This window comes from Bacillus siamensis KCTC 13613, from assembly GCF_000262045.1.
Lineage (GTDB): Bacteria > Bacillota > Bacilli > Bacillales > Bacillaceae > Bacillus > Bacillus siamensis.
Genome location: NZ_AJVF01000041.1, coordinates 454943 through 510801 on the forward strand (window position 1 = coordinate 454943; position 55859 = coordinate 510801).

The following is a 55859-nucleotide window of genomic DNA, read 5'->3' on the forward strand; positions in this document are numbered from 1 at the left end:
TCATCGCGAAAAAATAACAGTTAGTAGGTGTCACAGCGTATGCAACGATATTTTATCGAGCTCACGAAGCAGGAGATGGACGAAACCCCCGATTTTCAAATTACGGGAGAAGACGTCCACCACATTGCAAACGTCATGAGAATGAGTGCAGGAGACCGGATAATCTGCTGTTCGAAAGACGGCCATGAAGCGTTATGCCTGCTCAAAGAGGTTTCTAAAGATCATATATCATGCAGCATTGCTGAATGGACGGGTGAAAACCGTGAGCTGCCGTTAAAAATCAGGATCGCCAGCGGCCTTCCGAAAGGCGATAAGCTTGAATGGATTATTCAAAAAGGGACCGAGCTCGGGGCAAGTATGTTCATCCCCTTTCAAGGCGCCAGATCCGTCGTTAAGCTTGACGACAAAAAGGCAAAGAAGAAGCGGGAAAGATGGGCGAAAATCGCGAAGGAGGCGGCGGAGCAATCCTACCGCAATGAAATTCCCGAAGTGAAAACCGTTCATACGTTCCGGCAGCTGCTTGAAATGGCGGAGAATGTCGATAAATGTGTCGTTGCATACGAGGAGTCATCAAAACAGGGAGAAACGGGCGCTTTCGCTGCGGAGCTCAAAAGCCTTCCGAAAGGTTCGTCTCTTCTCATCGTATTCGGCCCTGAAGGCGGTCTGACTGAGTCTGAAGTTCAGCAGCTTTCAGAAAAAGGCGCCGTCTTATGTGGCCTCGGACCAAGAATTTTACGAACTGAAACTGCGCCGCTTTACGCGTTAAGCGCAGTTTCCTATCATACAGAGTTATTAAGAGGTGATCAGTAATGGCAACTGTTGCTTTTCATACCCTTGGCTGCAAGGTCAATCATTATGAAACAGAAGCAATCTGGCAGCTGTTTAAAGATGCGGGTTATGAACGAAAAGAATTCGAGCAGACAGCAGATGTATATGTCATTAATACATGTACGGTAACAAACACGGGAGATAAAAAAAGCCGTCAAGTCATCAGACGGGCGATCCGCCAAAATCCTGAAGGCGTCATCTGCGTAACAGGGTGCTATGCGCAAACATCTCCGGCAGAAATTATGGCCATCCCGGGCGTTGACATCGTGGTCGGCACGCAGGATCGCGAAAAAATGCTCGGTTACATTGAGCAGTACAGAGAAGAGCGCCAGCCGATCAACGGCGTCGGCAACATTATGAAAGCACGTGTGTTTGAAGAGCTGGATGTTCCCGCTTTTACTGACCGGACAAGAGCGTCATTGAAAATCCAAGAAGGCTGCAACAACTTCTGTACGTTCTGCATCATCCCTTGGGCGCGCGGCCTGCTTCGTTCCCGCGATCCTGAAGAAGTCATTAAACAGGCGCAGCAGCTGGTGGATGCCGGTTATAAAGAAATCGTTCTGACGGGGATTCATACGGGCGGCTACGGCGAAGATATGAAAGATTATAATTTCGCCAAGCTTCTCCGTGAATTGGATACACGTGTAGAGGGACTGAAAAGGATCAGAATTTCATCTATTGAAGCAAGCCAAATCACTGATGAAGTGATTGAAGTGCTGGATGCGTCTGATAAAATTGTCCGCCACCTTCACATCCCGATTCAGTCAGGATCAAACACCGTTCTGAAACGGATGAGACGCAAATATACGATGGAATTTTTCGCGGACCGGTTAAATAAGCTGAAAGAAGCGCTGCCGGGTCTTGCTGTCACATCTGATGTTATCGTCGGTTTCCCGGGTGAAACGGAAGAAGAATTTATGGAAACATACCGGTTCATTAAAGAACATAAATTTTCTGAGCTTCATGTGTTCCCTTACAGCAAACGCACCGGAACGCCTGCGGCCAGAATGGAAGACCAGGTTGACGAGAATGTGAAAAATGAACGGGTGCACAAGCTGATTGCTCTGTCTGACCAGCTTGCCAAAGAATACGCCTCCGCTTATGAAGGAGAGGTCCTTGAAATCATTCCGGAAGAGACGTTTAAAGAGTCTGATGAAGACGGTATGTTCGTCGGCTATACAGACAATTACATGAAAGTCGTCTTCAAAGGCACGGAAGATTTAATCGGCAAACTTGTCAAAGTCAAAATTCAAAAAGCGGGCTATCCGTACAATGAAGGACAATTCGTCCGCGTTGTTGAAGAAGAAATGACTCAGAACATGCGCATGTCTTCGTAACAGATAAAAAACCGATGCTTTCACGCATCGGTTTTTTACGGTTTCGGAGGGATCAGCCTGTCAATCAGCCGATAAAATAAATGCGTGAACGGCAGAAATAATAACGCGGTGACAACATTAAACAAAAGGCTGAAATGCGCGATCATTTGCGCGGGATCGTCAGACAGCCGCTCTGTAAAACCTGCTGCTGCGGACAGGAAGGGAAAGACAAGAAGTACGCCGAGAATATTAAAGACAACGTGAGCGCCGGCGGTCTGTCTCGCGGCATAACCCCCTGAAACAGCAGCCATGACGGCCGTGACGCATGTCCCGATATTAGATCCGAGAACGACGCTGACCGCCTGTTCAATGCCGATCATCCCTTCGTTCATAAAGCTCATTAAAATGCCGATGCAGACGGAGCTTGAATGAATGATGGCCGTCAATATCATGCCGATCAAAAGAGCGGACCAGCTTGAATCATTTACATGGCGCAAAACTTCCGCTCCCGCCTTCATTTCTGTCAGCGGAACGGCAAGACGGCTGAAGCACGTGATGCAAAAAAAGATGATGCCGAGACCGAGAAAGCTTATGCCGATCTGCTTGAACGGATATTTCCGGATAAGAATAAACACAAGGCCGCCGATCAAAAGCACCCAGATGAGCACATCCATCTTTATGGCCAAAAACTCCGTCGTAAATGTGGAGCCGACATTCGTGCCGAGAATCATCGGAATGGTCCGTTTAAAAGGTAAAGCGCCTGCACTGACAAAGCCGATCACAATAACCATAAAAGCTGAGCTGCTCTGAAGAAAACCCGTGAATACAATGCTGATGAGAAAAGCTTTCAAAGGGTGGTCGGTAAACAAGAGGAGGCTCTTCTCAATTTTTGAATACGTTAAAGCGATCAGCCCCTGTCTGAGCAGGCTCATTCCGAGTAAAAAAACAAGGATAAGTGCGATAAAGAGAATCAGTATCAGCAAACGAAACACCCCTTTCCATCATTATATAGACAAGCCGCGTTATTCATGACGGAAAAGTGAACTCACTTAGTTGACCTGACTCATGGCTTATATTATAATGTCAAAGTACATGTTTATATGTGTATCTTTTTAAAGGTAGTCGATTGGTGTATTCGGAGGGAGGGAAAGAGAATGTCAAAAACGGTCGTTAGAAAAAACGAATCGCTTGAAGATGCTCTTCGTCGCTTCAAACGCAGTGTATCAAAGACAGGTACTTTGCAAGAAGCAAGAAAGCGCGAATTTTATGAAAAACCTAGCGTAAAGCGCAAGAAAAAGTCAGAAGCTGCTAGAAAACGCAAATTCTAAAAGAGGGTGGATTTATGAGTCTTCTTGAGCGACTTAACCAAGATATGAAGCTGTATATGAAAAGCCGTGAGAAAGACAAACTGACTGTCGTTCGAATGGTGAAAGCTTCACTTCAAAACGAAGCAATTAAGCTTAAGAAAGACAGTTTGACCGAGGATGAGGAACTTACTGTCCTATCTCGTGAACTTAAGCAACGTAAAGACTCCCTCCATGAATTTTCAAACGCTAATCGTTTAGATTTAGTAGATAAAGTTCAAAAAGAGCTGGACATTTTAGAAGTTTATTTACCGAAGCAGCTTTCTGAAGAAGAGCTGCAGACAATCGTAAATGAAACCATCGCTGAAGTCGGTGCGAGCTCGAAAGCGGACATGGGCAAAGTGATGAGTGCTATTATGCCTAAAGTAAAAGGTAAAGCTGACGGCAGCGTGATTAACAGGCTTGTCAGCAGTCAATTATCTTAATTGACGAAGAAAAAGACATCTTTCCTCGAGAGATGTCTTTTTTTATACATAAAAAAATGAAACTAAAGTACATTTGTTACGTATATAAAGAAGAATGAAACGGGAAGGAGGGTATATCTGCCTTGTTCCGAAAAAAAACCGGAATTGCTGTTGCTCTATTGGGCTTGTTTGTATTATCTTTATTAGGAGTTCAATTGAACGCAAAAGCTGATCGTCCATCGGTTTATGTCATCCCGGTTGAGAAAAATGTCGAACAGGGGCTTGCCGCTTTTTTAACGCGTTCTTTCAAAGAAGCGAAGGAATCCGGCGCGTCACACATTATTCTTGACATCAATACACCGGGAGGCGCCGTTCAATCAGCTTTGGATATTGCAGATGTCATCGGCGGCGCGGATGTGCCTGTTACCGCTTACGTGAACAAACGGGCGCTTTCTGCCGGGGCATATATAGCGCTTCAGGCGGATGACATTTATATGGCGCCGGGCGGAAAAATGGGTGCCGCAGCCATCATCGACGGCAAAGGAAACGCGGCAGACAAAAAGGCCCAATCACTATGGCATGCAGAAATGGAGGACGCAGCGGCTAAAAACAACCGAAACCCGAAATACGCCCTGGCCATGGCAGACCCCGCCATCAATGCAAAAGAAGCGGGCGCTCCAAAGGGAAAACTGCTGACACTGACAGCTGAAAAAGCGAAGGAAGTCGGATATTCGGAGGGAACGGTTTCAAACCTCGATGCTTTATATACAAAGCTCGGTTTTGACAAAGCCGATGTTCACCATGCAAAAGAGGGTTTTGTCGGAAAATTGGGAAGATGGCTGACAAACCCGTTTGTTGTCCCCGTCTTATTAACGCTCGCTTTGCTTGGTTTGACCATTGAATTGTTCTCGCCGGGCCTCGGCATACCGGGCGCCGTCGGACTGACGGCCATGCTGCTGTTTTTCACCGGGCATATCGCTGCCGGATTCGCCGGTTATGACAGTGTATTCTTGTTTTGCGCGGGCTTGGTTTTTATCCTTTTAGAGATATTTCTGCCCGGAGGCATAATTGGTCTTATCGGTGTTGCAGGCGTCATCGCGAGCCTCTTTCTCGCTGCGGGCAGCTTTACTGTAATGGCGGTTTCTCTCTTGATCGCCTTTAGTGTGTCTATTGCTGCCTTTATCATATTAACAAGGGTGTTGGGGAAACGAATGAAATTCTTTAAGAAATTGATATTAACTGATTCAACAAGCACGGAGAACGGTTATGTTTCAAATCAGAACCGGACGGAGCTGTTGGGGAAAATCGGTGTTACCGCTACAGCCCTCAGACCGTCAGGCACCGTTATTATTGATGATGAACGCCTTGATGTCGTTTCAGAAGGATCATTCACTGAAAAAGACAGACAGGTGAAAGTGGTGAAAGCGGAAGGCTCACGCATTGTCGTGAGAGAAATATAGATGATAATCTTGAGGAGGAATTAGATGGAATTGTCAAGTTTGGCGATTTTAGCAATAGTTGCAGCTGCCATAATTGTGTTAGCCATATTCTTCACCTTTGTACCGGTGATGCTATGGATTTCGGCACTTGCAGCAGGAGTCAGAATCAGCATTTTCACTTTGGTCGGGATGAGGTTGCGCCGCGTCATTCCAAGCCGCGTTGTCAACCCGTTAATTAAGGCGCACAAAGCCGGCCTGTCCGCAACAACAAATCAGCTCGAAAGCCATTACCTGGCCGGAGGTAATGTCGACAGGGTGGTCAATGCCCTGATTGCGGCACAGCGCGCCAATATTGAGCTGACATTTGAACGCTGCGCAGCCATTGACCTGGCCGGGCGTGATGTATTGGAAGCCGTACAGATGAGTGTCAATCCGAAGGTCATTGAAACACCGTTTATCGCAGGTGTCGCCATGGACGGAATTGAAGTGAAAGCAAAAGCCAGAATCACGGTAAGAGCCAATATCGAGCGCCTTGTCGGAGGAGCGGGAGAAGAGACGGTTGTCGCCCGTGTCGGAGAAGGGATTGTCTCAACAATCGGTTCTTCACATAATCATAAAAAAGTGCTTGAAAACCCTGATATGATTTCGCAGACCGTACTTGGCAAAGGGCTGGATTCAGGCACCGCATTTGAAATTCTCTCGATTGACATCGCCGACGTGGATATCGGCAAAAACATCGGAGCGATTCTGCAGACAGACCAGGCGGAAGCAGACAAAAACATTGCACAGGCCAAAGCCGAAGAACGCCGCGCCATGGCCGTCGCCCAAGAGCAGGAAATGCGTGCGCGAGTAGAAGAAATGCGTGCGAAAGTCGTGGAAGCTGAAGCGGAAGTGCCGCTTGCGATGGCTGAAGCCTTACGTGAAGGAAACATCGGTGTCATGGATTATATGAACATAAAAAATATCGACGCTGACACGGACATGAGGGATTCTATCGGCAAGCTGACGAATGACCAGCAAGATGAAGACCAACAATAACCTCTCTATTAAGGAGGGAGCCGCTATATGCACGAGATTCTGACAAATCCGCTCGTCATTGCCGCCGTCATCGGCATTATATCGGCAATATTCGGCAAGAAAAACAAAGATGAAAAACGCCCGCCGAATAGACGTCCCGCAGATCAGAAAAAAAAGCAGGATCACACACAGCCGCCGCAAGAGCATAAGCCGGTAGCGGAAGAAATGCCTGCCGTTTCCAAAGAGAACCCTTTTGAGCAAAAAAGAAGGGAAGCTGAAAAGCGCCTTGCAGAGACAGAGAAGATGTTCAATGGGCTTGATCATAAGCTGACATCTCAACGCGCACGAAATGCGTCTCTGAAGAAATCAGCCCTCAAGATTAAGAAAGAAACTGCAGTGCAGGGCATCATATTCAGTGAGATTTTAGGTCCGCCCCGTGCAAAAAAACCGCACCGGACCATGCGGAGCATCGGTAAAAATTAAAGTGTTAGAACCCCTTTTCAAATCATACATATGAGATGAAAGGGGGTTCTTTTTTTATGGGGCAAAGAAAGAATCGTGTAAAGGCGTGGCTGACTAGAGCATTGGAAATTCCCCCGGACGTTATGATGGATCTGCCTCGCATTACGATGGTCGGCAGACTTCATATCTACATAGAGAATCACAGAGGCCTCTTGCTGTTCAGCGAAGAAGAAGTCAGGCTGATGCTCAAGCAGGGGCAATGTATCATATCAGGAAAAAACTTGGTCATTAAGGCAATCCTTCCTGAGGAAATCCTTTTGGAGGGCACGATAGATCACGTAAGATATGTCGATTCATAAAGCCGGGGGGAAATAATGTGAAAAACAAATGGCTGTCATTTTTTTCGGGTAAAGTCCAAATGGAAGTCAAAGGAAAAGGGATTGAACGGCTGCTTAATGAATGCACGAGAAACGGAATCGCCATCTTTGCGGTGAAAAAAAAGCAAGACTGTGTTCTGCTGATGATTCAGCTTCAAGATGTACATGCTTTCAGAAGAGTCATCAGAAAACATGAATGCAAAGCAAGATTTACAAAAAGAAAGGGCCTGCCCTTTCTGCTTCTCAAATCAAAATTAAACCTGGGCTTTACTGCGGGATTTGTGATATTTTTCATTATATTGTTTCTTTTGTCCAACATGATTTGGGACATTGATATTAAAGGGGCCAAGCCTGAAACCGAGCATCAGATGATGAAGCACCTGGAAGAAATCGGTGTGAAAAAAGGCCGTTTGCAATTTCTGATGATGACGCCGGAGAAAATTCAAAAATCATTAACAAACGGCATCGATAATATTACGTGGGTCGGTGTGGAATTGAACGGGACAGCCCTTCATATGAAAGTGGTTGAAAAAAATGAACCGACAAAAGAAAAGTACGTGAGCCCCCGTCATATCGTTGCCAAAAAGAAGGCGGTCATCAAAAGGATGTTCGTGCAAAAGGGGCAGCCGATGGCTTTTGTGAACGATCATGTTGACAAAGGACAGCTCCTCGTCTCAGGACTGATCGGAAATGAAGACCGGAAAGTCGCCTCAAAAGCGGAAATTTACGGAGAAACATGGTACAAGTCAGAAGTAACTGTGCCTCTTGAAACATCATTTACGCTATATACGGGTAAAGTAAGGACGAAGCACAAGCTGTCTTTCGGATCATGGGGCGTGCCTTTTTGGGGCTTCGGGTTCAATGAGGAGCCGCTGAAACATCCGAAAACAGAGGAAGAAAAGCATCCGTTTCAATTTCTGGGGCTGAAGCTTCCGGTATCTTACGCCAAAGAACAGACAAGAGAAAGTGAAACATCCGTGCGGACTTATACGAAGGACGAAGCGGTTCAGGCCGGCATCAAAATGGGCAGACAAGACGTAGAGAAGCGATTAAGCGGCAGCGGAGAGGTGGAAAGTGAAAAAGTTTTGCACCAATCCGTTGAGAATGGTAAAGTAAAGTTGATTATTCTCTACCAAGTTATAGAAGATATCGTGCAAACCACACCTATTGTTCAGGGAGACTAAAGAATGGCAGAACATTTACTTGCGATTAATCACAAACTGAAAAGCCCGGATGAAGCACTTTCTTTGTTCGGCAGCCAAGATTCCTTTTTACATTTAATGGAGAAGGATCTGGGCGTAAGCATCATCACACGCGGTGAAACCATTTACGTTTCCGGCAATGATGAGTCTTTTGAGATTGCTGACAGATTATTGGGCTCGCTCCTTACTTTAATCCGCAAGGGGATCGAGATTTCGGAACGTGATGTGCTGTATGCCGTGAAAATGGCAAAGAAAGATGAACTGGACTATTTTGAAAGCATGTATGAAGAGGAAATAACGAAAACGGCAAAAGGCAAACCGATCCGTGTCAAAACCATCGGCCAGAGAGAATATGTTGCGGCGATGAAGAAAAACGACATGGTGTTCGGCATCGGGCCGGCGGGAACCGGCAAAACATATTTGGCGGTCGTAAAAGCGGTGCATGCTTTAAAAAACGGCCACATTAAAAAAATCATTTTAACAAGACCCGCTGTGGAAGCCGGTGAAAGCCTCGGTTTTCTGCCCGGAGACTTAAAGGAAAAAGTAGATCCTTATCTGCGCCCGCTGTATGACGCGCTCCACGATGTGCTCGGAAGCGACCATACGGAGCGTCTGATGGAAAGAGGGGTTATCGAAATCGCCCCGCTTGCCTATATGAGAGGGCGGACGCTTGACGACGCATATGTGATTCTTGATGAAGCCCAGAATACCACTCCCGCTCAAATGAAAATGTTTTTGACGAGATTGGGTTTTGGCTCTAAAATGATCATTACGGGCGACGTAAGCCAAATTGACCTGCCGAAAGGCGTCACATCGGGACTTGCAGTAGCGAGGGATATGCTGAATGACATAAACGGCATTTCCGTGATTGAACTTGACCAGACAGATGTGGTCAGACATCCGCTTGTTGCAAAGATTATTGAAGCTTATGATAAGCAAAAGTAATGCAAAAATGACCCGATCTCCCGTTATCGGGTCATTTTTATATGATGTGTTCCTGATGTTTCAGGGAGGAGGTTCTTGTTTTGAAAAAGAAGGGAAAGGGTAAAAGCGCCCGGGAACGGTTCCGCACTTTCAGACATGCCCGCTCAGCCCATGTGCTGCTGTATCTGCTGCTTTCAGCGATCATGTTTGGTTTGCTCTTTATTCATGTAAAACCTGAATCACTTAATTTGGATTTGTTCTCAGTCAGTGATAAGACGATTTACGCGCCCGCCACAGTGGAAGATCAGCAGGCGACGGAAGCGAAAAAACAAGCGGCCGAAGATGCAGTAGAAGATCAATACACTCTGAAAAAAGGCTATACCGACAACCGGCTTGACCTGATCACTTCCATATTTGACAGCATCGGCGAAGTGAAAACAGATGCGGATAAAGACAAAAAGTCACCTTCGGAAAAATCGCTGGTCAAATCGGTGAAAAGCAAGCTGACACAGGATGTCAATGAATCCCTCTCGGAAGATGCCATTAAATCGCTTCTTCATGCGAACAATGAAGATTTTTCATTTGTGAGGGATTCTGTCATAACCGCGGTGAATACGGTGATGAGCAGTGAAATTCCTTCTGAAAAGCTTGCCGAAGCGAAGGATAAGGTCGCCAAAGAGCTGAAAAGCGCCTCCGTGCCGTCAAAATATTTAGCGGCTGCGACTGAAATCGGAAAATATGCGGTGATCCCGAATTACGTATTTGATCCGAAAGCGACCGATGAAAAACGTCAGGAAGCGTCAGACAGCGTTCAGCCGGTGCAGATCAAACAAGGACAGGTTCTCGTGGAAGAGAATGACCTGATCGACCGGGAAGTATACAGAAAGCTCGAACTGACGGGGCTTTTGAATAATTCCAACCTGTTAAAGCCGATCAGCGGCCTTCTTCTGATGATCGGGCTGTTTATTGCCACGCTTGTCTACTATTTCGAGAAACAGCAGCAGGAGCTTAAGCTGAAAAATAAATCCCTATTGCTGTTTTCTATCATTACAACGCTTATTCTCGTCATAATGGAAGTCGTCAGTCTATTTCAGAAGATTGAATACACCAACATCGGCTATCTGGTTCCGATTGCCGCCGGCGCGATTTTGATCAGGCTGCTGCTCAATGAAAGGCTTGCCATTTTAGGAAGCATCATTCTGGCGATCTGCGGCAGTATGATGTTTAATCAGGGTGTGACGGGCACATTTAATTATGTGATCGGTATCTACTATTTAATCAGCAGCATTTCAGGCATCCTGTTTTTGGGGAAACATAACGCGAGATCTAAAATATTGCAGGCGGGATTGTTCGTCTCATTTATTAATATGATTATCGTGCTGTCGCTTTTATTAATCCAAAACACGGCGCTGTCGCCCGTTGAAATCGGAACGCTGATGCTGATGGGGGTCGTCTCGGGACTGGCTTCATCCGTTTTGATTATCGGTCTGATGCCGTTTTTTGAGACGGGATTCGGCATTCTTTCTACGATGAGGCTGATTGAACTGTCTAATCCGAACCATCCCCTGCTTCGAAAGATTTTAACGGAAACACCCGGTACATATCATCACAGCGTCATGGTGGCGAATTTGTCGGAAGCGGCCTGTGAAGCTGTAGGGGCAAACGGTCTTTTGGCAAGGGTCGGTGCGTATTATCACGATCTCGGCAAAACGAAACGCCCGCAATATTTTATTGAAAATCAGATGAATATGGATAATCCGCATGACAAGCTGTCTCCTCAGCTCAGCAAAAATATTATCATCGCGCATACGACAGACGGTGCGAATATGCTCAGAAGCTATAAGTTTCCGAAAGAGCTCGTGGATATCGCGGAGCAGCATCACGGAACGTCTCTTTTAAAATTCTTTTATTATAAAGCGAAGGAAAAGGGCGACCAGATTACAGAGCAAGAGTTCCGATACCCCGGGCCGAAGCCGCAATCAAAAGAAGCTGCAATCATTTCAGTGGCCGACAGCGTCGAAGCTGCCGTCCGTTCCATGCATAATCCCAATCCCGAACGGATTGAAAAACTGGTGCGGGGAATTATATCCGACAAGCTTCAGGACGGGCAGTTCTCAGAATGTGATCTCACGTTCCGAGAGCTGGATACGATTGCAAAAACACTATGTGCGACTTTAAAAGGAATTTTCCACTCCCGGATTGAATATCCGGAGGCTACGAAGAAGGTGAAATAAATGGGTTTACTCATAGATATTGTTGATGAAACAAACAGCGTCTCAGCCGATGCGCTTCAAGAAGTAGAGAAGCTGCTTCAATTTGCGGCGGAAAAAGAAGGCGTTCAGGATCAGGCTGAAGTATCGGTTACGATTGTGACAAACGAGGAAATCAGAGAAATCAACAGAGACTACCGGGGAAAAGACACCCCGACTGACGTCATTTCGTTTGCGCTTGAGGAAGAAGGAGAAGACGAGGTTGAAATCGTGGGCGCTGACATGCCGCCTGTTTTAGGAGATATTATCATCAGTGCCGACAGAACGAAGGAGCAGGCTGAAGAGTACGGCCATTCGTTTATGAGAGAGCTTGGCTTTCTGGCCGTCCACGGCTTTTTGCATCTGTTGGGCTATGATCACATGACAAAAGAAGAAGAGGAAGAAATGTTTTCAAAGCAAAAGGATTTGCTGGATGAGTATGGACTCACGAGATCATAAAAACGAGTGGAGCAGATTCCTGAAAAGCTTTGTCCATGCATGGAGGGGAATCTGGAAAACGGCGCGGTCAGAGCGGAATTTTCAATTTCATATTATCGCGGCCTGCGCCGTTATCCTTTGCGGTTTTCTCACCGGGCTCAGTACGGCCGAATGGGCCGTTATTTTGATCCTGATCGGCGGAATGCTTGCTCTTGAGCTTGTAAATACGGCGATAGAGCATGTTGTTGATTTAGTTACCGATCAGTATCATCCGCTCGCAAAAGCGGCAAAGGATGCGGCCGCCGGAGCCGTTTGCGTCTTTGCCGTGATTTCGTGTATTATTGGTTTACTCATCTTCTTGCCGAAGATATGTTAGCAGAAGATTCTTACAATTATTTTACATTGCCAAAAATGGGCGTGAAAAACCAATCATAATTATGTAAAATAAAAGTGACAGCGGTATCATTCAGGATTAAGGTAAGAGAGGAAAAGTACACATGAACAGACAAGAATTGATTCAAGAAGCATTAACAGCACGGGATACAGCATATGTGCCGTATTCAAACTTCAGAGTGGGAGCCGCTCTTCTTACCAAAGACGGAAAAGTGTACAGAGGCTGCAACATTGAGAATGCGGCATACAGCATGTGCAACTGTGCTGAACGCACGGCGATATTCAAAGCTGTTTCCGAGGGGGATACGGAATTTGCGATGCTCGCCGTGGCTGCGGACACTCCGGGACCGGTTTCACCGTGCGGAGCCTGCAGACAAGTAATTTCCGAGCTGTGCTCAAAGGATATGCTTGTTATTCTGACCAACTTACAGGGACAAATAAAAGAAATGACTGCGGAAGAATTATTGCCGGGCGCATTTTCATCGGAGGATTTACATGACGAACGAAAGCTTTAAATCAGGATTTGTATCAATCATCGGAAGACCGAATGTTGGAAAGTCGACCTTTTTAAACAGGGTCATCGGTCAAAAGATCGCCATCATGAGCGACAAACCCCAGACAACGAGAAATAAAGTCCAAGGGGTGCTGACAACAGGCACATCGCAGACCATTTTTATTGATACACCGGGCATTCACAAACCGAAGCACAAGCTTGGCGATTTTATGATGAAAGTGGCGCAGAACACGCTGAAAGAAGTTGACTTGGTGTTATTTATGATTAACGCCGAGGAAGGATACGGAAAGGGCGACGAGTTTATCATTGAAAAGCTTGGACAGACGTCCACGCCGGTCTTTTTGATCGTAAACAAAATTGATAAGATCCACCCTGATCAGCTCCTTCTTTTAATTGATGAGTACCGTTCGCGCTATCCGTTTAAGGAAATCGTGCCGATCTCAGCTTTGGAAGGAAACAACGTCGAGACCCTGCTCACGCAGATTGAAGCGTATTTACCGGAAGGGCCTCAGTTCTATCCGAGCGATCAGGTGACTGACCATCCTGAGCGGTTTATTATTTCTGAACTGATCAGGGAAAAGGTGCTCCATCTTACAAGGGAAGAAGTGCCGCACAGCATCGCTGTCGCTATCGAGTCCATTAAAGGGCAGGAGAACGGCTCCGTCCATGTCGCTGCCACCATCGTGGTCGAGCGGGATTCTCAAAAAGGAATCGTCATCGGGAAAAAAGGAGCTCTTCTGAAAGAAGTCGGCAAAAGAGCGCGGGCTGATATTGAAGCGCTGCTGGGCTCACGTGTTTACCTGGAACTTTGGGTGAAGGTGCAGAAGGACTGGCGGAATAAAATGTCTCAGCTGCGTGATTTCGGCTTCAAAGAGGATGAATATTAAGTCATCTGAGGCGCATGCCTGATGTGTGGGATTACCTCACAGAAACAGGGATTCGTTAGCAAAATTTGTTTAACATGAAAAGGAGGACATCAGGTCAAGATAAGGGTAAGAATTTGGATTGGCAAGCTAGTTTAATGATGAAAGGTGGGTTTTTTGTGTTGAATTTTACCTGGAACGTATTTTCTCAAACAGGAAGTGTTGATACGTACCTTCTTTTTAAAGAACTGGAAAAAGAGAACCTGGAAAGACCCGAAGAACCGGAAGATGAGCTAGCCCGTATTGATTTTCCAATTTTGTAAACCTCTTGGCCCCTCCCGTTGTTGGAAGGTGCGGAAATGCTGACAAAATGTGAAGGAATCGTGCTTCGTACGAATGACTACGGAGAGACGAATAAAATCGTGACATTGCTGACGAGGGAACACGGCAAAATCGGCGTCATGGCAAGGGGTGCCAGGAAGTCAGCCAGCCGGCTGTCAGCAGTCAGCCAGCCTTTTTTGTACGGGTCATTTTTAATGCAAAGAACATCCGGACTCGGCACGCTCCAGCAGGGTGAAATGATTCTCAGCATGAGAACGATCAGAGAAGACTTGTTTTTGACGGCATATGCCGCTTTTATCGCTGAACTCACTGACAAAGGAACGGAAGAGAAGAAACCGAACCCCTATTTATTCGAATTGATTCTCGAATCCTTTAAGAGGCTGAATGAGGGGACTGACCCGGACGTGATCACCTTCATCGTTCAGATGAAAATGCTTGGCGTCATGGGGCTGTATCCGGAGCTGAATCATTGTGTCCACTGTAAAAGCCGGGACGGGACGTTTCATTTTTCCATAAGAGATAACGGTTTTATCTGCCACCGCTGCTTTGAAAAGGATCCGTACAAAGTTCCGATTTCGCCGCAAACGGCAAGGCTGCTAAGGCTTTTTTATTACTTTGATATCGGAAGGCTCGGCAGCGTCTCGTTAAAGCACGAAACCAAAAATGAAATAAAACGGGTCATTGATCTGTATTACGAGGAATATTCAGGGCTTTATTTAAAGTCAAAGCGGTTTTTAGATCAGATGGAAAGCATGAAGAACCTTTTGGATGAAAACAAAAGTTGACATTCTGCCCATCTTTTTATATGATGATTTATTATAAAATATGTTGCAGTGACAGAAAGAAGTACTTGCGTCCAACTCATATAAGCGACCTTAGGACAGTGTAAGCTAGGGATGAGCGCGCAACGAAAGGCATTCTTGAGCAACTCTTTAAAAAGAGGCTGAGCGATTCACATCCTCAGCAACTAGGGTGGAACCGCGGGAGAACTCTCGTCCCTATGTTTGCGGCTGGCAAGCATAGAGACGGGAGTTTTTTGATTGCCGCCGCACTTGTAAAAGAATGGAGAAAGTGGAGGTGCTTGAAATGAACATTCAAGATATGATTTTAACCTTGCAGAAGCACTGGTCTAATGAAGGCTGTGTGCTCATGCAGTCGTATGATGTGGAGAAAGGCGCAGGCACAATGAGCCCGTATACATTTTTACGAAGCATCGGACCCGAGCCGTGGAAAGTGGCTTACGTTGAGCCTTCCAGACGGCCTGCGGACGGACGGTACGGAGAAAACCCGAACAGACTTTATCAGCATCACCAATTCCAAGTCATTATCAAGCCGTCGCCTGATAACATCCAGGAGCTTTACCTAGATTCATTGCGCGCTCTCGGTATTGATCCGCTCGAGCATGATATTCGTTTCGTAGAAGACAACTGGGAAAACCCGTCTTTAGGCTGTGCAGGCCTTGGCTGGGAAGTATGGCTTGACGGTATGGAAATCACCCAGTTTACGTACTTCCAGCAGGTGGGCGGAATTGAATGTAAACCGGTGTCTGTTGAGATTACGTACGGCATTGAGCGTCTTGCGTCTTATATTCAGGATAAAGAAAACGTCTTTGATCTTGAATGGACATCAGGATTCACAGTGAAAGATTTGTTTATGATGGCTGAATATGAACATTCCGTTTATACATTTGAAACATCAGATGTGGATATGCTTTTCCATTTGTTCAGCACTTACGAAAAAGAAGCAATCAGACAAATGGATAACGGCCTTGTGCATCCGGCCTATGATTATGTGCTGAAATGCTCTCACACATTTAACCTGCTTGACGCAAAAGGCGCAATCTCAGTGACAGAGCGGACGGGTTATATCGGACGGGTCCGCAACTTAGCGAGAAAAGTAGCAAAAACGTATTATGAAGAACGGGAAAAATTAGGGTTCCCAATGCTTAAAGAGGAGGGCTCTTCCCATGAGTAAACAAGATTTGCTTTTAGAGATCGGACTCGAGGAAATGCCGGCGCGTTTTTTACATGACAGCATGGTGCAGCTCGGTGACAAACTGACCGGCTGGCTGGCTGAAAAAAATATTGCCCACGGTGAAGTGAAACTTTTTAATACACCGAGACGTCTGGCAGTATATATAAAAGACGTAGCAGAAAAACAGGCTGATATTCAGGAAGAAGCAAAAGGGCCGGCAAAAAAAATCGCTCTGGATACTGACGGAAACTGGACAAAAGCCGCTATCGGTTTTTCCAAAGGCCAAGGCGCCGGAGTGGATGACCTGTATATTAAAGATGTAAACGGCACGGAATATGTTTTCGTCCAAAAATTCCAGGCGGGACAAGAGACGAAAACACTTTTACCGCAGCTGGAAAACTTGATTACCGGAATGCATTTCCCGAAAAACATGCGTTGGGGCACACAGGATCTGCGTTATATCCGTCCGATCAAATGGATTGCCGCTCTCTTCGGAAAAGACGTCATTCCGTTTGACATCACGAACGTAGAGACAGGCCGGAACACACAGGGACACCGTTTTCTCGGCCGAGAAGTATCTGTTGATGCACCGTCATCATACGAAGAGCTGCTGAAAGAACAGCACGTCATTGCCGACCCGAAAGTGCGCAAACAAATGATTCAGGGTCAGCTGGACGCGCTTGCAAACGAAAAGAAATGGAATATTCCGATAGATGAAGATCTGCTGAACGAAGTTAATCATCTGGTGGAATATCCGACAGCGCTTTACGGCTCTTTTGAACCCGAGTTTCTTTCTTTACCTGAAGAAGTGCTTGTGACAACCATGAAAGAGCATCAGCGCTACTTCCCGGTAAAAGATGAAAACGGGAATCTGCTGCCTCATTTTATTACGGTAAGAAACGGGAACAGCCATGCCCTTGAAAATGTTGCCCGCGGAAACGAGAAAGTGCTGAGAGCAAGACTTTCAGATGCTGCGTTCTTCTACAAGGAAGACCAAAAGCTGAACATTGATGAAAATGTGAAGAAACTAGAAAATATTGTTTTCCATGAAGAGCTCGGTTCCCTCGGGGATAAAGTAAGAAGAGTGGTCACCATTGCGGGTAAACTAGCCGTCCGCCTAAAGGCTGATGAACAGACGCAAAAACGTGTGAAGCGCGCCGCAGAGATTTCTAAATTTGACCTTGTTACACATATGATTTATGAGTTCCCTGAGCTTCAAGGCGTCATGGGAGAAAAATATGCGCGCATGCTCGGTGAAGATGAAGCCGTCGCTGCCGCGGTAAATGAGCACTACATGCCGAGAGCGGCCGGGGGAGAGGTGCCTTCAACCTTTACCGGTGCGGTTGTGGCATTAGCCGATAAACTGGACACGATTGCTTCCTTCTTCAGCATTGACGTGATCCCGACAGGTTCTCAGGATCCGTACGGATTGCGCCGTCAGGCAAGCGGCATCGTTTCCATTCTGATCGACCGCAACTGGGGCATCTCTTTTAAAGAACTGCTGTCATTGACAGAAACGGAAAAAGAAAATGAGCTTCTCGATTTCTTTACACAGCGTCTGAAATACGTCTTAAACGCTGAAGACATCCGTCATGACGTGATTGAAGCCGTTCTGGACAGCACGGAGCTTGAGCCGTATGCAGCTGTTTCTAAAGCAAAAGTGCTTGAGAAACACCTCGGCACACCTGGATTTAAAGAAACGGCTGAATCACTGGGCCGGGTCATCTCCATCAGTAAAAAAGGCGAGAGCCGTGATATCAAGCCGGATCTGTTTGAAAATGAACAGGAGAAAAAGCTGTTTGACGCTTATCAAAAAACAAAAGACAGCGTCGCTGAAAGCTTTGCCTCTAAAAGCTATGAACAGGCGCTGGCCGCGCTCAGCGGATTAAAGGAGCCGATCGAAGATTACTTTAATCACACGATGGTAAATGCGGACAATGAAGCATTAAAAACCAACCGTTTAGCGCAAATGACTGCACTTGCAGATGTGATCAAGTCTTTTGCTAATATGAATCATCTTATTGTAAAATAAAGAAAAAGACGGTTGCTGTGTGATCGGCAATCGTCTTTTCCCCTTTTACATAAACATCACAGAATGAAAAACATAGATAATGAAACCCTTCCATAAAGGTGGTGAGTACGATCGAATTAAATAAACGGCAAGAACAAATTTTACAAATTGTAAAGGAAAACGGCCCGATTACCGGAGAGCATATTGCAGAACAGCTCAATTTAACAAGAGCCACGCTGCGGCCGGACTTGGCCATACTCACCATGTCAGGCTTCTTAGAGGCCCGTCCCCGGGTCGGTTATTTTTATACCGGAAAAACGGGAAATCAGCTGCTTGCGGATAAACTGAAAAAGCTGCAAGTGAAAGATTTTCAATCGATCCCTGTCGTCATCAATGAAAACGTCTCGGTATACGATGCCATCTGCACCATGTTTTTAGAAGATGTCGGCACGTTATTTGTCGTAGATCGTGATGCTGTCTTAGTCGGTGTGCTGTCACGCAAAGATTTGCTGCGGGCGAGCATCGGCCAGCAGGAACTTGCCTCAATACCGGTTCATATTATTATGACCAGAATGCCGAATATCGCCGTCTGCCGGCGTGACGATTATGTGATGGACATCGCCAAATATTTGATTGAGAAACAGATCGATGCCCTGCCCGTTATTAAAGATACGGATAAAGGCTTTGAGGTCATCGGCCGCTTTACCAAAACGAATATGACCAAGATACTTGTCAGTTTATCAGAGAATGAAATCATATAAGCTTGAAAACTAACGGGGGGATAACATGGACAATCGCATCATTTATGTAGTATCAGACTCAGTCGGAGAAACCGCCGAACTCGTTGTAAAAGCCTCGCTCAGCCAGTTTAATGGCTCAGCCGATGATACGCATATCAGAAGAATACCTTATGTGGAAGATATCGGCACCATTAATGAAGTCGTGTCTCTCGCCAAAGCGGACGGCGGCATTATCTGTTTTACGCTCGTTGTTCCTGAAATGCGCAAATACTTAGTTGAACAAGCGGAAAAAGCGAATGTGATGTACTACGATATTATCGGTCCGCTCATCGACAAAATGGAAACAGCCTACGGTCTGACGGCGAAATATGAACCGGGCCGCGTCCGCCAGCTTGATGAAGATTATTTCAAAAAGGTCGAGGCGATCGAGTTTGCTGTTAAATATGACGACGGCAGGGACCCAAGAGGCATTTTAAAAGCCGATATCATCCTGCTTGGCGTATCAAGAACGTCTAAAACCCCATTATCTCAATATCTTGCCCATAAGCGCCTGAAGGTGGCCAACGTGCCGATTGTACCTGAAGTCGATCCGCCGGAAGAACTGTTCAGCGTTGATCCGAAAAAATGCATCGGGTTAAAAATCAGCCCTGATAAACTGAACCATATTCGAAAAGAACGGTTAAAATCTCTCGGCTTAAATGACAAAGCCATTTACGCTAACATCAACAGAATTAAAGAAGAGCTGGAGTATTTTGAGAAAATCGTGGATCGGATCGGCTGCCAAGTCGTTGACGTTTCGAACAAAGCGGTCGAGGAAACAGCGAACATCATTCATCATCTGAAAACAAAGGGCCGATAACTCAGGACGCTTTATCCTGGGTTTTTGGGTATGCAAATAGGGAATAAACAAAAAGGATGGCATCTTCGCGAAGTTTGTATTATAATAAAAAATTGTGATAAAATGTTTATTTTTAGGTTTAAGCTTAGTGTGATACGAATAAACTATTACGGGTAAGATGTCAAGAATAACTCCCGGAAATTTTTCGACAAAGACTCAAAATAGATCCGCAGTCATGGAGCATATGCGATTTCGCTTGTTTTTATGCAGGAGATTGATGGAGGGATGGAGAATTAGTCTTCTAAATGAAAAAGAAAAGACGATTTTTGTCGATGCAGACGCATGCCCCGTAAAAGAGGAAATCTTGCTCATTGCATCGCAATTCAGCGTTCGTGTTATTTTCGTCGCATCATTTGAACACTACCAGCTTTCCAGAAGCAAAGACGAGAACTGGATATACGTTGATCCTCATAAAGAAGCGGCAGATTTATACATCGCAAACCATGTGAGATCGGGAGACGTCGTAGTCACGCAGGATATCGGTTTAGCATCTCTTCTGCTGAACAGAAATATCGCCGTCTTATCGGAAAGGGGCCGTTCTTATACTGAAGACACGATTGACTTCGCTCTGATGAGCCGTCATATGTCGGGCAAAATGAGAAGAAGCGGCATCTATTCCAAAGGACCTAAAAAATTAAATAAAGAAGATCGGGATCGATTTGTTACCCTGCTTAAAAAAATCCTGTCGAATGATGAAGGGATTTCAAATCAAAACATCGAATAATGTACGACGGAGTGTTATAAGATGGGAAACCGCATACCAGATGAAGTAGTTAATCAGGTGCAGCAGTCAGCAGACATTGTTGAAGTCATAGGTGATTATGTCCAATTGAAAAAGCAAGGCCGCAACTACTTTGGGCTCTGTCCGTTTCACGGTGAAAACACGCCCTCGTTTTCCGTCTCCAGTGATAAGCAGATCTTTCATTGCTTCGGATGCGGAGCGGGCGGGAACGTTTTCTCGTTCTTACGGCAGATGGAAGGCTATTCATTTACGGAAGCTGTTTCTCACCTTGCTGATAAATATCAGATTGATTTCCCTGATGATATAACGATTCACTCTGCATCCAGGCCGGAATCTTCCGGAGACCAGAAGATGGCGGAAGCTCACGAGCTTCTGAAGAAATTTTACCATCATTTGCTAATGAATACAAAGGAAGGCCAGGAAGCGTTAGATTACCTTTTATCAAGGGGTTTTACGAAAGAGCTCATAGATGAGTTTGAAATCGGCTACGCGCTGGATTCCTGGGATTTCATGACGAAATTCTTGAAAAAGCGCGGTTTTGAGGAAGAACTGATGGAGAAAGCGGGTCTGCTGATCAGAAGGGAAGACGGTAGCGGATATTTTGACCGTTTCAGAAACAGAATCATGTTTCCCATTCATGATCATCACGGAGCCGTGGCGGCTTTTTCAGGAAGGGCGCTCGGAAGCCAGCAGCCGAAATATATGAACAGTCCGGAAACGCCGCTGTTTCATAAATCTAAGCTGCTGTACAACTTCCATAAGGCCCGCCTGCCGATCAGGAAAGAGGAGAGAGCCGTTCTGTTTGAAGGCTTTGCGGATGTCATTTCCGCCGTCAGCTCAGGCGTAAAAGAAAGTATCGCCACAATGGGGACGTCGCTCACCGAAGAGCATGTGAAAATCCTGAGAAGAAATGTTCAGGAGGTCATTCTCTGCTACGATTCGGATAAAGCCGGGTACGAAGCTACGCTGAAAGCGGCCGACCTGCTTCAGAAAGCTGATTGTAAGGTAAGAGTAAGCATGATGCCTGACGGTCTTGATCCTGATGACTATGTCAGAACTCAGGGCGGAGAAAAATTCAAGACAGATATCATTGATGCAAGCGTTACGGTCATGGCTTTTAAAATGCAATATTTCCGCAAAGGGAAAAACTTATCTGACGAAGGAGACCGGCTCGCTTACATGAAAGAAGTGCTGAAAGAAATCAGCGCTCTTTCAGGGTCGCTTGAGCAGGAAATGTATGTGAAGCAGCTCGCCTCCGAATTTTCTCTTTCGGTAGAATCTTTGACTGAACAGCTTTCCATCTATGCCGCCCAAAACGCCCCTGGCGGCAAAAACGCCGAACCGCAGCCAAGACGGGCCCGGGTGACGACAAAAGCGAAACGGCGCCGTCTCCGTCCCGCCTATGAGAATGCGGAAAGACTTCTTCTCGCTCATATGCTGAGAGACCGAAACGTCATAAAGAAAGTGATTGAGCGTGTCGGCTTTGAATTTAACATTGACGGACATCGTGCGCTGGCAGCATATCTGTACGCTGTTTATGAAGAGGGCGCTGAAATGACGCCGCAGCATCTTATGGCGAGAATGCAGGATGATGAAATCAGCCAGCTGCTTTCAGATATAGGGATGCTCCAAATAAACGAGGAGCTCTCAGAGGCCGAGTTATCCGATTACGTAAAAAAAGTGTTGGATCACCGAAAATGGTCAATGATAAAGGAAAAAGAAGCAGAACGAGCGGATGCAGAGAGGCAGAAAGACTTTGTGAAAGCTGCGTCTCTGGCTCAAGAAATTGTCGCATTGAACCGATCATTAAAATAACATCAAAAAAGAGGCTTGCGTTCTCTTGGCAATGATTCCTTGCGGAGGAGCAAATAGATCGCTTAACCTCATCATGAATTGTCACTTATTATCCGCTGCCCTGCATGCTGAAAAAGAGAGAAGGCTCCCGGGACGGATAAGAAACATACCGCTTTTAGAATTCGTTGCAAGCTTTGGAAGGAGGGATCCATAATGGCTGATAAACAAACCCACGAGACAGAAACAGAACTTACACTGGATCAGGTAAAAGACCAGCTTACTGAAACCGGAAAAAAACGTGGCGTTTTAACATATGAAGAAATTGCTGAACGCATGTCCAGCTTTGAAATTGAATCAGACCAAATGGATGAGTATTATGAATTTTTAGGAGAACAAGGTGTTGAATTAATTAGTGAGAATGAAGAAACGGAAGATCCTAATATTCAACAGCTTGCCAAAGCCGAAGAAGAATTTGACCTTAATGACCTCAGCGTACCGCCTGGCGTAAAGATCAATGATCCAGTCCGCATGTACCTTAAGGAAATCGGACGGGTAAATCTTCTTTCTGCTAAAGAAGAAATCACCTATGCTCAAAAAATTGAAGAAGGTGACGAAGAATCTAAACGCAGATTGGCTGAAGCAAACCTTCGTTTAGTTGTCAGCATTGCTAAACGGTATGTCGGCCGCGGCATGCTTTTCTTAGACTTGATTCAAGAAGGAAACATGGGTCTCATGAAAGCCGTCGAAAAATTTGACTACCGTAAAGGATATAAATTCAGTACGTATGCGACTTGGTGGATCAGACAGGCGATTACACGCGCCATCGCTGACCAGGCGAGAACGATCCGTATCCCGGTTCACATGGTGGAAACGATCAACAAATTAATCCGTGTGCAGCGTCAGCTTCTTCAGGATCTGGGCAGAGAGCCGTCACCGGAAGAGATTGCTGAAGACATGGATCTTACGCCTGAAAAAGTTCGTGAAATATTAAAAATTGCCCAAGAGCCTGTTTCTTTAGAAACGCCGATCGGTGAAGAAGATGATTCACATCTCGGTGATTTCATTGAAGACCAGGAAGCGACGTCTCCGTCGGATCATGCGGCATATGAGCTTTTGAAAGAACAGCTGGAAGATGTGCTGGATACGTTGACGGATCGTGAAGAAAACGTGCTGCGTCTCCGTTTCGGTCTGGATGACGGACGCACAAGAACGCTTGAAGAAGTCGGCAAAGTGTTTGGAGTAACGAGAGAGCGTATTCGCCAAATTGAAGCAAAAGCGCTTCGTAAATTGAGACATCCTAGCAGAAGCAAACGTCTGAAGGATTTTCTCGAATAGAATGGAACGGGTCTGTTGATCCGTTCTTTTTTACGTATAAGATATATGGATAATATACCTTTATTTTACTGGATAAGCATGTGTTTTGCAAATGGGTTCGGAAAAATGCGGCATGTCCTGAATAGAGGGAAAGCGGGATAAGTTAATTTATATTCCTTATTGTAAGCGTATACAATTCATTATACAATAGAATAAAGACAATTTTGGGTGAACAAAACAGTTATTTTTGTTTATGTATAAATTGTGAAATCAATGAAATTGCTTAATGAGACCATTTACATTTTGTAAAAATAAGTTAGAATTAGAAGTGTTTACATAGGGGGAGAATGAAAAAGGGGGATGGAGATATGAAGTGGAATCCGCTGATTCCTTTTTTGCTCATCGCAGTTCTGGGAATAGGGCTGACTTTCTTTCTGTCAGTAAAAGGAAATGGAGATGCGCATCAGATCGCAAGCGGCGGTGAAAGCAAAAATGCCGAAAAGGAAACTGCAAACGCTTCACCTGAAGAGATTTATAAAGCGAACTGCATCACCTGTCACGGGGAAAACTATGAAGGTGTCTCAGGTCCGAGCTTAAAAGGCGTCGGCAAAAGAAAAGATGTCGCTGCGATTAAAACGAGAATTGAAAAAGGCGGCAACGGGATGCCAGCCGGCCTTGTCCCGGCCGAAAAGCTGGATGACATGGCAAAATGGGTTTCTGAGATTAAATAAAGCTTTACCTGTCCCTATATAAAAGACATATGAAAAACTCTATCCGCCGCTTGGATTCCGGGCGGTTTTTTTATATGATAGTAAAGGAAAAAGAACCTGAGAAAAGTTGTGATATTGTGAATGAAATGAAGTTATCTAAAAGATTGCAGTCTGTAGCGGAATATATCCCTCCGGGTGCCCTGGTGGCTGATATCGGGTCAGACCATGCGTATCTCCCCTGCTATGCTGTTTTAAATCATCTGGCAAACCGCGCAATCGCCGGTGAAATTACAGACGGGCCGTTTCTATCCGCCAAACAGCAGGTGGAAAAGTTGGACTTAAGCGCTCTTATCTCCGTAAGGAAAGGTGACGGGCTGAGCGTCCTTGAAAAGGGAGAAGCGGACGCCATCACAATCGCGGGCATGGGCGGAGCGCTGATCGCTCATATTTTGGAGTCCGGAAAAACAAAACTGACGGGGCGTGAACGGCTGATTCTGCAGCCGAATATTCATGCCGTTCATATAAGAGAGTGGCTTTATCAGGAAGGCTATGAACTGATTGACGAAGTGATTCTCGAAGAAGACGGAAAGTGTTATGAAATACTCGTCGCGGAAACCGGCGACCGTGATGCGCCGTACCGGGACACCACGATGGCTGCCGGAATGCTTGCCGGTCCGTTTTTGTTAAAAGAAAAGAGTGAAGTGTTTCTTCGGAAATGGACCCAGGAACTTAAGCATACTGAACAAATTTATGAACAGATCAGCCGCAGCGCAAAGAATGAAAACCAGGAAAAATTAGTTGAACTGAAAGAGCGGATCTTACTGCTGAAGGAGGTAATCGGACATGCCTAAACATGTGAACGGACAGGAAATCATCCAGCTGTTTGAACAATTTTCACCGAAGGCTTTTGCGGTGGAAGGAGACAAAATCGGCCTGCAGATCGGCACATTGAATAAGCCGGTGAAAAACGTCATGGTCACGCTGGATGTTTTGGAACAGACGGTGGATGAAGCCATTGAAAAAAAGGTTGACTTAATTATCGCTCACCATCCGCCGATTTTTCGGCCGCTTAAACAGATCACCACTGATCAGCCTGGCGGAAGACTGATTGAGAAATGTATAAAGCATGATATTGCCGTATATGCGGCTCATACGAATCTTGATGTGGCGGACGGCGGTGTTAACGATCTGCTTGCGGAAGCTCTCGGCCTGACAGACACAGAAGTGCTCGTTCCGACATATTCGGACCCGCTGAAAAAGCTTGCCGTGTATGTGCCGAAAGACTATGAAGAAGCTGTAAGAACCGCACTCGGCAATGCCGGAGCGGGACATATCGGCAATTACAGCCATTGCGCATTCTCTTCTGAGGGAATCGGCAGCTTTAAACCGCTGGAGGGGGCAGACCCGTTTATCGGACAGACGGGAGAGCTGGAACTCGTCCATGAAGTGAGACTTGAGACCGTTTATCCGGCCAGTATGGAGAAAACCATCATAAAAGCGCTGAAAAAAAGCCATCCGTATGAAGAGGTGGCGTATGATATTTATCCGGTGGAGCAGTCCCCGCTTGAAAAAGGACTCGGCCGCATTGGAAAACTTCAGCAAGACATGACGCTTGAAGAGTTTGCGCTGTTTGTGAAAGAAAAATTTGACGTTAACGGAGTCCGGATGGTCGGAGAGCGAACCAGCAAGGTGAAAAAAGTCGCAGTGCTTGGCGGTGACGGAAATAAATATATTTACCAGGCTAAGAGGAAGGGTGCAGATGTTTACGTGACAGGCGACCTTTATTTCCATGTAGCGCATGATGCGATGATGATGGGGTTAAACGTCGTGGACCCGGGGCATTATGCTGAAAAGATCATGAGAAAAGGAACTGCTGAGAAGCTTACGGCAATGGCCGGGGAGAAAAATTACGACGTGCGTATTTTCGCTTCCGAAACAGACACAAATCCATTTACCTTCCTATAAAAAAACTGAGGCCCGGGGCCTCAGTTTTTTATTTTTACTTTCGGAAGGATTTTTTTGAGCGGCACATTGTGCTCAAGCTGCCATGTGGATTCATCGTTATGGTCAAACTGCTCTAAAAACCGGATGACTTCCTTTGTAATCGGTGTCGGTGTTGAAGCGCCCGCGGTAACGGCGACGGTATTGACGTCTTTGAGCCATTCGAGCTTCAATTCACTGATGTCTCCGATGCGGTAGGCTTTTGTTCCGGCGATTTCTTCTGACACTTGAGCCAGCCTGTTGGAGTTATTGCTTTTCGGATCGCCGACAACAATGGTTAAGTCCGCTTTCTTTGCCTGCTCTGAGACAGCTTCTTGACGAACCTGTGTAGCCAGGCAGATTTCCTGATGATATTCCACGTGCGGGTACTTTTCTTGGACTGATTCCATAATATCATGGACGTCCCACTGGGACATGGTCGTTTGGTTTGTAACGATTAATTTCTCAGCCTGAATATCGAGGTTTCTCACATCTTCCTCTGTTTCAACGAGATGAACGATTTCAGGGGCGACGCCGACGGCTCCTTCTGGCTCGGGGTGGCCTTTTTTGCCGATATAAATGACGTGGTAGCCCTCTGCTTTTACTTTTCGGATTAAGTCATGTGTTTTCGTGACGTCCGGGCATGTGGCGTCAATCGCAACAAGCCCTTTTTCCTCAGCGGCTTTTCTTACTTCCGGAGATACTCCGTGTGCGGTGAAAATAACGGTTCCTTTTTCCACCTGCTTTAAAATCTCCAGACGGTTAGTGCCGTCAAGCGTGTAAATTCCGTCTTCTTCAAACGCATCTGTGACATGTTTATTATGAACGATCATTCCGAGTATATATATAGGTCTTGGCAAATTTTTATCGAGTGCCGCGTTTTTGGCTATGACCATGGCATCAACAACGCCGTAACAATAGCCGCGCGGCGAGATTTTGATAACGTCCAATTAGATGTCCTCCTATCAAAAGTGAGTGTAGAGGCAATATAAAAAGCCGTAGTTAAACGGCTCAAATCTTGCATTCTTCTGATCTCATTATAGCTAATCTTTCGTGAGATATCAAAGAATGTTAAATATATAATTTCGGCTTTGATCTGCCCGATGTTCTTTTTGGACGCGGCTGTTCCGCTGATGCTGCTTCAGTTTCGTCTTTTTCTTGTGAAGCGGATGCTTTTTCAGATGTCTTCTTTGATGTTTTAGATGAGGCGTCTGATTTGTTTTCACCTTCAGTTTCGTCCGTTTTTTCATCTTCATCCTTTTTGTCCTGTTCGGCTGTTTCTTTTGTCTCGCCGGATTCACTATCTTCATTCTCATCATCGCTGCTGCTTAATTGACTGTAAAGCTTCATCATGGCGGGCAGATTCCGTACTAAAGGGCCGTACTGCTGGATCATCGGCGTAACCTGCTGCGCCACGCCGAGCACCTTCTGAACGTTGCCGAGCATGCTCGACAGTGATGCCGGACTTGCCAGACTCTGAATTCCCTGCAATCCCTGCAGGCCTGCGCCTGCTCCTCCGCTGGCCGCTGCCGGTGCGGACCCGGCAGCGCTTCCTCCTGATCCGGGTAAAAAACGGGAAAGCATTCCTTTTAAGCCTCCTCCGCCTGTGCCTGCGTTTCTCAAACCTGCTCCGGCCATCTGCTGCTGAGGGAAAAACTGCCGGCCCTGCTGCATCATCTGCCGGCCCGGCAATGACGGTCTGCCTCTCATCATCATCCGCGGGTTCATCAACGGCCGGCCCTGCTGCGCCATATTTCTCATCGGCTGCTGTGGAAACATACTTGTACCTCCTTTCTGTCTCTCTGCTATTACAATATGCATCGGAGGGGGCATTTGCTTTTCTGTCCAGAAAACAGGCTTCCCCCAAGACATGGTGTTTTTAAGTAAAATCGGTTATAATGTGATGATGGACACAGAATGTGCCGCTTTAAGGAGCTGGGAAAAATGAAAGAAACTAAATTTGATGGATACAACTTAAAACCGTTTATTATAGATGCAGTTCACCGCCTTGGTTTTTATGAACCGACAGATATTCAAAAGCGGCTGATACCTGCTGTATTGAAAAACGAAAGCGTGATCGGGCAGTCCCAGACGGGGACGGGAAAAACCCACGCCTATTTATTGCCTATTCTGAATCGGATTGATTCGGATTCTGATACGGTGCAGGCTGTTATCACGGCGCCGACGAGAGAGCTTGCCAATCAGATTTATCAGGAAGCGCTCAAAATCACACAGGGTGCCGAGGACGGGCCGATCCGGACAAAATGCTTTATCGGCGGAACGGACAAGCAAAAATCAATTGATAAGCTGAAAACACAGCCACATCTCGTCGTCGGAACGCCGGGCCGGATTGCGGATCTGATTAAAGCGCAGGCATTGAACGTCTATAAAGCGCAGTCTCTCGTCATTGACGAAGCTGATCTGATGCTTGATATGGGCTTTTTAGAAGACGTTGATTACATCGGATCCCGTATGCCGGAACAACTGCAGATGCTTGTTTTCTCAGCTACGATTCCGGAAAAGCTGAAGCCGTTTTTGAAAAAGTATATGGAAAATCCGAAATACGCTCATGTTGAGCCGAAAAGGATCACAGCCGAAAAGATTGAACATGTTTTGGTTCCTTCTAAACAGCGTGATAAAGACAAACTGCTTTTTGATATGATGTCGAATCTGAATCCTTATCTGGGCATCGTGTTTGCCAATACGAAAAACACGGCTGACCATATTGCGAAATACCTGACCGAAAAAGGCATGAGAGTCGGCCTTCTGCACGGGGGATTAACACCGCGTGAACGCAAAAAGGTAATGAAGCAGATTAATGATCTGGAATTCACTTATGTCATTGCGACAGATCTTGCGGCAAGAGGAATTGACATTAAAGGCGTAAGCCATGTCATCAACTACGAGCTTCCGGACGATCTGGATTTTTATGTTCACCGCGTCGGAAGAACCGCACGCGCCGGTTCATCAGGCCAAGCACTGACTATATACGAGCTTTCTGACGAAGATGCGCTCGCAAGACTCGAAAAGATGGGCATTGTGTTTGACTATGCGGAGCTTGTAAACGGGGAATGGAAGAAAGGCGATGACCGCCACCGCCGTAAAAATCGCAAAAAGACGGCAAATGAGGCTGACCAAATGGCGAAACGTCTTGTGAAAAAGCCGAAAAAAGTAAAGCCGGGCTATAAAAAGAAAATGAGCTACGAAATGGAAAAAATCAGAAAGAAGCAGAGAAGAAACCAATCTAACAGAGGAAAGTAGGGGGAATCGGGTTGCTGAAAATAGGTTCACACGTCTCAATGAGCGGAAAACATATGCTCCTTGCCGCAAGCAAGGAAGCCGTTTCATACGGGGCGAACACATTTATGATATATACGGGCGCTCCCCAAAATACGCGCCGCAAAAAAATTGAAGACTTGAATATTGAAGCGGGCCGCGCCCATATGAAGGAAAACGGCATCGGTGACATTGTCGTGCATGCGCCGTACATCATTAACATCGGAAATACGACAAACCCGGCAACGTTTGAGCTGGGCGTTGATTTTCTGCGTTCTGAAATTGAAAGAACGGCAGCGATCGGCGCGAAACAGATCGTGCTTCATCCAGGAGCGCATGTCGGAGCCGGTGCTGAAACGGGCATCAAAAAGATCATTGAAGGATTAAACGAAGTGATTGATCCGGGCCAAAGCGTCCAGATTGCGCTGGAGACAATGGCGGGCAAGGGGTCAGAATGCGGAAGAAGTTTTGAAGAGCTTGCCGAGATCATTGCGGGCGTCACACATAATGAACATCTTTCCGTCTGCTTTGACACTTGTCACACCCATGATGCAGGATATGATGTTGCCAATGATTTTGACGGCGTTCTTAATGAGTTTGATAAAATCGTCGGCATCGACCGGATAAAAGTCCTTCATGTGAATGACAGCAAAAATATCAGGGGAGCCCGTAAAGACCGTCATGAAAACATCGGGTTCGGAGAGATCGGTTTTGACGCTCTGCAGTACATTGTTCATCACGAGCAGCTTGCCGATATTCCGAAAATCCTCGAAACACCGTATGTAGGCGAAGACAAGAAAAATAAGAAGCCGCCGTACCGTTTTGAAATCGAAATGCTGAAAGAAAAGCAGTTTGACAAGGAGCTTCTTGAAAAAATATCAGCTCAATAAAAAAGGAGGGGGAATTGCCCCTCCTTTTTTACCCTGAAAATTGATTGAAAAGTTCGTTAACTTTCCGAGCCGTTTCTTTTGAAGTAATCGTTTCCACTTTTTTCAGCAGGCGAAGCCGCTCCTGTTCATCAAAAATATTGATGTTTTTTCCGTGCATCAGAGCCGCTACCTCAGCCGCTTGACTTCTCGTAAGGCTGATTCCGTATTGCTTTGAATATTTCAGCAGGTCGTCCGCAGTGGCTTGATTGAGCCGCTGCAAAATGATTCTTTGTATTAAAATCATCGATACTTTCACCTCTTTAGACATAATGTATTGAGCAAATTATTAAAATGTTACAGCTTTTAATGGTAAAATGAAGTTGCTTACTGTTTAAAATAGTTATTACAGGAAAGGAGATTTTATGACCCCAAATAAACAGCACAAAAAAGAATCATTTTTACACTTTATCTTCAGGGTCATCATGATTCTGATCGGGGCGGGTTCAGCCGCCGTAAGTATTGAGTTGTTTCTGGTCCCTAATAATTTTATCGACGGAGGCATTATCGGTGTTTCATTAATTTTAGACCACCTCTTTATGTCCAATCCCCTCCTCAATTTCGCCTTATTCGTTGTGTTACTCAACATTCCATTTATGATTTTCGGATATAAATATATCGGAAAAACATTTCTCATCTCTACGGTTATCGGAATCGTCGGTTTAGCGCTGATTGAATCCTCCTTGCACCATGTGGAGGCCTTTACGACCCAGCCTATTTTGGCGACGGTATTCGGCGGGCTTTTGCTCGGTTTCGGGGTAGGCCTTGTCATCCGAAACGGAGGCTCGATGGACGGTACTGAAATACTCGGTATCCTTCTCACAAAAAAGCTGCCCTTTTCAGTCGGAGAATTCGTTATGCTCATCAATGTGTTTATTTTTATTTGGGCCGGTTTTGTGTTCGGTCCGGAGCAGGCGATGTATTCTTTCATGACTTATTATATTGCCATGAAAACGATTGACGCCGTCATTCAGGGGCTCGATGAAACAAAAGCGGTCATTATTGTGGCAGACCAGTATGCGGAAATTTCAGACGCGATCTTGCACCGGCTTGGAAGGGGAACCACCAAGCTTCAGGGAAAAGGCGGATATACGGATGAAACCAAAGAAGTCATTTACGCGGTCGTGACAAGGCTTGAAGTGACTAAATTGAAATCCATTGTGTTTGAAATTGATAAAAACGCATTTATTACGATCATGAATACCCATGAAACGAGGGGCGGTAAGTTCAAAACCGCGATTCACTAGGCTTTCGTTTACTTTTCGTCATTTTATAGGTATAATTTTATACAGCATAAGAAAATGGCCTGCTGTTCAGTCAGCTGCCATTTTCTTTTTGGAGCGATACCGTGTTGTAAAGGGGAGGTCCTCATGAACGTCCAAGAAGCGTTGAACCTGCTGAAAGAAAAAGGGTATAAATATACGAGTAAGCGGGAAGACATGCTGCAGCTTTTTGCTGATTCTGATAAATATCTGACGGCCAAAAACGTGCTTGCCGCATTAAACGACGACTATCCGGGTTTGAGCTTTGATACCATATACCGAAATCTTTCGTTATATGAAGAACTCGGTATTTTAGAAACGACGGAGCTGTCCGGGGAAAAACTGTTCCGATTTACATGCTCTTATACCCATCACCACCACCATTTTATCTGTTTAACCTGCGGGAAGACGAAGGAAATTGAGTCCTGTCCGATGGATAAGCTTCACGATGATTTGGAAGGGTATGAAATCAGCGGTCATAAATTTGAAATTTACGGCACCTGTCCGGCGTGCCGATAAAAAACCTCCTGTATAAGCAGGAGGTTTTTTCAGCTTCTGACATGCTGAAGACTGTGTTTGTTTTTATTGATCCAGGCGACGGCTTCAAGCCAATTCTGCACCCTGATAATATTGGAATCGGTGGGGAGCTGGTTATAAGGGGAATCAAAAAGGATAACCGGAATGCCTGCTTCTTTTGCGATCATTGTCGCGTTGCCGTGGTGATCTTCGAAAAACAGGTCAATGCCGTGTTTTTTGACGGCCTCCACTTTGTGATGACTCCCGACAAGCTCAATGTGATCGTAATGAACGTCCCGGTTTGCAAACCAGTCCAGCGTGACATCTTCTAAGTGGCTGCGTCTTGCCGTAATGTAAATGAGACGATGCTCTTCTTTCAGTCCGTCCAGCGCCTGCTTCGCAAATTCCGCGAGCTGCGCTTCTTTATATATGGCTGCTTCATGAACATTCATCCATTCCCAAAACTCCTCAGCTGTAATGTTCAAAAGCTTGGTCAGATCATAATCAGTCATATCATCCAAGGTAATGGAAAGATGAAATGAGCGGTTTAAATAAGGGACAAATGTATCCTGTGCCGTAACCGTGCCGTCAATATCTATACCTAACCGTAACATGTCCACACTCCTATATTTTCATCCCTTCAAGTGTAACATAAACAATTGACAATACCAGCAAAGTTTAGCAAACATGATTCCGTAAAAAACGCGGAAACTAAAAAAGCTCCTTTCATAAAAGAAAAAGGGGGAATTGAAGGTGGCATACGATTACGAAAATCGAAAAGGCAACGACTACTATGTGGATCATGGATCGGAAGGAACGGATATCACGCGTGATGTTTATTCAGAAGAGACAGCGGCCGAAATTTCAGAGCCATATCGTGCTTCTGACCGGGCAGCAGACCGCGATGATAACCGGGACGGAGTAAGCGAAGGCCGGGGTATAGGGTATGCAGCATTGGCTATTTCTATCATCTCCCTGTTCGTGCTCCCAGTTTTATTAGGGGCATGCGGCATTATCGTCGGCTATATCGCCAGAAGAAGAGGAGCGGGCGCTCTAGGCGGCTGGGCGATGGGAATCGGTATTGTTTCCCTTGTGCTGGGCATCTTCATTACACCGTTTTTCTAACACGCAAAAAAAAGCTTGGCGGATTATCCGTCAAGCTTTTTGTGTTTCTTGTTCTGCTTTTGCTTTTTCTGCTTCAAGCTTTGCGTAGTGTTCTTCTGCCAGCTTGTCGATTTCTTTTTTCAGCTCTTCGACCATTGTTTCTTCAGGGACTTTGCGGACGATTTGGCCTTTGCGGAAAAGAAGTCCTTCGCCGCGGGCGCCGGCAATACCGATATCGGCTTCTCTTGCTTCGCCCGGTCCGTTAACGGCGCACCCGAGAACGGCTACTTTAATCGGCGCTTTGACTTTAGAAATGTATTCTTCGACTTCATTTGCGATGCTGATGAGATCAATTTCGATCCGTCCGCATGTCGGGCAAGAAATAAGCGTAGCTGCGTTTGAAGCGAGACCGAATGATTTCAGCAGCTCTCTGGCTACTTTTACTTCTTCAACAGGGTCGGCGCTCAGGGAGATCCGGAGCGTGTTTCCGATTCCTTTGCTTAATATCGCTCCGAGTCCGGCCGCGCTTTTTACCGTTCCTGCAAACAGCGTGCCTGATTCTGTAATTCCAAGGTGGAGCGGATAATCAAATGCTTTTGACGCTTTTTCATATGCTTCTATGGCGAGATTGACGTCAGACGCTTTCATGCTGACGATGATGTCATGAAAATCAAGGTCTTCCAGAATTTTTATATGATGAAGCGCACTCTCAACCATGCCGTCAGCAGTCGGATAGCCGTACTTTTCAAGAATTCGTTTTTCCAATGATCCCGCGTTTACGCCGATCCGAATTGGAATTCCTTTTTCTTTAGCCGCTTTTACGACCGCTTCCACTTTTTCACGGCGGCCGATATTACCGGGGTTGATTCTGATTTTGTCGGCGCCGCCCTCAATTGCTTTTAATGCGAGCTTGTAATCAAAATGAATATCGACAACGAGAGGGATGGAAATTCGTTTTTTGATGTCGGCAATTGCGTTCGCCGCGCGTTCGTCAGGGCATGCCACCCGGACAATTTGGCAGCCGGCTTCGGCTAAACGGTTGATTTCCGCCACTGTTGCTTCTACGTCGTGTGTTTTGGTCGTCGTCATACTTTGGATGACGACTTCGTTATTTCCGCCTATTGTTAAAGGTCCCACTTTGACGGGACGCGTTTTTGTACGATGTGTGATTTCACTCACTTGTCAATCGCTCCTTAATTGTAGTTACCGCTTCTGCAGGCTGAGCCTTTTACATGTCAGGCAACTTCTATTTACATATTATATTGTAACAGTGTATTTGCCGAACTGACAAGAAATTAACGTTTAATTACGGTAGACGGGGAATTTATAAGCGGTGCCCGCCTGAATGGCGTTTGCTTTCACATTCGGATTCAGCGCTTCAAAATCTTGTACAATATCATCCGGCGCTTTATGTGCGCCGACGATCGACATTACCGTATCACCTTTTTTGACCGTAACCGTTCTGTATGATGTTTCCTGATTTGCAGGCTGAGCCGCCGCAGCGTATGCAGGAAGGCCTTGAGAAGGGATCGTGCCGATTTTAAGATCATAAAAGATAATAAATATCACAAATAAACTGCCGAATACAAAAGTAAGCCGCTTCATTCCAACCGCCTCCCGCATACATGTTTACTTCATTGTATGCTTGTCCCATTTTGTTCATGACAAAAAAGAAGACCGCCGGGGGCGGTCTTTGTTACACAGCAGTCTTTCTTGGCGGTATCTCTTTTAAGACGAGGAAAAGGATGATAAAGTTTACAAACCAATTCACTAAAAATTCGCTCGGCACCGTAATGACAAGCGCGCGCATAATCGTAAAGAATATGGTGGAGAGCGTAATGGAATAAGCTGAAAGCTTCCAAAGCTGCTGATAATTCAATGTCTTTCTTTGCGCATTTTTTATAATCAGGCCGATGACGGCGAGAAATGAGACTTCAATGAATTTGCCGGCCGCCGTCATAATGAACAGCAAAACGGAAAGGACGGTGACGATCATCGTTTTATTTTGGTTTAAAGCTGATATGATTTCACTTTTAGTGATATCAGCAGGCATTAATGAATAATTCATTTCTGTCGCCTGTCCGTCTACTGCAAGCACCATTTTATTCTTCAAAATGCCGATCGCGTTTTGTTTCGCCGCTATTTGTTTAGCGCCGTACGCATCAGTGGGATCAAACACGATGACAAAACCGTTCGCTTCCGTTTCCTTAGAGGCGGAAGCTTTCGTCTGCAATTCACCGTTTGAAATTTTGAAATCAGGGAAATCTTTTTCTAACACGGTTTTGAAACCGTTCATTGAGTTTACGGTGCCGGAGCAAAGGTAATAAGCGCTCGGCAGCGTAAAAAGGACAGACAGCAAAAATACATAAAGGATCGCTTTTCCTATCCCCTGAAACCGTGTTTTTGCAATATCTGCCGGAGAGTATGTACTTTTCAATAAAGCCGTAAATATGTTCAACATCTTCACTTCCTAGCCTAAACTGGTATATGTTGCTTATTGTATCGTTCACCGGAGATGAACACAAGTGAGAGTATTTAAAGCGGCGGTAAGGAATCATACATATTAAGAAAAAGCGGAGGCGGTAATGCTCCGTAAAACAAAGGAGGGTGTTTAAGTCATGAGTGTTTTGTATTGGCTGATTATTATTGCGATCTTCGTCATTGCTTTCATCGGTCTTGTCTATCCGGTGATTCCAAGCGTTATATTTATCGTGGCCGGTTTTCTCCTCTACGGATTTCTGTTTTCCTTCAGTCCTTATTCTTACCTCTTTTGGCTCATTGAGGCGGTATTTGCGGCAGTTTTATTCGCAGCTGACTATGTGTCAAACTTACTTGGCATCAAAAGGTACGGAGGAAGCAGGGCGGCGATCTGGGGGAGCACGATCGGATTATTGATCGGGCCCTTCGTTATTCCCGTGGCAGGCATTATATTAGGCCCGTTTATCGGTGCTGTCTGCGCTGAGATATTTGTTCATCAAAAGGATATCAAGTCTGCGGCAAAAGTGGGACTGGGCTCGTTAATCGGCTTTTTAACAAGCGTCGCGGCCAAAGGAGTCATTCAGCTCTTTATGATTGGATACTTCTTATGGACGGTGCTTTAGAAGGTTTAATTTCGGCCGTGAACGGATAAAGTGTAATATGTCTGCTGGAATCGTCGGATTGTGAGCTTTTTCATTGATTACCATGCTTTCTTTTGTTACATTGAGATTAGAAAAGTTCGCTAAAAGCGGCATTTCAGTACATATATTTAAAGGAGGAAAAAATTATGGCTTACAAACTTCCAGAACTGCCTTACGCTTATGATGCTTTAGAACCGCATATCGATAAGGAAACGATGACGATTCACCACACGAAGCACCATAACACATACGTTACAAACCTGAACAAAGCGATCGAAGGATCAGCTCTTGCAGAGAAATCTGTAGAAGAGCTTGTCGCTGATTTAAACGCAGTGCCGGAGGATATCCGCACAGCTGTCCGCAACAATGGCGGCGGACATGCAAACCACTCTTTATTCTGGACTCTTTTATCTCCAAACGGCGGAGGCGAACCGACTGGTGAGCTTGCTGAAGAGATCAAAAGCACGTTCGGAAGCTTCGATCAATTTAAAGAAAAATTCGCTGCAGCGGCTGCCGGCCGTTTCGGTTCCGGTTGGGCTTGGCTTGTTGTAAACAACGGCAAACTTGAAATTACAAGCACGCCAAACCAAGATTCACCGCTTTCAGAGGGTAAAACGCCTATCCTCGGTCTTGATGTTTGGGAGCACGCTTACTACCTGAACTACCAAAACCGCCGTCCTGATTACATTTCAGCTTTCTGGAATGTTGTAAATTGGGATGAAGTTGCCCGTCTTTACAGCGAAGCAAAATAAATCGTTCTGATCAAACAAGGTCTCCCGAGGGAGGCCTTGTTTTTTTATTGACTTTGATTCCTTTTTACATATCTCAGTTTGAGTGAGACAGACTAATGTGTAGTAAAGGGGAGTCAATGATGAGCAAAATAAAAAAAATTATCGGCGACATCGAAGTAAATAAAGGTCTGCTGCTGTTATTGACGATTGGCGGCCTTTACTCATTAGGCATCGCGCTGTCAAATACATTTGTCAATGTGTATTTATGGAAACAGTCAGGGAAATTCATTGATTTGGCCATATACAATTTATCGGTCGTGACGATGCAGCCGATTACCTTTCTTCTGGCGGGCCGGCTGGCTAAAAAAATTGACAGGGTGTTTATTCTCAGGTTCGGTGTTATCTTTTTGGCGGCTTTTTATTTAAGTGTGCTCCTTGCCGGGGAAAATGCGGCTTCCCGCCTCATTTTGATCGGTGCCGTGCTCGGAGTGGGATACGGTTTTTACTGGCTGGCCTTTAATGTGCTGACTTTCGAAATTACGGAACCTGAAACGAGAGATTTTTTCAACGGATTTTTAGGCATTTTATCTTCGTCGGCAGGGATGATCGGCCCGATTGTGGCCGGGTTTGTCATCTCAAGACTTCAAAACAATACGGGTTATACAGTCATTTTCAGCCTGTCGCTCGGCTTATTTGCCCTTGCCGTGGTCATGAGCTTTTTTCTCAAGCGGAGAGAGTCGAAAGGCCGGTTTATGCTGAAAAAAGTTTATGATGAGCGTCACACGAATCTGAATTGGCGCCGGATTACAAACGCGCACTTTTTTCAAGGGTTGAGAGAAGGGATTTTTGTTTTTTTAATCAGCGTATTTGTGTTCATTGCGACAAACAGTGAGCTGGCGCTCGGGACATTCGGTCTCGTCAATTCCGCTGTTTCTTTTTTTGCTTACTATTTTGCATCAAGGCTCATCAAAAAAAGATCGCGTAAAAAGGCGATTCTTATCGGCGGATTAATTGTGTACGGCGCCCTGTTTCTCATTATTTTTCATATGAGCTTTACGACGCTTCTTATATACGGAGTGTTTATTGCGATCGGCTATCCTGTTCTGCTCGTGCCGTATGTCTCGCTTACATATGATGTAATAGGCCGGGCGCGGCTTGCCAGAAAGGCCAGAATTGAGTACATCGTGCTCAGGGAATTGTTTTTAAATGCAGGCCGGATCGTTTCCATCCTGTGCTTTCTTTTGATCGTTACATTGCTGAAGGAAAAAGTGGGAATACCGGCGGCGCTCGTGTTGCTCGGAGCCGGCCATCCGCTGATTTATTACTTTATTAAAGACGTCAAACTGGATACAGAAACTTCTGATGAAACAGTGGAAGAGGACCGACAAAAACAGCCGGGTGAACCGAATTTTATAAAAGGAGAAAGATAAAAGGGTTATCTGTAGAAAATTATCGAAAAAACCTTTAGAATGAAAAATGGCACCTGAACAAAAGGTGTCATTTCTTTCTGTAAATAAGAAAAGGTGATGTCATGAGGAGAAATAAAAAGAAAATAGCAGTAAGCAAAGAAAAGAAAAAATCATTGCCGATCCGGCTTAATTTTTTGTTTTTGGCCGCGTTTCTTATTTTCACGTGGATTATCGTCGAGCTTGGCATCAAGCAGATCGTTCAGGGTGATGACTATAAAAACGCCGCCAATAAGCAAGAAGAGTCTGATGTCAGCACGGCTGTTCCGAGAGGGAAAATATACGACCGGAACCTTAATCCCATCGTAACGAATAAAGCATTAAATGCGATTACATATACACGTTCAGCCTCAACCACCCAGGCACAGCGTTTGAAAATCGCAAAAAAACTGTCGGGTATGATTAAGGTAAGCACCAAAAAGGTGACTGAACGCGATAAAAAAGACTATTGGATGTTAACGAGGCCTGATGAAGCGAAAAAACTGATTACGGCCAAAGAAAAGCAAAAAGCTGAAGACAAAAAACTGTCTGATGATGATTTATACCAGCTCCAGCTGAAACGCATTACGGACAAACAGCTGAATGAACTCACTTCAAAAGATATGCAGATCCTCGCGATCAAAAGGCAGATGGATTCAGGCTACTCACTGACGCCTCAATACATCAAAAATGAAGGAGTGTCAGCAAAAGAAATGGCCGTCGTCAGCGAACATTTAGATGAGCTTCCGGGGGTTGACGTGACGTCTGACTGGGAACGGTCTTATCCTTACAAAAGTCTGATCCGGACATTGCTCGGCAGTGTATCCAGTTCGAACGAAGGTCTTCCGTCCAACCTGCTGGATCACTATCTGTCACTTGGATACAGCCGGAATGACAGGGTCGGAAAAAGCTATTTAGAATATCAATATGAAAGCCTGCTGCAGGGGCAAAAAGAGAAAGTGCAGAACTTAACTGACTCATCCGGAAATGTCACGGGCAGCAAAGTGATTTCAAAAGGACAGGCAGGCAAAGACCTTGTGTTATCCATTGATATGGACCTGCAGAAGTCCGTTGAAAAAATCATTGAGAAAAATTTAAGAGCGGCCAAAGCGAGACCGAGCACGAAGCTTCTTGATCGGGCCTTTGTCGTCATGATGAACCCGAAAAACGGCGAAGTTCTGACGATGGCCGGCAAACAGATTACGAATGACCATGGAAAGTACAAAATTAATGATTACGCCCTTGGCGCAATGACGTCCTCCTATGCAATGGGATCGGCGGTCAAAGGAGCAACAGTATTGACGGGACTCCAGACGGGCGCGATTAATTTGAACACCGTTTTTCAGGATGAGCCTTTGTATTTCAAAGGTAGTAAAAACCCGAAAAAATCATGGACGAATTTAGGTCCTGTTGATATCCAAAAAGCGCTTCAGGAGTCATCAAACGTGTTCATGTTTAAAACGGCGATCGCCGTCGGTAAAGGGGAATACAAAAAAGGCCAGTCCCTGCCGCTTGATATGAAGGCATTTGATACTTTCAGATACTACTTCAGTCAGTTCGGTCTAGGAGTGAAGACGGGAATTGATCTCCCGAATGAAGCGACCGGGTATCAAGGGACACAGCGGATTTCCGGTCTTCTGTTAGACTTTGCCATCGGACAGTATGATACGTTCACACCGCTGCAAATGGCACAGTATGTATCAACAATCGCCAATGGAGGCTATCGTTTGAAACCTCAGCTTGTAAAAGAGGTCAGACAGCCTGATTCGAAAAAAGGAATCGGAGCCGTTGTAGAGTCTGTTCAGCCTCAAGTACTGAACAAGATTGATATGAATAATGCTGACATTAAAGAAGTGCAGGCAGGTTTCAGACGCGTCATGACAAAAGGGACAGCCGCAACTGATTTTGCGACGGCGAAATACCGTCCTGCCGGTAAAACGGGTACGGCGCAATCTTTCTATGACGGTCCGGACAAATCAGAGACGGGTGAAGGAACGTATAATACGACTCTTGTCGCTTATGCACCTGCTGATAATCCGGAAGTGGCTATTTCTGTAGTCGTTCCTTGGGCCTATATTGATTACAGCGATCGATATTCGATTACGAATGAAATAGGAAGAGCAGCTCTGGACAAATACTTCGAGCTGAAAAAGAAACAAGAAGATAATAATACGAAGCAGAAAAACGAAGATAAAATTCAGGAAGACGCTGCTAACGGCAATACAAATAACTGATAGAAGAAACGCTCACAGTCTGTGGGCGTTTTTTTTTATACAAAAAAACATCCGGATTTACAAAACCTTAACATTCGATTTATACGCATTTTACACGAACCCTTTACTCTATACGTGTAGGACAAATTACACATTAAACGCAGGGGGAATTCAGGAAATGAAAAAAAACAAATGGATGCTTATGCTTCTGATGGCTGCTGTTATGATCGTCGCTGCAGCATGCGGAAATGCAAAGGAAAGCGGCAAGACGGACGGCCAATCTGCAAGTGAGGATAAAAAAGCATCAGGTTCTTTAACCATTTCTGGTTCATCAGCCATGCAGCCGTTAGTACTGGCAGCGGCGGAAAAGTTTATGGAAAAACATCCGGATGCTGATGTGCAGGTGCAAGCGGGAGGTTCAGGAACAGGTCTTTCACAAGTGTCTGAAGGCGCAGTGCAAATCGGCAACTCAGACGTCTTTGCCGAAGAAAAAGAAGGCATTGATGCGAAAGCCCTGAATGATCACCGTGTAGCGGTAGTTGCGATGGCGGCTGCGGTCAACCCGGGTGCAGGCGTAAAGGATATAACCAAAAAACAGCTGGCAGACGTCTTTACAGGCAAAATTAAAAACTGGAAAGAGCTTGGCGGCAAAGATCAAAAGATTACACTCGTCAACCGTCCTGATTCATCAGGCACACGCGCTACGTTCGTCAAATACGCGCTTGACGGAGCGGAACCTGCAGAGGGCATCACAGAGGATTCCTCCAATACAGTCAAAAAAATCATTGCGGAAACACCGGGAGCAATCGGTTATCTGGCTTTCTCTTATATAAACGATGACAAAGTAACGCCTTTATCAATCGGCGGCATCAAACCCGAAGAGAAAAATGTTGTAACAGGGGAATATCCGATTTGGGCTTACGAGCACTCTTATACGAAAGGTGAAGCATCTGGCCTGACCAAAACATTTCTTGACTATTTGAACAGCGATGAAGTACAGAAAAGTATCGTAAAAGATCAGGGCTACATTCCGATCTCTGATATGAAAGTCACACGTGACGCAAAAGGCAAGCAAAGCTGAGGGGAGGGCGGGCTCCCCGTCCTTCTTCTTTATAGGAGTGTAAACAAATGATAAATCACAGAGAAAAAGAGTCTGTAAGCGAACGCTTAATAAGCTCAAAACAAAACAGGCAATTGGATGAAGTCCGCGGAAGAGTGATTGTGTCTGTATGTGCGGCGATTATCATTGCGGCATCAGCGGCAATCACCATCTTTCTCGGCATAAAGGGGCTGCAATCTTTTTTTGTAAATGGTGTAAGCCCGATTGAATTCTTAACAAGTCTGAATTGGAATCCAACCCAGTCAAAGCCTGAGTTCGGCGCGCTGCCTTTTATTTTCGGATCATTCGCGGTCACGGTTCTATCTGCTCTGATCGCGGCGCCCCTCGGGATTGCGGGTGCCGTGTTTATGACGGAAATTGCGCCGACTTGGGGAAAAAAAGTGCTGCAGCCGGTAATCGAGCTGCTTGTCGGCATTCCGTCCGTCGTTTATGGATTCATAGGTCTTACAGTATTGGTTCCGTTTATCGGATCTTTTAAATCAAGCGGAACGGGTCACAGTCTTCTGGCGGGAACGATCGTACTTTCGGTGATGATTCTGCCGACCATTACGTCGATTTCCGCTGATGCGCTTGCGTCATTACCGAAACACCTTCGTGACGGTTCATATGCGCTCGGTGCGACGAGATGGCAGACAATCAGGAAGGTGCTTATCCCGGCGGCGTTTCCGACATTGCTGACCGCTGTCGTGCTTGGAATGGCAAGAGCGTTCGGAGAAGCTCTCGCCGTACAGATGGTTATCGGAAATACAAAGCTTCTCCCGGAAAGCCTGCTTGATACGGCGGGGACATTAACGACGATTATCACGTTAAACATGGGCCATACCACATACGGAAGTATCGAAAATAATACGCTGTGGTCGATGGGGCTTGTTCTTCTTATCATGTCGTTTCTGTTTATACTGCTCATACGCTACTTGTCATCTAGGAGGAAAGTATAATGAACCGGAAAATAACGGATAAATTGGCCACCGGTGTATTCGGTTTATGCGCCGCTGTGATTGCGGCGATTTTAGCAGGATTGTTTTTGTATATTCTGATTCACGGCGTCTCGGAAATCACATTGCATTTTCTTACGTCAAAATCAAGCGCTATCGCGTCAGGCGGCGGGATACGGGATCAGCTTTTTAACTCCTTTTACATTCTGTTCATCACCATGCTGATCACGATACCGCTTGGTGTGGGGGGCGGCGTCTTTATGGCCGAATATGCGCCGCAAAATAAAATCACTGATTTTATCAGAACATGTATTGAAGTTCTGTCGTCGCTTCCGTCGATTGTCATCGGGATGTTCGGCATGCTGATGTTTGTGAACCTGACGGGGTGGGGATACACGATTATCGGGGGCGCACTCGCTTTAACGGTCTTTAACCTTCCCGTAATGGTCCGGGTGACAGAAGGCGCGCTCACTGCAGTTCCTAAAGAACTGAAAGAAGCTTCTCTTGCTTTAGGCGTATCGAGATGGCATACCGTCAAAACGGTGCTGATTCCGAGCGCGATTCCTTCGATTTTAACCGGAGCCATTTTGGCATCAGGAAGAGTGTTCGGAGAAGCGGCGGCATTGTTATTTACAGCGGGGCTGACAACGCCGCGGCTGAATTTTACCGATTTAAACCCGTTTTCTGAAGCATCTCCATTAAATATTTTCAGGCCGGCTGAGACGCTGGCGGTTCATATATGGAGCGTCAATACCCAGGGGATCATTCCCGATGCAGAAGCAATAGCAAACGGCGGCTCGGCAGTGCTGGTGATTTCAGTGCTCTTGTTTAACCTTTGTGCAAGATGGCTCGGATCTGCCATCTATAAAAAGCTTACGGCAAATTAATCGGAAAGAGGCGAAAACATGATTGATCACATCGTCAGGGAACAAGCGGAACAGACAGAGCGCTCGCCGGAGTCGTCGATTTTGGAAGTGAATCATTTGTCCATTTACTACGGAGACAAACAAGCGGTTAAGCGTGTGAATATGGATATTGAAAAACATGCGGTGACGGCTCTGATCGGCCCGTCCGGCTGCGGAAAATCAACATTTCTGAGGCAGATTAACAGAATGAACGATGCCATCCCTTCTGCAAGAAGCGAGGGGGAAATCCTTTATGAAGGACTGAATATTTTGGGGGAAGAGATTAATGTCGTGTCTCTCAGACGGGAGATCGGTATGGTGTTTCAAAAACCGAATCCGTTCCCCAAATCCATTTACAATAACATCACACATGCGCTGAAGTATGCGGGTGAACGAAGAAAAGCCGTTTTGGACGAAGCGGTAGAGGAAAGCTTAACGAAAGCTGCGCTTTGGGATGAAGTCAAAGACCGTCTTCATTCATCGGCTCTTTCATTATCAGGCGGCCAGCAGCAGCGCCTTTGCATCGCCCGGACGCTTGCGATGAAACCTGCCGTACTTCTTTTAGATGAACCGGCCTCAGCTCTGGATCCCATCTCAAACGCCAGAATCGAGACGCTTTTGACAGAACTGAAAAAAGATTATTCGATTGTTATCGTTACGCATAACATGCAGCAGGCGCTGAGGGTGTCTGACCGCACGGCTTTCTTTTTAAACGGAGAAGTGGTGGAGTACGGACAGACAGAACAGATTTTTACTAGTCCTAAAGAGAAAAAGACGGATGACTATATTAACGGAAAGTTCGGATAGGGGGAAGGACCGTGAGCGTTGTAAAAGAAGCGGTGCACACACAGAATCTATTTGATATTCAAGGCATGAACGTATGGTATGGAGCTCATCAGGCCTTGAAAAATATTACGATCGGGTTTGAGGAGCGGAAGGTAACTGCCATCATCGGTCCGTCCGGCTGCGGGAAATCCACGTTTATTAAAACATTAAACTTAATGCTGCAAATGGCTCCGAATGTCAAAGTGACAGGCGACATGATTTATAACGGGCGCAATCTGCTGAAAGAAAAGACGGATGCGGCAGAATTAAGAAAGCAGATCGGTATGGTGTTTCAAAAAGGCAATCCGTTTCCGCAGTCCATATTTGAAAATGTCGTGTACGGACCGAGAATACACGGCGAAAAAAATAAAAAGAAACTGCTTGAAATCGCCGAAGAATCATTAAAGGCAGCAGCGCTCTGGGATGAAGTGAAGGATCGTCTCCATCAGCAGGCGCTTTCCCTGTCAGGCGGACAGCAGCAGCGGCTATGCATCGCAAGGGCGCTCGCCACAAAACCGGATGTCCTATTGATGGATGAACCGACGTCCGCTCTTGATCCCGTGTCCACCCGGAAAATAGAAGAGCTGATTCTGACCTTAAAAGAGAAGTATACCATTGTCATTGTGACGCACAACATGCAGCAGGCTGCGAGAGTTTCTGATCAAACCGCGTTTTTCTATATGGGCGAACTTGTAGAGCGGGGCGATACGGGCAAAATCTTTTCCAAGCCGGATCATCAAAAAACATATGATTATATCACCGGAAAATTCGGATGAAAAAACGGGCCCGGCCATTGACCGGGTCCGTTTTATATGGCCTATTAAAAAAGCCTGCCGGCCGTATCCATGAATGGACGATGCCTGCAAGCTTTTTTAGCGGGTTAATGTTTTGACGATTTTTTTGAAGCTCATATCTGAGTCGACTTTGAAATGGCCGGCGCGGATTTCTTTGTGGTAGCCTGCGTCGATGACGTAATCATTAAAGTCCTTCGCTGAAGGAATAATTCCTTCTTTTTCAAGGATGGATGACACATCAGCAGTGCTCATTCCGTCTTTGATCGTAAGTTTGTATGTGACCTTTTTCTTTTTGGCGTCCGTGTTTTGATCGTTGTTTAACGATTTTTCCTTAGCGTCAAGCAGTTTTTGATAGTCATCCCGTTTGACGGAGACTTTTTGCTGAGAGTCGAGGTAGCTGTTTACTTCTTTTTCTGTCAATGCTGTTTTTTCAGTTTTAACGGCAGCTGCCTGGTCATGGTCAGTCAAATAGAAGACAGCGGCGAGGACGGCCGTCGCTAAAATCATGCCTGCTGCAAAAGCCTGAATGCCCCGTTTTGTCATACGAGCACCTTCTCATTATCTTTAATAATGGTATTGACGTCCTCGACAGACACGTGTTCCGCTTTTGCGATGGCTTCGGCAGACATCCCGTTGTTATATTTTGAAATGATTTGTTTGGCGATTTTTTGGTTAATGCCGCTGCTTTTGGTTTTGCGGATGACGAGGTTGGTTTCCAGCAATTCTTCTTCAAGCACCGTCATTTTCTTCTTTAACTTGTAAATTTCCTGCATGGCGGAAAGCTGAAGCGTTTCAAGCTCCTGTTCCACGTCTTTCATCGGATCTCTTTGAGAATATGAGAATGCAATAAGCGCTATACTGACGATAAACAACGCAATAATAGCAATTTCCACGTTTCATCACCTTCTATTATTAATTTGCCCTTCTTTTTTATACCATAAAACGCCGCCATTCTAAAGGAAATAGAGAAAAAAACAGAATTTTGTCGGAAAATCTTTTTTATTCGGGGGGCAAACGGATATTTCTCTATAGATTTCGCATATGAAAGCCCTTTTTTGTCCTGTTTCGTCATTTTTTGTATGCGTCTTGCGCAAGGTCATTCAGAGGATCAGAAACATAAACTGATGTTTTCTGCACTTAAACAACATTTCATGTAAATCAGCTCTAGCATTCCGTGCATTATAGTGGTATTATGTATAAGTCTGAATAAGTAAATGATATTTAGTTTGGAGGGAAAATAATGCGCGTTAATATTACTTTGGCTTGCACTGAATGTGGTGAGCGTAACTATATTTCTAAAAAGAACAAACGCAACAATCCGGACCGCGTTGAATTTAAAAAATATTGCCCACGTGATAAAAAATCTACGTTACACCGTGAAACAAAATAAGCTGTTTTAAACGGCGAAAAAAGCTGGAGCTTTCAATAAAGTTCTGGCTTTTTTGTCTTTCAGGGAGGTTTGAGAAACGTGAAAGCACAAATCAGAACCGATATAAAAGCAAAGCTTTCCGGCATAACAGAAAGTGAATGGGAGGCAAAAAGCCGCAGCATGTACAAAACGCTGTTTTCTTTAAAAGAATGGAAACAAGCCCGCATGATTGCCGTCACCATCTCGAAACGCTTGGAAATTCCGACACGGCCGATTATTGAACAGGCTTGGAAAGAGGGAAAACAAGTCTGTATCCCGAAATGCTTCCCCCAGACGGGAGCGATGGAATTCCGTACATTTTCTGCTGATGATCAGCTGGAAACCGTATATGCCGGTCTCAGTGAACCGATCGAAAGCCTGACTGAAAAAGCGGCTCAAAAAGACATTGATCTTGTTATTGTGCCGGGTGTGGCTTTTGACCGGGAAGGCTTCAGAATCGGATACGGCGGCGGATATTATGATCGGTTTCTGACCGGTTATGAAGGCCGTACCGTGTCGCTTCTCTTCGACTGCCAGCTGACAGACCGCATTCCCCGCATGCCCCACGATATTCCGGTCGATATGATCGTGACTGAATCTGAAACCATCGCATAAAAAACTTCTTGCATCCGAATAATTCTCGCTGTTTGACAAACGATAGGGGCAGGAGGGATAAAATGAAAAAATTGTTGATCTACTCATTATGCGCCGTCTCTGTTTTTGCCGTTTACCAAAACCGCTACCGTCTGATGAACACCGTGCTCAGCCAGCCGGGGATCAGACGGTCGTTTATTCATCTTTTTTTAAAAATACCGTTTATCAGAAATAAGTTCATTCAGCAGGCCTTTTAAACAAATCCCGTTTTTTCAGCGGGATTTTTTGCATGAAAAAACCTGCCTGTAATGACGGCAGGTTTTTCTCGTAATGTCAGTTTTTTTTCAGGAAACCGAGAAGGATTGAAATGATCGGTGAAATGTACAGGAAAAAGGTAAACGGCAGGTAATCGATGACAGAAACCCCTAATGCGCTAGCCATGAAAGCGCCGCTTACTCCCCAAGGAATCAGCGGATTGATCAATGTTCCGCCGTCCTCAATCGATCGTGCAAGGTGAAGCCGCTTAATGCTGAGCTTGTCATATAAATGTTTATAAGACTGACCCGGAATTAAGATCGACAAGTATTGCTCGCCTGTCGCAAGGTTTACTCCAATGCTTGAGAAGACGGTCGCCATGACAAGACGTCCTTTCGTATGCACGCCTTTTATCAATCCTTGAAGCAGCGCTGCGATCAGGCCTGTTTTTTCCATCAGGCCGCCGAGCGCAAAGGCGATCATAATCAGAGATACTGATCCCATCATGGATTGAAGTCCGCCTCTGTTGATAATGCTGGCTACAGCCTGGTCGCCGGTTTTAAAAGCCGTGCCGCTTTGCAGGGCGGATATAAATCCTTGAATGCTGCTGTCAGGAATCAAAACGGCAGTCAGAAGCCCTGCGGAAATAATACCGGCGGTAAGCACCGGAATAACGGAAACCCGTCTGACCGCCAAAATGATTACCAAAAGAGGTGAAAGAAGCGACCAAGGCGTAACGTGCACGGCCTCTTTAATTCCAGAAATGACCGCCTCAATATTTTGCGTTGAAGCGGCATTTATTGAAACGGATGAACCGAGAATATAAAAAAGAACGATTGTGATCAAAAGTGCCGGAACGGTCGTGCCCATCATATGGCGGATATGCTTAAAAATCGGAATTTCGCCGATACCGGCGGCAAAATTCGTCGTGTCGGACATCGGTGACATTTTATCACCGAAACAGGCCCCGCAAATGACTGCTCCCGCCGTCCATTCGAGCGGAACTCCCGCCGCGCTTGCCACCCCTAACAGCGCGACGCCGATTGTACTGACAGTTGTCAGACTTGAGCCGACAAGTGTGCTGATGATCATGCATGAAAATAATGCGGTCAATAGCAGCTGACTCGGCTGTATTATTGATAAAGCGTAAACAGTGACGGAGGGAATAGCCCCGCTGTACATCCAAGCGCCGATCAGCATACCGATCAAAGCCAGCACGATAATCGGCTGTACACCGTTTTTCAATCCGCTGACAATTCCTTTTTCAAGACTGCCCCACGAGAAACCGAGCCGCAAACCTGCCAGAGACAGAATAATGACACAAAAAAACAGCGGCATATGCGGCTCCGTATGAAAGAAAAACAGGCAGGAAATAATGACTGCTAACATTAAAACAAATAAACCGATGGCTGAAATGAACGTCAGCCTTTTTTCTTGTTTCAAAACAACACCCCATCAAACTTTAATCCTTTTGTGCTTTTGGGCACGAAAGTATTGTAACAGAAAAACGCATAAATGAGTGTTTTTTTACAATTATGAATATGGATTTTACCAAAAAGACACAAGTGAATTTTATCCAATTGTTTTTTACTTGACGCCTGCTTTAGAGATGAAATACGCTTATACTGAGAAGAAAAGAAATGGTGAAGAAGATGAATTCATTTTATGACGTACAGCAGCTGTTTAAGTCATTCGGACATATCGTGTATTTCGGTGACAGACAAGCTGAAATTGACTTTATGAAAGATGAATTAAAGGAAATGTACTTGTCAAACGTGATTGAAAGAGACTTATGGCTGAAGGCCTCCGGAGTTCTACAGCAGGAATCTGAGAGGATTAAAAGAAGAGACAACAGCAGGATTTAATAAGAAAAGGAGATCATTATGGAAGAGACATGGTTTGCGGGGATTGATCTTGGCGGAACAACTATCAAGCTGGCCTTTATCAATATGTACGGTGAAATCCAGCATAAATGGGAGGTTCCGACCGATAAGACAGGAAACACTATAACGGTCACGATTGCAAAAGCGCTTGACCAGAAGCTGGAAGAATTGAACAAGCCGAAACGAATCTTGAAATGGATCGGCATGGGAGCGCCCGGACCCGTGGAAATAGCGACAGGGATGGTTTATGAGACGACTAATATGGGGTGGAAAAACTATCCTTTGAAAGACCATCTCGAGGCGGAAACGGGTATTCCGGCCGTTATTGAAAACGATGCCAATATCGCGGCGCTCGGAGAAATGTGGAAAGGCGCAGGTGACGGAGCCAAAGATGTCATTTTGGTGACGCTCGGAACCGGTGTCGGCGGAGGCATCATCGTCAACGGCGAAATCGTTCACGGTAAAAACGGGGCCGGCGGAGAAATCGGTCATATTTGCAGCATTCCGGAAGGGGGAGCTCCGTGCAACTGCGGAAAATCCGGCTGTATCGAAACGATTGCGTCCGCAACCGGCATCGTCCGCATCGCAAAAGAAAAACTTGCGTCGGTTTCCGACTCTTCGCTATTGCAAGTGCGTGATCTGACGGCACGTGACGTGTTCGATGCGGCAAAACAGCAGGATAAGACAGCGCTTGAAGTCGTTGATTATGTCGCAAAACATTTAGGCCTCGTGCTCGGAAATCTGGCAAGCGCCATGAACCCGACGAAAATCGTGCTCGGCGGAGGCGTGTCTAAAGCAGGCGAAATACTGCGGTCAAAAGTGGAAGAGACCTTCAAAATCACCGCGTTCCCGCGTTCTGCGGAAGCAGCCGATATTTCGATTGCGGCACTGGGAAATGACGCCGGAGTCATCGGCGGAGCATGGATTGCCAAAAATGAATGGCTTAAATATCAAAACTGCTAGAGAAAGTCTGCCTGCCCATATAGCGGGCGGCTTTCTTTTTTTATCTCCCCTGTCATATAGTTTTAAAAAAGGGGGATGAACATGGCGGGAATTCGTGTCAAACCTGAAATAAAACGGCATATGAAAGATGTTGCACAGGTGCTTTCAATTGATAAAAAACTGTTGGAAGACGCCAATAAAACGGCGGAAAGCGATGAATTATTTTGTCCCGGCTTCCTCGTGAGCAGTCAGCCAGAATGTCCGATAGAAACGCTTAGCGGGCTTTCGCAATACATCCGGCACTGTGAAAGCATTCTTTCCGCTGATCAATGGGTGAAGGAAGAAAAGGTGTACGGCTCTCAATCGGTTTATGAAGAAATTGAGAAAATAACGGATGTCTTTCCGTTTGTCACGTGCCGTAAAATCGGCAGTTCCGTTTTGGGAAAACCGCTCTATGAGCTGAGAATAGGCGCGGATACGGCCGAGAGAAACGTGCATGTAAACGCCTCTTTTCATGCCAATGAATGGATTACCACGTCGGTTGCGATTAAATGGTGCAAAGAATATTGCGCGGCATTATGCGAAAATAAAACGGTTTTCGGACTTTCCGCTATTGATATATTCAGCCGGACATCCTTATCATTCGTTCCGCTCGTAAATCCTGACGGTGTGGATCTCGTACTTTACGGATGTGAAGATTTATCAGAAAAAAATGAATTTCTCAATGAATTAAATGAGCACCGCCCGGATTTCCGCGAATGGAAGGCGAATATAAACGGCGTTGATTTAAATAAACATTTCCCATCGAATTGGGAGATTGAACAGAGGCGCAAACCGAAGGCTCCCTCGTACCGTGATTTTCCGGGCACGGCGCCGCTCACTGAACCGGAGGCGCAGGCGATGCACCGGCTGATAACGGAGCAGCCGCCTGACAGGCTGATCGCGCTTCATACACAGGGAGAAGAGATTTATTGGGGGTACGAAGGATGTGAACCGGAGCAATCATGTGAGGTCATCCGGGAGTTCGAAGCGATAAGCGGAAACCGCTATCAAGGTGTAAAAACCATTGACAGCCATGCCGGTTTCAGGGATTGGTTTATACAGCAATACGGAAAAGAGGGCTATACCGTTGAGCTCGGGAAGGGGAAAAATCCTTTGCCTTTTCATCAGTTTTCGGATATTTATCAAGCGACGGAAGGAATATTGTGGAGGGCGCTTGTTTTTTGAGACATCTGTGAAATTTCTCATTTGTTTATATTAACAAATATGGGACAATAGAAAAGAATGGGGGGAAGGCTGGTGAGATACTTGTGTTGTGTTCTGCTGTCCGCGTTCGTTCTGTGTTTAGCGGCCTGTGAACCATCTCATCAGCAGCCTGACACAGACGTCTCAGCAAAAGCAGCAGAACAAAAAATCGTTCCGCTCAGTAAAAATGAAGCGGAGAAAACGGAAGGATGGCTGGATAACAGGACCATTCTGTATACAGCACATAATCAGCTGATGAAATATGACCTTTTCAGCGGAAAATCCGAACCGCTCTGCGAAACAAAGGGCCATATTGTCAATGTAAAGATCAGCCTGAAAAAAAAGCTGATTCTCGTTCAGGTGACAAACAGCGGACAGACTGAGCTTGTGCTCATGAACAAGCAGGGGAAAAGACTTTATCACAAAGCCTTTAACTCTTATGAGCTGGAGACGGCTTGGAATCCATATGACCCGTACCAAATGATGATTACCGTTTTTTCTGAAACATGGGACTTCACAGCCTATACGGCCGATATGAAACGCGGCATTTTAAAAATGAGTCCCGTTCAGGCCCCTTTTGTCCATTGGACGTCCTCCGATGAATTTCAATATATTAAGCAAGGAAAAACGGAGGAAGAGGGCCCTTTATATTCTTATGATCTGGAGACGGCAAAAGAAAAAAGAGTGCTACAACATGTCATCTGGGCAGATTCCCGCCCGGGTATGATGCTTGCCGTCAGACAAACGGATAAACCGGACGGCAACGGCGAGTTCCTTTTCCAAAAGCCGGCATCTGTGACACACCGCTTTCCTCTTCAAAAAAAGTATGAGAGCTTTGCGCCGATGGAATATGATTACGATCAGACCCACAAGCGGTTTTACACGTTTAAGCCGGAGGGCCGGTTATACAGGCTGATCAGCTTTGACTTGGGGGACAAACGGGAGCGGACGGTGCTTAACAATACGGAAATGGAACCGATTCAGATCTCTCCGAACGGGGAATACGCTTTATACGGCTTTACGTATGATCGTCTGATTTCACTGAAAACAGGACTGACAGAACCAATCATAACAAATGAAAAAGGAGTTTGAATCAAATGGCAATCGCAGATGTGACAATTATTCCGATCGGAACAAAAACACCGAGCGTCAGTGAGTATGTAGCGGACGTGCAAAAGATTTTGGAAGGCTACAAAGCAGCCGGCAAAATCAAATTTCAGCTCACACCGATGAACACTTTGATTGAAGGGGAGCTGAGCGACTTGTTCGCGGTCACTCAGGAGATCCACGAAGCCCCGTTCCAAAAAGGGCTGCACAGAGTGGCGACCAATATCCGCATTGATGACAGGCGTGATAAAGAAACGACGCTGGAGAGCAAAATCAAAAGTGTCAGCAAACATTTGCAGCAATAAAAAATAAGCCTGTATCCTAATGGATACAGGCTTTTAATGTGCAGTCGGATATCCGCTTGTAACAACGGTCATTACGGTAAACCAGCCGAACACGCCCAGTGTGGCGGCGGCTAACAAAAATCCCAGGATATTTCTCTGTCTGACAGCCCGCAGGACTCCTAACACAGCTAATAATGCGACAAGGCCGAAGATTACAACAAGTAACATCATGCTCCCCCTTTGTCATTGGAACCTGAAAATCTTTCCATTTTATTTTAACCGTTTTCATTTTGTTTGTCGATAGTGTTTTCCCAGCCGCATTCATTGAATCTTCGGCAGAAAACCTTCATAATAAGGGCATATACATAAAGAGGTGATAAAAGTGAAATGGAGACGAATGCCGGCCGGTCCGATTCAGGCAAACGCCTATTTTCTCGTCAGCGAGGATCAATCTTGTCTAATTTTCGATCCGGGCGGGGAAGCGGACAAACTCAACAATTACATAAAAGAAAACAATTTGAAGCCGCTTGCGATCTTGCTGACGCACGCCCATTTTGACCATATCGGCGCGCTTGACGAGGTAAGAGACAGATGGGATGTTCCCGTATATCTTCACAAAAATGAAGAAAAGTGGCTGGAGGACTCTTCCTTAAACGGATCAGGCATATTGCGCGGCATCGCTGTCACGGCACGGCCCGCCGATCGGCTGATTGAAGGCGACGGCATATTGGACATCGGCCCTTTCCATTTGGAGACGCTGTTTACGCCGGGACATTCACCTGGAAGCGTTTCTTATTATGTGAAGGACGCTGATTTGGTGATTTCAGGCGATGTGCTCTTTCAGGGAGGCATCGGCCGGACGGATTTACATGGAGGAAATCAGGACGTATTGCTTGATTCCATCCATCAAAAACTGCTCACGCTTCCCGGACATACACTTGTGTTAAGCGGTCATGGCGCGGAAACGGACATCCAGACAGAGCAGGAGCGAAATCCGTTTATTAATGGATTTTCATTGTAAACGAAAAAAGACAGACCGTAATCGGTCTGTCTTTTTCAGTCAGTGGGTTCCGCCGCCCGGTGTCATAATAAAAATAGAGTAATATGTAAATCCGGCGAAAAATACGGTTAAGTACGCTCCGAAAATATAAATATACATCCGCTCAGTCAGATTCAAATAAGAAAGAAATACAAAAAAGATCGTCTGTCCAAAAAACAAAAGAGATGCGTCTTTCATGCCGCCTAAAAAAAACATGACTGCAAAAATCCCCGTCCAAAATCCTAACACCCGGAACATGCGATTCATTCCTTATCCCCTCCCGAGAGTCTATCTGAAGTTTATTATAATAGATCGGCAGTTAAAATGTAAACATTTTCATGATTATATTTATTGTGGAATTTATGTCTTTCCCTGTGTTTTATATCTTATGCCGTTCTCTAAAAAAGATCCGAAAAATCTTTTTGAAATACGTTTAGCGAAAAAAAGTTCAGGGTACTTATGTTAACAAAGAGACGGATAATCCGAGGGAGGAATTTTTAAAAATGAAAGATCTTATTTTTTATTCATACCCGAGCTGCACATCATGCCGAAAAACGAAACATTGGTTAAAAGCCCACAATATTGACTTTCAAGAGCGCCACCTATTCAGGGAGACACCGTCAATTGATGAATTGAAGCAAATCTTATCCTTAACAACCGAAGGAATTGATGAAATATTAGCGACGAGGAGCCAAACATTTAAAAACCTCAACCTGAACATTGAAGAAATGACTGTAAATGAAGTGCTGAAGCTTTTGATTGAAAAGCCGAAGCTGCTGCGGCGTCCGATCCTGATCGATCGCAAAAAGCTTGTTGTCGGATATAATCCAGGAGAATTGATGAAGCTGACGAAGAAAAAAACGGTACATCAATCTGTATCATAAGAAAAAAACGAAGATCCGCTGATCAAACATTATCAGCTAATCTTCGTTTTTTGCGGTTCCAGGACTGGGCTAGCTGGATTCGAACCAACGATCACGGAGTCAAAGTCCATTGCCTTACCGCTTGGCTATAGCCCATCGAATGCTAATTACAGTATGTGCATCCGGCGCCGGTTTATACATACAAGTCAGATTTGAATGGAGGAAACCCGTGAAACATTTAAATGAAGTATTATCTCAAGTATTAATGGAAGAATCAGGCGAAATCATACGTGAATGGCTGCTCATCCACGAACCGGGGCGGCCTTCAGATGAGCGGAAAGCGGAAACGCAGCACCGCCTGTTAATTGAAATCGTTGCCGGCATTTTATCGGGGAAAGACGGCGAAGAAGAGGAGCTGACAAAGTGGGCGCTGCAGTTCGCAAGAGACAGGGCCGTGCATGAAGTCCCGGTCTATGAAAGCGTCGCAAGCTTTAAGGAGTTCCGGAGATTGGTCTGGAACCGCATACAGACATGCAGTGAAACGATGTCTGAAAAGCTTGATACAAATGCGGTATTTACATGGGGAGAGAAGCTGAACCAAGCAATTGACCATATGATTGAAGTATTTACAGAGGAATATCATAAAGTGACGATAACGCAATTAAACGCCCAAAAAGAAATGATTAACGAACTAAGTGCGCCGATTATGCCGATTGCCGACGGTATTGGAATTTTGCCGCTTGTCGGCGAAATTGACACTTACCGGGCAAAAA

At 45.6% G+C, this 55859-nt stretch carries 65 protein-coding genes, 1 tRNA gene and 1 pseudogene (2 of these 67 running past the window's edge); 53 read left to right on the forward strand and 14 right to left on the reverse strand.

Annotated elements, in window-relative coordinates; translation table 11 throughout:
- The 3 genes in view from prmA to mtaB are tightly spaced (at most 22 nt apart) and all read left to right on the forward strand, a layout consistent with a single transcriptional unit that may run on beyond the window.
- A protein-coding gene (prmA, locus tag Y79_RS0117885; RefSeq protein ID WP_016938907.1) for a 50S ribosomal protein L11 methyltransferase crosses the window boundary here: on the forward strand, positions 1 to 17 show its end. 919 nt of this gene lie to the left of the window's left edge; 17 of the gene's 936 nt are visible here — the last part of the coding sequence; its start codon lies beyond the left edge, outside the window; its stop codon occupies positions 15 to 17.
- 22 nt (positions 18 to 39) lie between these two features.
- Positions 40 to 810: a 16S rRNA (uracil(1498)-N(3))-methyltransferase gene (locus Y79_RS0117890; RefSeq protein WP_016938908.1), complete on the forward strand. Its 771-nt coding sequence runs from the start codon at positions 40 to 42 to the stop codon at positions 808 to 810.
- Positions 810 to 2165 (forward strand): tRNA (N(6)-L-threonylcarbamoyladenosine(37)-C(2))-methylthiotransferase MtaB, encoded by a 1356-nt coding sequence (gene mtaB, locus Y79_RS0117895; RefSeq protein ID WP_016938909.1) that lies wholly within the window; start codon positions 810 to 812, stop codon positions 2163 to 2165. Before Y79_RS0117890 ends, mtaB begins: the two co-directional genes overlap by 1 nt.
- A 35-nt stretch (positions 2166 to 2200) precedes the next feature.
- Here the strand turns inward: mtaB and Y79_RS0117900 are convergent, their stop codons facing one another.
- Entirely contained in the window at positions 2201 to 3127 is a 927-nt protein-coding gene (locus tag Y79_RS0117900) for a Na/Pi symporter (protein WP_016938910.1), read from the reverse strand.
- Positions 3128 to 3298: 171 nt separating this feature from the next.
- Here Y79_RS0117900 and rpsU point away from each other — a divergent pair, with 171 nt between their 5' ends.
- The 25 genes and pseudogenes from rpsU to Y79_RS0118025 all read left to right on the forward strand — a co-directional run bounded on the left by rpsU (position 3299) and on the right by Y79_RS0118025 (position 26280).
- On the forward strand, positions 3299 to 3472 hold the full coding sequence (rpsU, locus tag Y79_RS0117905; RefSeq protein ID WP_003152957.1) for a 30S ribosomal protein S21: 174 nt from the start codon (positions 3299 to 3301) through the stop codon (positions 3470 to 3472).
- Positions 3473 to 3486: 14 nt separating this feature from the next.
- On the forward strand, positions 3487 to 3933 hold the full coding sequence (locus Y79_RS0117910) for a GatB/YqeY domain-containing protein (RefSeq protein ID WP_007408278.1): 447 nt from the start codon (positions 3487 to 3489) through the stop codon (positions 3931 to 3933).
- Positions 3934 to 4055: 122 nt separating this feature from the next.
- The gene (locus Y79_RS0117915) at positions 4056 to 5372 is read left to right on the forward strand and encodes an NfeD family protein (protein WP_016938911.1); all 1317 of its coding nucleotides are present in this window, start codon (positions 4056 to 4058) and stop codon (positions 5370 to 5372) included.
- Between the two features lie 24 nt (positions 5373 to 5396).
- Positions 5397 to 6389: a flotillin-like protein FloA gene (floA, locus tag Y79_RS0117920; RefSeq protein ID WP_016938912.1), complete on the forward strand. Its 993-nt coding sequence runs from the start codon at positions 5397 to 5399 to the stop codon at positions 6387 to 6389.
- Positions 6390 to 6416: 27 nt separating this feature from the next.
- Positions 6417 to 6851, forward strand: coding sequence for a hypothetical protein (locus Y79_RS0117925; RefSeq protein ID WP_016938913.1), 435 nt, complete (start codon positions 6417 to 6419; stop codon positions 6849 to 6851).
- A 56-nt stretch (positions 6852 to 6907) separates the two neighbouring features.
- The gene (gene yqfC, locus Y79_RS0117930; protein ID WP_003152966.1) at positions 6908 to 7189 is read left to right on the forward strand and encodes a sporulation protein YqfC; all 282 of its coding nucleotides are present in this window, start codon (positions 6908 to 6910) and stop codon (positions 7187 to 7189) included.
- Between the two features lie 17 nt (positions 7190 to 7206).
- Positions 7207 to 8431, forward strand: a pseudogene (gene yqfD, locus Y79_RS0117935) (sporulation protein YqfD).
- Positions 8395 to 9354: a PhoH family protein gene (locus Y79_RS0117940; RefSeq protein ID WP_016938915.1), complete on the forward strand. Its 960-nt coding sequence runs from the start codon at positions 8395 to 8397 to the stop codon at positions 9352 to 9354. Before yqfD ends, Y79_RS0117940 begins: the two are co-directional and overlap by 37 nt.
- Positions 9355 to 9434: 80 nt before the next feature.
- Positions 9435 to 11567, forward strand: a complete 2133-nt coding sequence (locus Y79_RS0117945) for an HD family phosphohydrolase (protein WP_016938916.1) — start codon at positions 9435 to 9437, stop codon at positions 11565 to 11567.
- The gene (ybeY, locus tag Y79_RS0117950) at positions 11568 to 12041 is read left to right on the forward strand and encodes an rRNA maturation RNase YbeY (protein WP_003152973.1); all 474 of its coding nucleotides are present in this window, start codon (positions 11568 to 11570) and stop codon (positions 12039 to 12041) included. It begins immediately after the preceding gene.
- Positions 12022 to 12396, forward strand: a complete 375-nt coding sequence (locus tag Y79_RS0117955; protein ID WP_016938917.1) for a diacylglycerol kinase family protein — start codon at positions 12022 to 12024, stop codon at positions 12394 to 12396. The genes ybeY and Y79_RS0117955 overlap by 20 nt, the downstream gene beginning before the upstream one ends.
- Positions 12397 to 12517: 121 nt before the next feature.
- Complete coding sequence (locus tag Y79_RS0117960) at positions 12518 to 12928, forward strand: cytidine deaminase (protein ID WP_016938918.1); 411 nt, start codon at positions 12518 to 12520, stop codon at positions 12926 to 12928.
- Entirely contained in the window at positions 12909 to 13814 is a 906-nt protein-coding gene (era, locus tag Y79_RS0117965; RefSeq protein WP_016938919.1) for a GTPase Era, read from the forward strand. Before Y79_RS0117960 ends, era begins: the two co-directional genes overlap by 20 nt.
- 155 nt (positions 13815 to 13969) lie before the next feature.
- Positions 13970 to 14113 carry a YqzL family protein gene (locus tag Y79_RS1000000121055; RefSeq protein WP_007408286.1) on the forward strand — a complete coding sequence of 48 codons (144 nt, stop codon included), beginning with the start codon at positions 13970 to 13972 and terminating at the stop codon, positions 14111 to 14113.
- 36 nt (positions 14114 to 14149) lie between these two features.
- The gene (gene recO / locus Y79_RS0117975) at positions 14150 to 14917 is read left to right on the forward strand and encodes a DNA repair protein RecO (protein WP_016938920.1); all 768 of its coding nucleotides are present in this window, start codon (positions 14150 to 14152) and stop codon (positions 14915 to 14917) included.
- Positions 14918 to 15218: 301 nt separating this feature from the next.
- On the forward strand, positions 15219 to 16106 hold the full coding sequence (glyQ, locus tag Y79_RS0117980; RefSeq protein ID WP_016938921.1) for a glycine--tRNA ligase subunit alpha: 888 nt from the start codon (positions 15219 to 15221) through the stop codon (positions 16104 to 16106).
- Positions 16099 to 18138 carry a glycine--tRNA ligase subunit beta gene (gene glyS, locus Y79_RS0117985; RefSeq protein ID WP_016938922.1) on the forward strand — a complete coding sequence of 680 codons (2040 nt, stop codon included), beginning with the start codon at positions 16099 to 16101 and terminating at the stop codon, positions 18136 to 18138. Before glyQ ends, glyS begins: the two co-directional genes overlap by 8 nt.
- 101 nt (positions 18139 to 18239) lie before the next feature.
- Positions 18240 to 18878: a transcriptional regulator CcpN gene (ccpN, locus tag Y79_RS0117990; RefSeq protein ID WP_003152989.1), complete on the forward strand. Its 639-nt coding sequence runs from the start codon at positions 18240 to 18242 to the stop codon at positions 18876 to 18878.
- 25 nt (positions 18879 to 18903) lie between these two features.
- Entirely contained in the window at positions 18904 to 19716 is an 813-nt protein-coding gene (locus Y79_RS0117995; protein ID WP_016938923.1) for a pyruvate, water dikinase regulatory protein, read from the forward strand.
- Positions 19717 to 19972: 256 nt separating this feature from the next.
- Entirely contained in the window at positions 19973 to 20479 is a 507-nt protein-coding gene (locus Y79_RS0118000) for a YaiI/YqxD family protein (protein WP_016938924.1), read from the forward strand.
- A 21-nt stretch (positions 20480 to 20500) separates the two neighbouring features.
- Positions 20501 to 22312 carry a DNA primase gene (gene dnaG / locus Y79_RS0118005; protein ID WP_016938925.1) on the forward strand — a complete coding sequence of 604 codons (1812 nt, stop codon included), beginning with the start codon at positions 20501 to 20503 and terminating at the stop codon, positions 22310 to 22312.
- 192 nt (positions 22313 to 22504) lie between these two features.
- On the forward strand, positions 22505 to 23626 hold the full coding sequence (gene rpoD, locus Y79_RS0118010; RefSeq protein WP_016938926.1) for an RNA polymerase sigma factor RpoD: 1122 nt from the start codon (positions 22505 to 22507) through the stop codon (positions 23624 to 23626).
- 347 nt (positions 23627 to 23973) lie between these two features.
- Positions 23974 to 24336: a cytochrome c550 gene (gene cccA, locus Y79_RS0118015; RefSeq protein ID WP_016938927.1), complete on the forward strand. Its 363-nt coding sequence runs from the start codon at positions 23974 to 23976 to the stop codon at positions 24334 to 24336.
- 182 nt (positions 24337 to 24518) lie between these two features.
- Complete coding sequence (locus Y79_RS0118020) at positions 24519 to 25166, forward strand: tRNA (adenine(22)-N(1))-methyltransferase (RefSeq protein ID WP_032864882.1); 648 nt, start codon at positions 24519 to 24521, stop codon at positions 25164 to 25166.
- Complete coding sequence (locus tag Y79_RS0118025; protein ID WP_016938929.1) at positions 25159 to 26280, forward strand: Nif3-like dinuclear metal center hexameric protein; 1122 nt, start codon at positions 25159 to 25161, stop codon at positions 26278 to 26280. Before Y79_RS0118020 ends, Y79_RS0118025 begins: the two co-directional genes overlap by 8 nt.
- A 20-nt stretch (positions 26281 to 26300) precedes the next feature.
- Here Y79_RS0118025 and Y79_RS0118030 read toward each other — a convergent pair whose 3' ends face one another.
- Together Y79_RS0118030 and vrrA are read right to left on the reverse strand one after the other, a co-directional pair.
- Complete coding sequence (locus Y79_RS0118030) at positions 26301 to 27245, reverse strand: 4-hydroxy-3-methylbut-2-enyl diphosphate reductase (protein WP_016938930.1); 945 nt, start codon at positions 27243 to 27245, stop codon at positions 26301 to 26303.
- A gap of 121 nt (positions 27246 to 27366) precedes the next feature.
- Positions 27367 to 28074 carry a VrrA/YqfQ family protein gene (gene vrrA / locus Y79_RS0118035; RefSeq protein WP_016938931.1) on the reverse strand — a complete coding sequence of 236 codons (708 nt, stop codon included), beginning with the start codon at positions 28072 to 28074 and terminating at the stop codon, positions 27367 to 27369.
- Positions 28075 to 28239: 165 nt separating this feature from the next.
- Between vrrA and Y79_RS0118040 the strand changes: the two genes are divergently transcribed.
- Together Y79_RS0118040 and Y79_RS0118045 are read left to right on the forward strand one after the other, a co-directional pair.
- Positions 28240 to 29556 carry a DEAD/DEAH box helicase gene (locus tag Y79_RS0118040; RefSeq protein ID WP_016938932.1) on the forward strand — a complete coding sequence of 439 codons (1317 nt, stop codon included), beginning with the start codon at positions 28240 to 28242 and terminating at the stop codon, positions 29554 to 29556.
- Between the two features lie 11 nt (positions 29557 to 29567).
- The gene (locus tag Y79_RS0118045) at positions 29568 to 30461 is read left to right on the forward strand and encodes a deoxyribonuclease IV (protein WP_016938933.1); all 894 of its coding nucleotides are present in this window, start codon (positions 29568 to 29570) and stop codon (positions 30459 to 30461) included.
- A gap of 28 nt (positions 30462 to 30489) precedes the next feature.
- Here Y79_RS0118045 and Y79_RS0118050 read toward each other — a convergent pair whose 3' ends face one another.
- Positions 30490 to 30744 carry a DUF2624 domain-containing protein gene (locus tag Y79_RS0118050; protein ID WP_016938934.1) on the reverse strand — a complete coding sequence of 85 codons (255 nt, stop codon included), beginning with the start codon at positions 30742 to 30744 and terminating at the stop codon, positions 30490 to 30492.
- 118 nt (positions 30745 to 30862) lie between these two features.
- Between Y79_RS0118050 and Y79_RS0118055 the strand changes: the two genes are divergently transcribed.
- Both Y79_RS0118055 and zur read left to right on the forward strand, forming a co-directional pair.
- Positions 30863 to 31744, forward strand: a complete 882-nt coding sequence (locus tag Y79_RS0118055; protein WP_016938935.1) for a YitT family protein — start codon at positions 30863 to 30865, stop codon at positions 31742 to 31744.
- A gap of 123 nt (positions 31745 to 31867) precedes the next feature.
- On the forward strand, positions 31868 to 32278 hold the full coding sequence (gene zur, locus Y79_RS0118060) for a zinc uptake transcriptional repressor Zur (RefSeq protein WP_003153018.1): 411 nt from the start codon (positions 31868 to 31870) through the stop codon (positions 32276 to 32278).
- A 29-nt stretch (positions 32279 to 32307) separates the two neighbouring features.
- Here the strand turns inward: zur and Y79_RS0118065 are convergent, their stop codons facing one another.
- Positions 32308 to 32889: a 5' nucleotidase, NT5C type gene (locus tag Y79_RS0118065; protein ID WP_016938936.1), complete on the reverse strand. Its 582-nt coding sequence runs from the start codon at positions 32887 to 32889 to the stop codon at positions 32308 to 32310.
- 133 nt (positions 32890 to 33022) lie between these two features.
- Here Y79_RS0118065 and Y79_RS0118070 point away from each other — a divergent pair, with 133 nt between their 5' ends.
- Positions 33023 to 33400: a DUF308 domain-containing protein gene (locus tag Y79_RS0118070; RefSeq protein ID WP_087920773.1), complete on the forward strand. Its 378-nt coding sequence runs from the start codon at positions 33023 to 33025 to the stop codon at positions 33398 to 33400.
- A 30-nt stretch (positions 33401 to 33430) separates the two neighbouring features.
- Here the strand turns inward: Y79_RS0118070 and ispG are convergent, their stop codons facing one another.
- The 3 genes from ispG to Y79_RS0118085 all read right to left on the reverse strand — a co-directional run bounded on the left by ispG (position 33431) and on the right by Y79_RS0118085 (position 35840).
- Positions 33431 to 34549, reverse strand: coding sequence for a flavodoxin-dependent (E)-4-hydroxy-3-methylbut-2-enyl-diphosphate synthase (ispG, locus tag Y79_RS0118075; RefSeq protein ID WP_173363136.1), 1119 nt, complete (start codon positions 34547 to 34549; stop codon positions 33431 to 33433).
- Between the two features lie 132 nt (positions 34550 to 34681).
- The gene (locus Y79_RS0118080; RefSeq protein ID WP_016938938.1) at positions 34682 to 34984 is read right to left on the reverse strand and encodes a LysM peptidoglycan-binding domain-containing protein; all 303 of its coding nucleotides are present in this window, start codon (positions 34982 to 34984) and stop codon (positions 34682 to 34684) included.
- 91 nt (positions 34985 to 35075) lie between these two features.
- The gene (locus Y79_RS0118085) at positions 35076 to 35840 is read right to left on the reverse strand and encodes a DUF1189 domain-containing protein (protein ID WP_016938939.1); all 765 of its coding nucleotides are present in this window, start codon (positions 35838 to 35840) and stop codon (positions 35076 to 35078) included.
- 157 nt (positions 35841 to 35997) lie between these two features.
- On the opposite strand from Y79_RS0118085, the gene Y79_RS0118090 reads away from it, so the two are divergent.
- The 9 genes from Y79_RS0118090 (at position 35998) to pstB (Y79_RS0118130) (ending at position 45448) form a co-directional block, all read left to right on the forward strand.
- Positions 35998 to 36480 (forward strand): DUF456 domain-containing protein, encoded by a 483-nt coding sequence (locus Y79_RS0118090; protein ID WP_016938940.1) that lies wholly within the window; start codon positions 35998 to 36000, stop codon positions 36478 to 36480.
- Between the two features lie 164 nt (positions 36481 to 36644).
- Complete coding sequence (gene sodA / locus Y79_RS0118095) at positions 36645 to 37250, forward strand: superoxide dismutase SodA (protein WP_016938941.1); 606 nt, start codon at positions 36645 to 36647, stop codon at positions 37248 to 37250.
- 119 nt (positions 37251 to 37369) lie between these two features.
- Positions 37370 to 38659, forward strand: a complete 1290-nt coding sequence (locus Y79_RS0118100; RefSeq protein WP_016938942.1) for an MFS transporter — start codon at positions 37370 to 37372, stop codon at positions 38657 to 38659.
- Positions 38660 to 38760: 101 nt separating this feature from the next.
- Positions 38761 to 40908 (forward strand): penicillin-binding protein 2A, encoded by a 2148-nt coding sequence (gene pbpA / locus Y79_RS0118105; RefSeq protein ID WP_016938943.1) that lies wholly within the window; start codon positions 38761 to 38763, stop codon positions 40906 to 40908.
- Positions 40909 to 41065: 157 nt separating this feature from the next.
- A complete protein-coding gene (locus Y79_RS0118110; RefSeq protein ID WP_016938944.1) occupies positions 41066 to 41968 on the forward strand; it encodes a phosphate ABC transporter substrate-binding protein in 903 nt (300 codons plus the stop codon).
- A gap of 47 nt (positions 41969 to 42015) precedes the next feature.
- The gene (gene pstC, locus Y79_RS0118115; protein ID WP_016938945.1) at positions 42016 to 42945 is read left to right on the forward strand and encodes a phosphate ABC transporter permease subunit PstC; all 930 of its coding nucleotides are present in this window, start codon (positions 42016 to 42018) and stop codon (positions 42943 to 42945) included.
- Positions 42945 to 43829 (forward strand): phosphate ABC transporter permease PstA, encoded by an 885-nt coding sequence (gene pstA / locus Y79_RS0118120; protein WP_016938946.1) that lies wholly within the window; start codon positions 42945 to 42947, stop codon positions 43827 to 43829. Before pstC ends, pstA begins: the two co-directional genes overlap by 1 nt.
- A gap of 18 nt (positions 43830 to 43847) precedes the next feature.
- The gene (pstB, locus tag Y79_RS0118125; protein WP_016938947.1) at positions 43848 to 44654 is read left to right on the forward strand and encodes a phosphate ABC transporter ATP-binding protein PstB; all 807 of its coding nucleotides are present in this window, start codon (positions 43848 to 43850) and stop codon (positions 44652 to 44654) included.
- Between the two features lie 11 nt (positions 44655 to 44665).
- Positions 44666 to 45448: a phosphate ABC transporter ATP-binding protein PstB gene (gene pstB / locus Y79_RS0118130; RefSeq protein WP_016938948.1), complete on the forward strand. Its 783-nt coding sequence runs from the start codon at positions 44666 to 44668 to the stop codon at positions 45446 to 45448.
- A gap of 96 nt (positions 45449 to 45544) precedes the next feature.
- Here the strand turns inward: pstB (Y79_RS0118130) and Y79_RS0118135 are convergent, their stop codons facing one another.
- Positions 45545 to 46009 (reverse strand): endolytic transglycosylase MltG, encoded by a 465-nt coding sequence (locus tag Y79_RS0118135; RefSeq protein WP_016938949.1) that lies wholly within the window; start codon positions 46007 to 46009, stop codon positions 45545 to 45547.
- Complete coding sequence (locus tag Y79_RS0118140) at positions 46006 to 46359, reverse strand: hypothetical protein (protein ID WP_016938950.1); 354 nt, start codon at positions 46357 to 46359, stop codon at positions 46006 to 46008. Before Y79_RS0118140 ends, Y79_RS0118135 begins: the two co-directional genes overlap by 4 nt.
- A 347-nt stretch (positions 46360 to 46706) precedes the next feature.
- Between Y79_RS0118140 and rpmG the strand changes: the two genes are divergently transcribed.
- From rpmG to Y79_RS1000000121350, 3 genes are all read left to right on the forward strand, one after another.
- The gene (gene rpmG / locus Y79_RS1000000121060; protein ID WP_003153056.1) at positions 46707 to 46856 is read left to right on the forward strand and encodes a 50S ribosomal protein L33; all 150 of its coding nucleotides are present in this window, start codon (positions 46707 to 46709) and stop codon (positions 46854 to 46856) included.
- 78 nt (positions 46857 to 46934) lie between these two features.
- A complete protein-coding gene (locus tag Y79_RS0118150) occupies positions 46935 to 47489 on the forward strand; it encodes a 5-formyltetrahydrofolate cyclo-ligase (RefSeq protein WP_016938951.1) in 555 nt (184 codons plus the stop codon).
- Between the two features lie 62 nt (positions 47490 to 47551).
- Positions 47552 to 47725, forward strand: a complete 174-nt coding sequence (locus tag Y79_RS1000000121350) for a hypothetical protein (protein ID WP_016938952.1) — start codon at positions 47552 to 47554, stop codon at positions 47723 to 47725.
- Positions 47726 to 47801: 76 nt separating this feature from the next.
- On the opposite strand, the gene nhaC is transcribed toward Y79_RS1000000121350, so the two are convergent.
- Entirely contained in the window at positions 47802 to 49166 is a 1365-nt protein-coding gene (gene nhaC / locus Y79_RS0118160) for a Na+/H+ antiporter NhaC (protein WP_016938953.1), read from the reverse strand.
- 197 nt (positions 49167 to 49363) lie between these two features.
- Between nhaC and Y79_RS0118165 the strand changes: the two genes are divergently transcribed.
- From Y79_RS0118165 to Y79_RS0118185, 5 genes are all read left to right on the forward strand, one after another.
- Entirely contained in the window at positions 49364 to 49588 is a 225-nt protein-coding gene (locus Y79_RS0118165) for a YqgQ family protein (protein WP_016938954.1), read from the forward strand.
- Positions 49589 to 49606: 18 nt separating this feature from the next.
- Positions 49607 to 50569, forward strand: a complete 963-nt coding sequence (gene glcK, locus Y79_RS0118170; RefSeq protein WP_016938955.1) for a glucose kinase GlcK — start codon at positions 49607 to 49609, stop codon at positions 50567 to 50569.
- Between the two features lie 81 nt (positions 50570 to 50650).
- Complete coding sequence (locus Y79_RS0118175; protein ID WP_016938956.1) at positions 50651 to 51775, forward strand: M14 family metallopeptidase; 1125 nt, start codon at positions 50651 to 50653, stop codon at positions 51773 to 51775.
- A 72-nt stretch (positions 51776 to 51847) separates the two neighbouring features.
- Entirely contained in the window at positions 51848 to 52885 is a 1038-nt protein-coding gene (locus Y79_RS0118180; RefSeq protein WP_016938957.1) for a YqgU-like beta propeller domain-containing protein, read from the forward strand.
- Between the two features lie 5 nt (positions 52886 to 52890).
- Positions 52891 to 53205 carry an MTH1187 family thiamine-binding protein gene (locus Y79_RS0118185; RefSeq protein ID WP_016938958.1) on the forward strand — a complete coding sequence of 105 codons (315 nt, stop codon included), beginning with the start codon at positions 52891 to 52893 and terminating at the stop codon, positions 53203 to 53205.
- A 33-nt stretch (positions 53206 to 53238) separates the two neighbouring features.
- On the opposite strand, the gene Y79_RS1000000121065 is transcribed toward Y79_RS0118185, so the two are convergent.
- On the reverse strand, positions 53239 to 53412 hold the full coding sequence (locus tag Y79_RS1000000121065; RefSeq protein WP_003153076.1) for a DUF2759 domain-containing protein: 174 nt from the start codon (positions 53410 to 53412) through the stop codon (positions 53239 to 53241).
- A gap of 154 nt (positions 53413 to 53566) precedes the next feature.
- On the opposite strand from Y79_RS1000000121065, the gene Y79_RS0118195 reads away from it, so the two are divergent.
- Positions 53567 to 54205 (forward strand): MBL fold metallo-hydrolase, encoded by a 639-nt coding sequence (locus tag Y79_RS0118195; RefSeq protein ID WP_016938959.1) that lies wholly within the window; start codon positions 53567 to 53569, stop codon positions 54203 to 54205.
- A gap of 39 nt (positions 54206 to 54244) precedes the next feature.
- On the opposite strand, the gene Y79_RS0118200 is transcribed toward Y79_RS0118195, so the two are convergent.
- Complete coding sequence (locus Y79_RS0118200) at positions 54245 to 54490, reverse strand: DUF2626 domain-containing protein (protein ID WP_003153078.1); 246 nt, start codon at positions 54488 to 54490, stop codon at positions 54245 to 54247.
- A gap of 236 nt (positions 54491 to 54726) precedes the next feature.
- Between Y79_RS0118200 and Y79_RS0118205 the strand changes: the two genes are divergently transcribed.
- A complete protein-coding gene (locus tag Y79_RS0118205) occupies positions 54727 to 55107 on the forward strand; it encodes a Spx/MgsR family RNA polymerase-binding regulatory protein (protein ID WP_016938960.1) in 381 nt (126 codons plus the stop codon).
- 64 nt (positions 55108 to 55171) lie between these two features.
- Here the strand turns inward: Y79_RS0118205 and Y79_RS0118210 are convergent.
- Positions 55172 to 55242 (reverse strand) — tRNA-Gln (locus tag Y79_RS0118210).
- 73 nt (positions 55243 to 55315) lie between these two features.
- Here Y79_RS0118210 and Y79_RS0118215 point away from each other — a divergent pair.
- Positions 55316 to 55859, forward strand: partial view of an STAS domain-containing protein gene (locus tag Y79_RS0118215; RefSeq protein WP_016938961.1) — the 5' portion only. The gene runs 287 nt beyond the window's last position; 544 of the gene's 831 nt are visible here — the first part of the coding sequence; its start codon is at positions 55316 to 55318; the stop codon falls past the right edge of the window.

What these genes read in the sequence shown, in the direction of transcription:
- Y79_RS0117890 (WP_016938908.1), top strand. Translation starts at nt 40, where the DNA reads ATGCAACGATATTTTATCGAGCTCACGAAGCAGGAGATGGACGAAACC.
- mtaB (WP_016938909.1), top strand. Translation starts at nt 810, where the DNA reads ATGGCAACTGTTGCTTTTCATACCCTTGGCTGCAAGGTCAATCATTAT.
- rpsU (WP_003152957.1), top strand. Translation starts at nt 3,299, where the DNA reads ATGTCAAAAACGGTCGTTAGAAAAAACGAATCGCTTGAAGATGCTCTT.
- Y79_RS0117910 (WP_007408278.1), top strand. Translation starts at nt 3,487, where the DNA reads ATGAGTCTTCTTGAGCGACTTAACCAAGATATGAAGCTGTATATGAAA.
- floA (WP_016938912.1), top strand. Translation starts at nt 5,397, where the DNA reads ATGGAATTGTCAAGTTTGGCGATTTTAGCAATAGTTGCAGCTGCCATA.
- Y79_RS0117925 (WP_016938913.1), top strand. Translation starts at nt 6,417, where the DNA reads ATGCACGAGATTCTGACAAATCCGCTCGTCATTGCCGCCGTCATCGGC.
- yqfC (WP_003152966.1), top strand. Translation starts at nt 6,908, where the DNA reads ATGGGGCAAAGAAAGAATCGTGTAAAGGCGTGGCTGACTAGAGCATTG.
- Y79_RS0117940 (WP_016938915.1), top strand. Translation starts at nt 8,395, where the DNA reads ATGGCAGAACATTTACTTGCGATTAATCACAAACTGAAAAGCCCGGAT.
- ybeY (WP_003152973.1), top strand. Translation starts at nt 11,568, where the DNA reads ATGGGTTTACTCATAGATATTGTTGATGAAACAAACAGCGTCTCAGCC.
- Y79_RS0117955 (WP_016938917.1), top strand. Translation starts at nt 12,022, where the DNA reads ATGGACTCACGAGATCATAAAAACGAGTGGAGCAGATTCCTGAAAAGC.
- Y79_RS0117960 (WP_016938918.1), top strand. Translation starts at nt 12,518, where the DNA reads ATGAACAGACAAGAATTGATTCAAGAAGCATTAACAGCACGGGATACA.
- era (WP_016938919.1), top strand. Translation starts at nt 12,909, where the DNA reads ATGACGAACGAAAGCTTTAAATCAGGATTTGTATCAATCATCGGAAGA.
- recO (WP_016938920.1), top strand. Translation starts at nt 14,150, where the DNA reads ATGCTGACAAAATGTGAAGGAATCGTGCTTCGTACGAATGACTACGGA.
- glyQ (WP_016938921.1), top strand. Translation starts at nt 15,219, where the DNA reads ATGAACATTCAAGATATGATTTTAACCTTGCAGAAGCACTGGTCTAAT.
- glyS (WP_016938922.1), top strand. Translation starts at nt 16,099, where the DNA reads ATGAGTAAACAAGATTTGCTTTTAGAGATCGGACTCGAGGAAATGCCG.
- Y79_RS0117995 (WP_016938923.1), top strand. Translation starts at nt 18,904, where the DNA reads ATGGACAATCGCATCATTTATGTAGTATCAGACTCAGTCGGAGAAACC.
- Y79_RS0118000 (WP_016938924.1), top strand. Translation starts at nt 19,973, where the DNA reads ATGGAGGGATGGAGAATTAGTCTTCTAAATGAAAAAGAAAAGACGATT.
- dnaG (WP_016938925.1), top strand. Translation starts at nt 20,501, where the DNA reads ATGGGAAACCGCATACCAGATGAAGTAGTTAATCAGGTGCAGCAGTCA.
- rpoD (WP_016938926.1), top strand. Translation starts at nt 22,505, where the DNA reads ATGGCTGATAAACAAACCCACGAGACAGAAACAGAACTTACACTGGAT.
- cccA (WP_016938927.1), top strand. Translation starts at nt 23,974, where the DNA reads ATGAAGTGGAATCCGCTGATTCCTTTTTTGCTCATCGCAGTTCTGGGA.
- Y79_RS0118025 (WP_016938929.1), top strand. Translation starts at nt 25,159, where the DNA reads ATGCCTAAACATGTGAACGGACAGGAAATCATCCAGCTGTTTGAACAA.
- vrrA (WP_016938931.1), bottom strand. Translation starts at nt 28,074, where the DNA reads ATGTTTCCACAGCAGCCGATGAGAAATATGGCGCAGCAGGGCCGGCCG.
- Y79_RS0118040 (WP_016938932.1), top strand. Translation starts at nt 28,240, where the DNA reads ATGAAAGAAACTAAATTTGATGGATACAACTTAAAACCGTTTATTATA.
- Y79_RS0118050 (WP_016938934.1), bottom strand. Translation starts at nt 30,744, where the DNA reads ATGATTTTAATACAAAGAATCATTTTGCAGCGGCTCAATCAAGCCACT.
- Y79_RS0118055 (WP_016938935.1), top strand. Translation starts at nt 30,863, where the DNA reads ATGACCCCAAATAAACAGCACAAAAAAGAATCATTTTTACACTTTATC.
- zur (WP_003153018.1), top strand. Translation starts at nt 31,868, where the DNA reads ATGAACGTCCAAGAAGCGTTGAACCTGCTGAAAGAAAAAGGGTATAAA.
- Y79_RS0118065 (WP_016938936.1), bottom strand. Translation starts at nt 32,889, where the DNA reads ATGTTACGGTTAGGTATAGATATTGACGGCACGGTTACGGCACAGGAT.
- Y79_RS0118080 (WP_016938938.1), bottom strand. Translation starts at nt 34,984, where the DNA reads ATGAAGCGGCTTACTTTTGTATTCGGCAGTTTATTTGTGATATTTATT.
- Y79_RS0118085 (WP_016938939.1), bottom strand. Translation starts at nt 35,840, where the DNA reads ATGTTGAACATATTTACGGCTTTATTGAAAAGTACATACTCTCCGGCA.
- Y79_RS0118090 (WP_016938940.1), top strand. Translation starts at nt 35,998, where the DNA reads ATGAGTGTTTTGTATTGGCTGATTATTATTGCGATCTTCGTCATTGCT.
- sodA (WP_016938941.1), top strand. Translation starts at nt 36,645, where the DNA reads ATGGCTTACAAACTTCCAGAACTGCCTTACGCTTATGATGCTTTAGAA.
- Y79_RS0118100 (WP_016938942.1), top strand. Translation starts at nt 37,370, where the DNA reads ATGAGCAAAATAAAAAAAATTATCGGCGACATCGAAGTAAATAAAGGT.
- pbpA (WP_016938943.1), top strand. Translation starts at nt 38,761, where the DNA reads ATGAGGAGAAATAAAAAGAAAATAGCAGTAAGCAAAGAAAAGAAAAAA.
- Y79_RS0118110 (WP_016938944.1), top strand. Translation starts at nt 41,066, where the DNA reads ATGAAAAAAAACAAATGGATGCTTATGCTTCTGATGGCTGCTGTTATG.
- pstC (WP_016938945.1), top strand. Translation starts at nt 42,016, where the DNA reads ATGATAAATCACAGAGAAAAAGAGTCTGTAAGCGAACGCTTAATAAGC.
- pstA (WP_016938946.1), top strand. Translation starts at nt 42,945, where the DNA reads ATGAACCGGAAAATAACGGATAAATTGGCCACCGGTGTATTCGGTTTA.
- pstB (WP_016938947.1), top strand. Translation starts at nt 43,848, where the DNA reads ATGATTGATCACATCGTCAGGGAACAAGCGGAACAGACAGAGCGCTCG.
- Y79_RS0118135 (WP_016938949.1), bottom strand. Translation starts at nt 46,009, where the DNA reads ATGACAAAACGGGGCATTCAGGCTTTTGCAGCAGGCATGATTTTAGCG.
- rpmG (WP_003153056.1), top strand. Translation starts at nt 46,707, where the DNA reads ATGCGCGTTAATATTACTTTGGCTTGCACTGAATGTGGTGAGCGTAAC.
- Y79_RS1000000121350 (WP_016938952.1), top strand. Translation starts at nt 47,552, where the DNA reads ATGAAAAAATTGTTGATCTACTCATTATGCGCCGTCTCTGTTTTTGCC.
- Y79_RS0118165 (WP_016938954.1), top strand. Translation starts at nt 49,364, where the DNA reads ATGGTGAAGAAGATGAATTCATTTTATGACGTACAGCAGCTGTTTAAG.
- glcK (WP_016938955.1), top strand. Translation starts at nt 49,607, where the DNA reads ATGGAAGAGACATGGTTTGCGGGGATTGATCTTGGCGGAACAACTATC.
- Y79_RS0118175 (WP_016938956.1), top strand. Translation starts at nt 50,651, where the DNA reads ATGGCGGGAATTCGTGTCAAACCTGAAATAAAACGGCATATGAAAGAT.
- Y79_RS0118185 (WP_016938958.1), top strand. Translation starts at nt 52,891, where the DNA reads ATGGCAATCGCAGATGTGACAATTATTCCGATCGGAACAAAAACACCG.
- Y79_RS1000000121065 (WP_003153076.1), bottom strand. Translation starts at nt 53,412, where the DNA reads ATGTTACTTGTTGTAATCTTCGGCCTTGTCGCATTATTAGCTGTGTTA.
- Y79_RS0118200 (WP_003153078.1), bottom strand. Translation starts at nt 54,490, where the DNA reads ATGAATCGCATGTTCCGGGTGTTAGGATTTTGGACGGGGATTTTTGCA.
- Y79_RS0118205 (WP_016938960.1), top strand. Translation starts at nt 54,727, where the DNA reads ATGAAAGATCTTATTTTTTATTCATACCCGAGCTGCACATCATGCCGA.